At 71.1% G+C, this 56935-nt stretch carries 51 protein-coding genes, 3 tRNA genes and 1 pseudogene (2 of these 55 cut by a window edge); 26 read left to right on the top strand and 29 right to left on the bottom strand.

Annotation, left to right across the window (positions count from 1 at the left end; all coding sequences use genetic code 11):
- Together OG226_RS24685 and OG226_RS24690 are read right to left on the bottom strand one after the other, a co-directional pair.
- Window positions 1-292, bottom strand: partial view of a DUF2797 domain-containing protein gene (locus OG226_RS24685; RefSeq protein ID WP_329350057.1) — the 5' portion only. It extends 599 nt beyond the left edge of the window; only the first 292 of its 891 coding nucleotides appear in the window; it begins with the start codon at window positions 290-292; its stop codon lies off the left edge, out of view.
- Between the two features lie 36 nt (window positions 293-328).
- The gene (locus tag OG226_RS24690) at window positions 329-712 is read right to left on the bottom strand and encodes an HGxxPAAW family protein (RefSeq protein ID WP_329350058.1); all 384 of its coding nucleotides are present in this window, start codon (window positions 710-712) and stop codon (window positions 329-331) included.
- A gap of 109 nt (window positions 713-821) precedes the next feature.
- Between OG226_RS24690 and OG226_RS24695 the strand changes: the two genes are divergently transcribed.
- Window positions 822-1319: a MarR family winged helix-turn-helix transcriptional regulator gene (locus OG226_RS24695; RefSeq protein ID WP_329350059.1), complete on the top strand. Its 498-nt coding sequence runs from the start codon at window positions 822-824 to the stop codon at window positions 1317-1319.
- A gap of 130 nt (window positions 1320-1449) precedes the next feature.
- Complete coding sequence (locus OG226_RS24700) at window positions 1450-1914, top strand: GtrA family protein (protein ID WP_328681666.1); 465 nt, start codon at window positions 1450-1452, stop codon at window positions 1912-1914.
- Here the strand turns inward: OG226_RS24700 and OG226_RS24705 are convergent.
- Window positions 1898-2539 carry a phosphotransferase gene (locus tag OG226_RS24705; RefSeq protein ID WP_329350060.1) on the bottom strand — a complete coding sequence of 214 codons (642 nt, stop codon included), beginning with the start codon at window positions 2537-2539 and terminating at the stop codon, window positions 1898-1900. The genes OG226_RS24700 and OG226_RS24705 overlap by 17 nt on opposite strands.
- Window positions 2540-2650: 111 nt before the next feature.
- Window positions 2651-3589, bottom strand: a complete 939-nt coding sequence (locus OG226_RS24710; RefSeq protein WP_329350061.1) for an AraC family transcriptional regulator — start codon at window positions 3587-3589, stop codon at window positions 2651-2653.
- A 111-nt stretch (window positions 3590-3700) separates the two neighbouring features.
- Between OG226_RS24710 and OG226_RS24715 the strand changes: the two genes are divergently transcribed.
- Entirely contained in the window at window positions 3701-4558 is an 858-nt protein-coding gene (locus tag OG226_RS24715; RefSeq protein ID WP_328681660.1) for an NmrA family NAD(P)-binding protein, read from the top strand.
- A 2-nt stretch (window positions 4559-4560) separates the two neighbouring features.
- Entirely contained in the window at window positions 4561-5037 is a 477-nt protein-coding gene (locus tag OG226_RS24720) for a nuclear transport factor 2 family protein (RefSeq protein WP_329350062.1), read from the top strand.
- A gap of 320 nt (window positions 5038-5357) precedes the next feature.
- Here the strand turns inward: OG226_RS24720 and OG226_RS24725 are convergent, their stop codons facing one another.
- The 3 genes from OG226_RS24725 to OG226_RS24735 form a co-directional block, all read right to left on the bottom strand.
- Window positions 5358-5579: a hypothetical protein gene (locus OG226_RS24725; RefSeq protein WP_033285538.1), complete on the bottom strand. Its 222-nt coding sequence runs from the start codon at window positions 5577-5579 to the stop codon at window positions 5358-5360.
- A gap of 224 nt (window positions 5580-5803) precedes the next feature.
- Window positions 5804-5876 (bottom strand) — tRNA-Arg (locus OG226_RS24730).
- 195 nt (window positions 5877-6071) lie between these two features.
- Window positions 6072-6162, bottom strand: a tRNA-Ser gene (locus OG226_RS24735).
- Window positions 6163-6330: 168 nt separating this feature from the next.
- On the opposite strand from OG226_RS24735, the gene OG226_RS24740 reads away from it, so the two are divergent.
- Both OG226_RS24740 and OG226_RS24745 read left to right on the top strand, forming a co-directional pair.
- Window positions 6331-6819, top strand: a complete 489-nt coding sequence (locus OG226_RS24740) for an SSI family serine proteinase inhibitor (protein WP_328681654.1) — start codon at window positions 6331-6333, stop codon at window positions 6817-6819.
- A 180-nt stretch (window positions 6820-6999) separates the two neighbouring features.
- Window positions 7000-11487 (top strand): PAS domain-containing protein, encoded by a 4488-nt coding sequence (locus OG226_RS24745; RefSeq protein WP_329350063.1) that lies wholly within the window; start codon window positions 7000-7002, stop codon window positions 11485-11487.
- A gap of 51 nt (window positions 11488-11538) precedes the next feature.
- On the opposite strand, the gene OG226_RS24750 is transcribed toward OG226_RS24745, so the two are convergent.
- A complete protein-coding gene (locus OG226_RS24750) occupies window positions 11539-12117 on the bottom strand; it encodes a TetR family transcriptional regulator (protein WP_328681652.1) in 579 nt (192 codons plus the stop codon).
- Window positions 12118-12286: 169 nt separating this feature from the next.
- Between OG226_RS24750 and OG226_RS24755 the strand changes: the two genes are divergently transcribed.
- Window positions 12287-13513, top strand: a complete 1227-nt coding sequence (locus tag OG226_RS24755) for an MFS transporter (RefSeq protein WP_328681650.1) — start codon at window positions 12287-12289, stop codon at window positions 13511-13513.
- A 144-nt stretch (window positions 13514-13657) separates the two neighbouring features.
- Here the strand turns inward: OG226_RS24755 and OG226_RS24760 are convergent, their stop codons facing one another.
- From OG226_RS24760 to OG226_RS24795, 8 genes and pseudogenes are all read right to left on the bottom strand, one after another.
- Window positions 13658-15334, bottom strand: coding sequence for a long-chain fatty acid--CoA ligase (locus OG226_RS24760; protein WP_329350064.1), 1677 nt, complete (start codon window positions 15332-15334; stop codon window positions 13658-13660).
- A gap of 316 nt (window positions 15335-15650) precedes the next feature.
- Window positions 15651-16124, bottom strand: a complete 474-nt coding sequence (locus OG226_RS51600) for a SigE family RNA polymerase sigma factor (RefSeq protein ID WP_443044793.1) — start codon at window positions 16122-16124, stop codon at window positions 15651-15653.
- Between the two features lie 1285 nt (window positions 16125-17409).
- Window positions 17410-18564 (bottom strand): annotated as a pseudogene (locus tag OG226_RS24770) (lipid-transfer protein); the annotation flags it as partial.
- Window positions 18561-18962: a MaoC family dehydratase gene (locus OG226_RS24775; protein ID WP_329350066.1), complete on the bottom strand. Its 402-nt coding sequence runs from the start codon at window positions 18960-18962 to the stop codon at window positions 18561-18563. The gene OG226_RS24775 and the pseudogene OG226_RS24770, both read right to left, overlap by 4 nt.
- Window positions 18959-20098, bottom strand: a complete 1140-nt coding sequence (locus OG226_RS24780) for an acyl-CoA dehydrogenase family protein (protein ID WP_329350067.1) — start codon at window positions 20096-20098, stop codon at window positions 18959-18961. Before OG226_RS24780 ends, OG226_RS24775 begins: the two co-directional genes overlap by 4 nt.
- Before the next feature lies 1 nt (window position 20099).
- Entirely contained in the window at window positions 20100-21101 is a 1002-nt protein-coding gene (locus OG226_RS24785; protein ID WP_329350068.1) for a bifunctional MaoC family dehydratase N-terminal/OB-fold nucleic acid binding domain-containing protein, read from the bottom strand.
- The gene (locus OG226_RS24790) at window positions 21098-22279 is read right to left on the bottom strand and encodes an acyl-CoA dehydrogenase family protein (RefSeq protein ID WP_328681638.1); all 1182 of its coding nucleotides are present in this window, start codon (window positions 22277-22279) and stop codon (window positions 21098-21100) included. Before OG226_RS24790 ends, OG226_RS24785 begins: the two co-directional genes overlap by 4 nt.
- 224 nt (window positions 22280-22503) lie before the next feature.
- Window positions 22504-22815, bottom strand: coding sequence for a hypothetical protein (locus OG226_RS24795; RefSeq protein ID WP_019055045.1), 312 nt, complete (start codon window positions 22813-22815; stop codon window positions 22504-22506).
- Between the two features lie 356 nt (window positions 22816-23171).
- On the opposite strand from OG226_RS24795, the gene OG226_RS24800 reads away from it, so the two are divergent.
- Window positions 23172-24074, top strand: a complete 903-nt coding sequence (locus OG226_RS24800; protein WP_328681635.1) for a bifunctional DNA primase/polymerase — start codon at window positions 23172-23174, stop codon at window positions 24072-24074.
- A 75-nt stretch (window positions 24075-24149) separates the two neighbouring features.
- Here the strand turns inward: OG226_RS24800 and OG226_RS24805 are convergent.
- The 4 genes from OG226_RS24805 to OG226_RS24820 form a co-directional block, all read right to left on the bottom strand.
- Window positions 24150-24236: transfer RNA gene (locus OG226_RS24805), tRNA-Ser, on the bottom strand.
- A gap of 93 nt (window positions 24237-24329) precedes the next feature.
- Entirely contained in the window at window positions 24330-25193 is an 864-nt protein-coding gene (locus tag OG226_RS24810) for a GNAT family N-acetyltransferase (protein WP_329350069.1), read from the bottom strand.
- Between the two features lie 99 nt (window positions 25194-25292).
- Window positions 25293-25685 carry a hypothetical protein gene (locus tag OG226_RS51605; protein ID WP_443066909.1) on the bottom strand — a complete coding sequence of 131 codons (393 nt, stop codon included), beginning with the start codon at window positions 25683-25685 and terminating at the stop codon, window positions 25293-25295.
- Between the two features lie 232 nt (window positions 25686-25917).
- A complete protein-coding gene (locus OG226_RS24820) occupies window positions 25918-27447 on the bottom strand; it encodes a S1C family serine protease (RefSeq protein ID WP_329350070.1) in 1530 nt (509 codons plus the stop codon).
- A 270-nt stretch (window positions 27448-27717) separates the two neighbouring features.
- On the opposite strand from OG226_RS24820, the gene OG226_RS24825 reads away from it, so the two are divergent.
- From OG226_RS24825 to OG226_RS24835, 3 genes are all read left to right on the top strand, one after another.
- Entirely contained in the window at window positions 27718-28551 is an 834-nt protein-coding gene (locus OG226_RS24825; protein WP_329350071.1) for a glycerophosphodiester phosphodiesterase, read from the top strand.
- A 230-nt stretch (window positions 28552-28781) separates the two neighbouring features.
- The gene (locus OG226_RS24830; protein ID WP_443044790.1) at window positions 28782-29333 is read left to right on the top strand and encodes an ATP-binding protein; all 552 of its coding nucleotides are present in this window, start codon (window positions 28782-28784) and stop codon (window positions 29331-29333) included.
- A 159-nt stretch (window positions 29334-29492) separates the two neighbouring features.
- Entirely contained in the window at window positions 29493-30458 is a 966-nt protein-coding gene (locus OG226_RS24835) for a DUF5926 family protein (protein WP_328681628.1), read from the top strand.
- 244 nt (window positions 30459-30702) lie between these two features.
- Here OG226_RS24835 and OG226_RS24840 read toward each other — a convergent pair whose 3' ends face one another.
- Both OG226_RS24840 and OG226_RS24845 read right to left on the bottom strand, forming a co-directional pair.
- Window positions 30703-31269, bottom strand: a complete 567-nt coding sequence (locus OG226_RS24840; RefSeq protein ID WP_329350072.1) for a hypothetical protein — start codon at window positions 31267-31269, stop codon at window positions 30703-30705.
- Window positions 31270-31325: 56 nt separating this feature from the next.
- Window positions 31326-31991: a bifunctional DNA primase/polymerase gene (locus OG226_RS24845; RefSeq protein ID WP_328681623.1), complete on the bottom strand. Its 666-nt coding sequence runs from the start codon at window positions 31989-31991 to the stop codon at window positions 31326-31328.
- A 462-nt stretch (window positions 31992-32453) separates the two neighbouring features.
- On the opposite strand from OG226_RS24845, the gene OG226_RS24850 reads away from it, so the two are divergent.
- The 4 genes from OG226_RS24850 to OG226_RS24865 all read left to right on the top strand — a co-directional run bounded on the left by OG226_RS24850 (window position 32454) and on the right by OG226_RS24865 (window position 38446).
- Entirely contained in the window at window positions 32454-34007 is a 1554-nt protein-coding gene (locus OG226_RS24850) for a PP2C family protein-serine/threonine phosphatase (protein ID WP_329353497.1), read from the top strand.
- A 93-nt stretch (window positions 34008-34100) separates the two neighbouring features.
- Window positions 34101-35567: an aminopeptidase P family protein gene (locus OG226_RS24855; RefSeq protein ID WP_328681621.1), complete on the top strand. Its 1467-nt coding sequence runs from the start codon at window positions 34101-34103 to the stop codon at window positions 35565-35567.
- A gap of 129 nt (window positions 35568-35696) precedes the next feature.
- The gene (pdxR, locus tag OG226_RS24860; protein WP_329350073.1) at window positions 35697-37088 is read left to right on the top strand and encodes a MocR-like pyridoxine biosynthesis transcription factor PdxR; all 1392 of its coding nucleotides are present in this window, start codon (window positions 35697-35699) and stop codon (window positions 37086-37088) included.
- 101 nt (window positions 37089-37189) lie between these two features.
- Window positions 37190-38446, top strand: a complete 1257-nt coding sequence (locus tag OG226_RS24865) for an MFS transporter (RefSeq protein WP_329350074.1) — start codon at window positions 37190-37192, stop codon at window positions 38444-38446.
- 22 nt (window positions 38447-38468) lie between these two features.
- Here the strand turns inward: OG226_RS24865 and OG226_RS24870 are convergent, their stop codons facing one another.
- Window positions 38469-39302: a triphosphoribosyl-dephospho-CoA synthase gene (locus OG226_RS24870; RefSeq protein WP_328681615.1), complete on the bottom strand. Its 834-nt coding sequence runs from the start codon at window positions 39300-39302 to the stop codon at window positions 38469-38471.
- 91 nt (window positions 39303-39393) lie between these two features.
- Window positions 39394-39840: an ATP-binding protein gene (locus OG226_RS24875; protein ID WP_019055063.1), complete on the bottom strand. Its 447-nt coding sequence runs from the start codon at window positions 39838-39840 to the stop codon at window positions 39394-39396.
- A 236-nt stretch (window positions 39841-40076) separates the two neighbouring features.
- Between OG226_RS24875 and OG226_RS24880 the strand changes: the two genes are divergently transcribed.
- The 9 genes from OG226_RS24880 (at window position 40077) to OG226_RS24920 (ending at window position 50033) form a co-directional block, all read left to right on the top strand.
- Window positions 40077-40913, top strand: coding sequence for a hypothetical protein (locus OG226_RS24880; RefSeq protein WP_328681610.1), 837 nt, complete (start codon window positions 40077-40079; stop codon window positions 40911-40913).
- 138 nt (window positions 40914-41051) lie between these two features.
- Entirely contained in the window at window positions 41052-41771 is a 720-nt protein-coding gene (locus OG226_RS24885) for a YcnI family copper-binding membrane protein (protein ID WP_328681609.1), read from the top strand.
- A gap of 92 nt (window positions 41772-41863) precedes the next feature.
- A complete protein-coding gene (locus OG226_RS24890) occupies window positions 41864-42514 on the top strand; it encodes an SCO family protein (RefSeq protein ID WP_328681606.1) in 651 nt (216 codons plus the stop codon).
- Window positions 42511-42954, top strand: coding sequence for a copper chaperone PCu(A)C (locus OG226_RS24895; protein WP_327402857.1), 444 nt, complete (start codon window positions 42511-42513; stop codon window positions 42952-42954). Before OG226_RS24890 ends, OG226_RS24895 begins: the two co-directional genes overlap by 4 nt.
- Window positions 42955-42970: 16 nt before the next feature.
- Window positions 42971-45067: a copper resistance CopC/CopD family protein gene (locus tag OG226_RS24900; RefSeq protein ID WP_329350075.1), complete on the top strand. Its 2097-nt coding sequence runs from the start codon at window positions 42971-42973 to the stop codon at window positions 45065-45067.
- Between the two features lie 8 nt (window positions 45068-45075).
- Window positions 45076-46374 carry an iron uptake transporter deferrochelatase/peroxidase subunit gene (gene efeB, locus OG226_RS24905; RefSeq protein WP_329350076.1) on the top strand — a complete coding sequence of 433 codons (1299 nt, stop codon included), beginning with the start codon at window positions 45076-45078 and terminating at the stop codon, window positions 46372-46374.
- Window positions 46375-46445: 71 nt separating this feature from the next.
- On the top strand, window positions 46446-47378 hold the full coding sequence (gene pheA / locus OG226_RS24910) for a prephenate dehydratase (RefSeq protein WP_328681600.1): 933 nt from the start codon (window positions 46446-46448) through the stop codon (window positions 47376-47378).
- Between the two features lie 562 nt (window positions 47379-47940).
- A complete protein-coding gene (gene serS / locus OG226_RS24915) occupies window positions 47941-49218 on the top strand; it encodes a serine--tRNA ligase (protein WP_328681597.1) in 1278 nt (425 codons plus the stop codon).
- Complete coding sequence (locus OG226_RS24920; protein ID WP_329350077.1) at window positions 49215-50033, top strand: HAD family hydrolase; 819 nt, start codon at window positions 49215-49217, stop codon at window positions 50031-50033. The genes serS and OG226_RS24920 overlap by 4 nt, the downstream gene beginning before the upstream one ends.
- A gap of 310 nt (window positions 50034-50343) precedes the next feature.
- Here OG226_RS24920 and OG226_RS24925 read toward each other — a convergent pair whose 3' ends face one another.
- The 5 genes from OG226_RS24925 to OG226_RS24945 all read right to left on the bottom strand — a co-directional run bounded on the left by OG226_RS24925 (window position 50344) and on the right by OG226_RS24945 (window position 54186).
- On the bottom strand, window positions 50344-50583 hold the full coding sequence (locus OG226_RS24925; protein WP_328681594.1) for an SGM_3592 family protein: 240 nt from the start codon (window positions 50581-50583) through the stop codon (window positions 50344-50346).
- A gap of 79 nt (window positions 50584-50662) precedes the next feature.
- A complete protein-coding gene (locus OG226_RS24930) occupies window positions 50663-51382 on the bottom strand; it encodes an ABC transporter permease (RefSeq protein WP_329350078.1) in 720 nt (239 codons plus the stop codon).
- Window positions 51383-51393: 11 nt separating this feature from the next.
- Window positions 51394-52305 carry an ABC transporter ATP-binding protein gene (locus OG226_RS24935; RefSeq protein ID WP_033285489.1) on the bottom strand — a complete coding sequence of 304 codons (912 nt, stop codon included), beginning with the start codon at window positions 52303-52305 and terminating at the stop codon, window positions 51394-51396.
- Window positions 52302-53210, bottom strand: coding sequence for an ABC transporter permease (locus OG226_RS24940; RefSeq protein ID WP_329350079.1), 909 nt, complete (start codon window positions 53208-53210; stop codon window positions 52302-52304). The genes OG226_RS24935 and OG226_RS24940 overlap by 4 nt, the downstream gene beginning before the upstream one ends.
- A complete protein-coding gene (locus OG226_RS24945; RefSeq protein ID WP_328686427.1) occupies window positions 53200-54186 on the bottom strand; it encodes an ABC transporter ATP-binding protein in 987 nt (328 codons plus the stop codon). The genes OG226_RS24940 and OG226_RS24945 overlap by 11 nt, the downstream gene beginning before the upstream one ends.
- Window positions 54187-54432: 246 nt before the next feature.
- On the opposite strand from OG226_RS24945, the gene OG226_RS24950 reads away from it, so the two are divergent.
- On the top strand, window positions 54433-55275 hold the full coding sequence (locus tag OG226_RS24950) for a M24 family metallopeptidase (RefSeq protein WP_328681585.1): 843 nt from the start codon (window positions 54433-54435) through the stop codon (window positions 55273-55275).
- On the top strand, window positions 55272-56935 hold the 5' portion of the coding sequence (locus tag OG226_RS24955) for an SDR family oxidoreductase (RefSeq protein WP_329350080.1). 94 nt of this gene lie beyond the right edge of the window; the window shows 1664 of its 1758 coding nt (coding positions 1-1664); its start codon is at window positions 55272-55274; its stop codon lies off the right edge, out of view. Before OG226_RS24950 ends, OG226_RS24955 begins: the two co-directional genes overlap by 4 nt.

Consider the following 56935-nt stretch of genomic DNA (forward strand, 5'->3'; position numbering starts at 1 on the left):
GGTACACGTGGTACGGCCGCGGGTCGTCCGCGATGGTGTCGGCGGCCACCGAGTGCGCCCGGTCCAGTCGCGCGCACTCCTCGCACCGCGCCCCCGTACTCCGCTCCGGCACGGCCGCCCGCACCGGGCAGGCGTGCCCCCGCGCCCCCACGCATGTCCGCCCGCCCCCTTCCGCGACCTCGAAGGCCACCCGCTTCCCCCGGGGCAACGGGCTCCCGCGCCCGCCGTCCCACTTCAGCTCAGGACCGTCCACAGCCCACCGCAGTCCCGAGCACTTCCATGTCCGTGCCATCGCTCACGAGACTAGACGGCGGCACTGACAACCGCGTCAGCCTGCGGTTTCACCGGCCGGGGCGGACCCGCGAGGCACGACCGCGATCGCGCGCTCCTCGGCCGTGTACTCCTCGGCCGGCCGCCCCCGCCCCGCCAGCCGGCACCCGACACACCCGGCATGCCCCGCCCGCGCCGACGGGTCCCGCACCCGCATCCCCCACTGCTCCCGGTCCCGCCGCCCCGGCGGCTTCCCCCACCCGGTGAGATGGAGCGCCCACGTCACCAGGACGCTCACCGCGACGATCCCCAGCCCGACCCCGATCAGCGGGGCGGAGACCGCGCACACCCCCACCCCGGCGACGGTCGACCCGACCGTCGCGATACCGAATCCGGTCCAACCCGCGACCGTATGCCCCTCGTCATACTGATGTGCGCTCATGCGTCGACCTCCCTGGAACTCCGAACGGGGCCCCGCAGACCCCATCGGGATTTATCTCATCACCTAAGAAGTTTAGAGCAGAAACCTCTCACGAACTAAGGCAATAACCATGCAAGCCAAGCCTCGCCCCACCTCCACCCCGGCCCAGGCGCTGGACGCGATGGACTCCCTCATCGCCACCGCGCAGCTCGGCCAGCAGGAAATGGCCGAGCGGCTGGGCCTGAACGTCACCGATCTCGTCTGTTTCGCCTACGTCATCAGGTCCGGTGAGCACCTCCTCACCGCGGGCGATCTCGCCGCACACGTCCACGTCACGACCGGCGCGGTGACCGGCATCCTCAACCGCCTGGAGCGCGCCGGTTTCATCACCCGCGTCCCCGACCCGGCCGACCGCCGCCGCGTCCGCGTCGCCTCGGTACCGGCCGCGGTGACCCGTGTCGTCGCGCTCTACGGCCCCTACTACGACCGTCTCAACGCCCAGTTCGCCGACTACTCCCCCGCCGAGATCGCCGTACTGAACGACTGGTTCACGCGGACGTCGACGCTGGCGCAGGACTACATCGAGGAACTCCGGGCGCGGGACAGGGGGGTAAACCCGACCCCGTAGGTACAGCCCACTCCCCCCACGGTCCGGGAGACCGCTCCATCGTGCCCGGAACCGTACGACGGCATCGTTGACCTCAGCCGGTCAAGAGGGTCGGCGCAGGCCCAACAGCCGCCGTACGGAGGGAAATCCCATGAAGCCCGCCCCGTTCGCGTCCTTCGTCAGGTTCGTGGCGTGCGGCGGCGGTGTCGGGGTCCTGTCCAGCGCGGCGGTACCGCTACTGGCCGCGCTGATGCCCTGGGCGGCGGCGAACGCCCTGATCACGATCGCCTCGACCGTCCTCTGCACCGAACTGCACGCCCTGTTCACCTTCGGCACCGGCCGCCGCCCCGGCTGGCGCGAGCACTGGCAGTCGGCGGGCTCGGCCACGGCGGCCTACGCGGCGACGTCCGCGGCGATCCTGATCCTCCACACCGTCCAGCCCACCCCCGGCATGCTCACCGAACAGGCCGTCTACCTCACCGCCTCCGGCCTCGCCGGCATCGGCCGCTTCCTGGTCCTCCGCCTGTTCGTCTTCGCCGACCGCGGCGCCTCGACCCCGGTCACGATCGCGGTACGGCCGACGGTGGCAACCCCCGCGTTCAGCCCGGCCGCGTGAGAACCCCGGCACACCAACGGAAATGCCCGTCCCCACTGTCCGACGAGAACAGGTCGTAGGTCGCCAGCGCATACGCCCGCCGATAGAGGACGAGCGTCTCGGCCGAGTACCGGAACTCCTCGGCGAACAACCGGGTGAGGGCGGCGGTGTGCCGTTCCGCGTACGGCCCGTACATGTCCCACACGGCGGCTGCCACGGCGGCCTCGAAGGCGGGATCCCCGGCGGTCGTGAAGAACCCGAAGTCGAGTACGGCCGTAGGAGCGCCCGCGTCGTCGACGTGGATGTTGGGCGGCACGAGGTCACCGTGCACGACACTGACCGGCCCGCCGCCCGGAAGCGCCCGCAGGGAGTCCACGGTCGCGCGCACGATCCCCGCGAGGTCGGGAACCCGAGCGGCGAGCAGCCCACCACGCCGACGAACGGCCCGCAGGACGAGGTCGGCGAGCGCGTCGGGAAACCGGGCGTGCCCCTCCCAGAGCGCCCGATCGTCCCCCTGCACGACAAGCCGCCGCATGACCTCGGTACCGGGCACAGCGGCCAGGCCACGCAACACCGTCAACAGGGCGTCGGTGTCCCGCGCGGCCAACTCCCGCCCCGGCGCCACGACCGCCGAGTCGGCACGCAACGGGACGCCGGCTGGACGTGTCCGTGACCCCGGTCTGTGAAGTAGCGGATCCAGTGGGCGGTGTGTTCTTGGCGGTGGGTGACCATGACTGAACCGGACCCCCTGAGGGTGTCAATGGGCGGGCGGGTGAAGGTCGTTCGGGGAGGGGGGCTCTCGGCGTCGCCAACTGCCCGGTGGTTCCCCGTGGTGGCGGGTGAACGCTGCCGCGAAGGCGTAGGGCGAGGTGTAGCCGACCGTGCGGGCGATGGCCGTGAGGGGGAGTTCGCCGGTGCGGAGGTGGTCGCGGGCCAGGGCCATCCGCCAGTCGGTCAGGTACTGGATCGGGGTCTGGCCGAGGACGTCGCGGAAGGTGCGGGCGAAGGCCGCCCTCGACAGGCCGCTGATCGCGGCGAGTTCGGGGACCGTCCAGGGGTGGCCGGCGTCCTCGTGGACGGCCTGGAGCGCAGCGTTCAGGCGGGCATCCGCGCAAGCCCGGTACCAGCGTGGCGCGTTGGGGCTGTGCCGGAAGTCGGTGCGGATGGCCAGCACCAGCAGGACGTCCAGGAGCCGGTCCAGGACCGTGGGCCCGCCCGGTTCGCCCGGCGCCGGTGTCGCCAACTCGTGGGACAGCAGCCCGATCACGTCCCGCAACGGATCCCCCACCGCCGCCGACAGCGTCAGCACCTGCGGCAGCGCCTCCAGCAACCCGGCACCGACGTCCCCCGAGAACCGGTACGCCCCGCAGAGGAACACCGTCGCCCGCGGATCCTCCGAACTCCCGCCCGGGGCATGCCTGTTGCGGAACTCCTCCGGTTCGAGGCAGTCCGCGCCCGGCTCGTGCCCGATGTGGTGATCGGGGCCGCCGCGCACGAGCGTCACCTCACCCGGCACCAGTTCCACCGCGCCGCCGGGATCGTCCAGCCACAGCCAACCCCGTCCCCGTACGACGGTGTGCACGGCCAGTTGGATCGACCCGGCCAGCCGGAGTCCCCACGGCGGCTCGGCCACCGTCCGCGCGAAAACGGCACCGGAGGCGCGGGCCCGCGCGAGGCGATCGTGCAGTATGTCCACCCGATCAGTATCCGCGAGGCGACCGCACAGCGGCTCTCTTCGAGCGTCTGACGTAATGAATCAAGCGATTCACACATTGATCCGCCACCGCCCCGCTCCCACGATGGAGCCATGACTGGATCACCTCCCACCGCCCTCGTCCTCGGCGGCACCGGCCGTACCGGCTCCCTCGTGGCGCGCCAACTCGCCGGACGAGGACTGCCCGCCCGCACCGCCGCCCGCCACGGCGCCGACGTGCCCTTCGACTGGGACGACCCGACCACCCACCCCGCCGCCCTCGCCGGCGTCGACCGCCTCTACCTCGTCACCCCCGTCCTGCGGATCTCCTACGCCGACCAGGTGGCCGCGTTCCTCGACCTCGCCGTGGCCGCGGGGGCACGTCACGTCACCTACCTGAGCACCTACGGCGGTCAACTGGCGCCCCCGGACGTCGACATCAGGGCCGTGGAGGACGGTCTCGCCGCCCGCGACACCCTCACGCACACGATCCTGCGTCCGGCGTGGGTGATGCAGAACTTCGGCGACGCGCACCTGCCGGTCGTCGACGGTGTGATCACGGTGTCGACCGGCGGCCACAGGGAGGCGTTCGTCGACGCGGGCGACATCGCGGCCGTCGCGGTGGAGACGCTGCTCGATCCCGAGGCCCATGCCGGGGCGTCGTACGCGCCGACCGGGCCGCAGGCCCTCACCGTCGCCGAGGTCGCCGACACCATCACCACGGTGACCGGCCGAACCGTCCGGCACCAGGACATCGACCCCGAGGCGTGGATCGGCGGTGCGGTCGCGGCCGGGCTCGTCCCCGCCGACTACGCGGTGATGCTGCGCTGGCTGACCGGCGCCATCGTCTCCGGGAACGGTTCCACGCCCAACGACGACATCGAGAAGGTCACCGGCCGGGCGCCGGCCGGCTTCGAGGACTTCGCGCGGCGCAACGCCGGCGTCTGGGCACACCCGGCGGGGGTGAAGTGACCATGTCCGTACCCGTACCCGTACCCGTACCCGCATCCGCATCCGCCGAGAACGCGGGCGAGTTCGCGGCGCTCGATCCGTTCTTCCGGATCGTCCAGGAGGGGCTCGCGGGGCTCGTCGACGGCGAGCACTTCTTCGATCTCCTGGCCGAGGACGTGGTCGTCGAGTACGTCGTGTCCGTGCCCGGCTACCCGCGCCGGGTCGAGGGACGCGCGGCGGTGGCCGACCTGTACCGCGGCTACGGCGACGTCATGATCCTGCACAGCGCGGACGGACTGGCCGTCCACCGGGACCCCGGGACGTCAGTGGTCGTGCTTGAGTACGCGGTGCACGGACGGGCTGTGCGGACCGGGATGGCCTACGACAACCACTTCGTCTCCGTGATCACCGTCAGGGACCGCGAAGTGACGCACTGGCGCGACTACTTGGATCCAGTCGCCGTCTTCCGGGCCGTCGGATGGCCGGCGAAGGATCACTGAAAAACCGCTGGGGAACTGGCCCATGGCTGACGGGCTTCGCCGGACAGCGCCATGGAAGCCCAGCCCGCCCTGACTAGCCCGCCCTGCGGAAAGCCTCGTCCATGTCCGAGAAGGGTGCCTGCCCGTCGTCGAACGGCAGCGTCTCGTCCTCCCCGAAGTCCGGGGCCTGGAAGGGGTTCGTCGCCGGAGGGGGCGATCCCGCGCCGGACAGGCGGGTCGCCCCTTCCGGGGCGGAGAACAGCGAGGTCAGGTCGATGAGAGGTCTCCCGTTCGTTACAGGCCGCTAGGACCTGGTGTGCCGTGAACCGGGCACAGCGGTCCTACAGCTTGCTCATCTTGGAGTACGGGCTCAGGATGCGCTCCTGGACCGACCCGAAGTCGACGAGCACCGCGATTCCGTCCTCGATGCCGATGACCCGGCCGAGGCCGTACATGTCGTGTGTGACCTGGTCGCCCACGGCGAACTGCTTGGGTGCCGCCGCGGCCGGGGCCTTGAAGGGACTGGTGGGCAAATAGCGCTTCGGTGCAGCTGGCTTTGTCATTGACTCCAGTATGGGCCTAGACACGCCACTCGCTGAGGCCGTCCACATCGCTTGTTCATCACAGATCGAGCAACCGGGAACCACGGAGCCGCCCCGGACGTACCCCTCACGCCCCTGACCTGGCCCTTCCCGGACTCGTCCCGGAACCGCCGCGGGCCATCGAAAAACAGCCGTCGGGGTACACGCGAGAGGCCCCGGATCACTCCGGGGCCTCTCGTCAGATGTGCACTCGGCAGGATTCGAACCTGCAACCTTCTGATCCGTAGTCAGATGCTCTATCCGTTAAGCTACGAGTGCTTGTTTTCTCTTGTTTTCCTTCGTCGCTCCCGGCCCTTCCGGCCCGCTCGCGGCGACAGGAAGAACATTACATGACTGCCGCCGCCATGTGAAATCCGTTAGCCATACCCCTTGTGAGCTGCGAAAACGGGCTTACGGAGGGGTTCCGGGAACGACCGAAGCCCCGGTCGCTCGGACCGGGGCTTCGGTGTGGTGCGGAGGCGGAGGGATTTGAACCCTCGATGGGACTTACATCCCAAACCGCATTAGCAGTGCGGCGCCATAGACCGGACTAGGCGACGCCTCCAGCACAACCACCCGCGCGAGCGCGGAAGGTGCGTGCAGATGATGACACAGACGAGCGCGGTGTCACCAATCGCCTCCCACGGTACTAGGCAGGCGGCCCGCAGAGCAAAGCCGTTGATGCCGGCCGCCGGGTCCGCAACGTCCGGGGGCGGCGGGCGTTAGTCAGGTCATGTTGCAGGTCAACCGTCTCCTCGTGATCGCCGCCGCGTCCGCCGCCACCGTCGGCTCGCTGGCCGCGGTGCCCGCCGAAGCCCGCGTGCAGGCCGCCCCCGCCGCGCCCCGCACCCTCGCGCCACCGCCCGTCCGCGACGAGGACCGGTCCGGCGGCGACCACCTCACCGTCACCGTCCGGCACGCGGGCGGCGCGGCCGACGGGACGCACGAGCTGTACTGCCACCCCGGCGGCGGCACCCACCCGGACGTGACCGGCGCCTGCGAGGCCGTCGGCCGCAACACCCAGTGGGGAAGGGACCCCTTCGCGCCGGTCCCCCCGGACAGCCTGTGCACGATGATCTACGGCGGCCCCGCCACCGCCCATGTCACCGGCACCTGGGCCGGACGCCCGGTCGACGCCACGTACGACCGGAGCGACGGCTGCGAGATCTCCCGCTGGAACGGGATGGTCCCGCTGCTGCCGGACCTCGGCGCCCATCGCTGAAGACGCCGGGGATTGGTGGTCGGTCACACGTTCTACGTCACTTCACCGTGCGACCTCCCTCTCATCTCACTCCGCGAGCACAAGGACTGCCCTTAGACTCCCTCGCGTGACACGTCGCGGGCAGGTTGGCAAGATGGCCTCCGCGGTCGGCAAGGTGCGGTAACAGGGAGGAAGCGTCTCGTGAGCAGCAGGCCATCCCGAGGCGCTGCTCGCCTCGCAGCCATACTCGACGCGCTCCCGGACGCGTTGGTCCTGGTCAACGCCAACGGAACCGTCGTCAACGCGAACACCATCGCGCTGGAGGCCTTCGAGGCGCCGGGCACCGCCCTCGTCGGGCGCGGACTGCTGGACCTGCTGCCGGAGTTCGACTCCCGGCTCATCCCGGGTTCCATGCGCCGCCCCGACTCGATGGACCCGCGCGGCCGGACCAAGCCCACCCGCATGACCGCCCGCCGCACCGACGGCTCCGAGTTCCCCGTCGAGGTCACCAGCGCCAACCTCGAAGACGGCCAGCAGGCCTACGACGGCTACGGCTACACCTCCGACGAGCTCCTGATGCTCGTCGTGCGCGACCTCTCCGGGACCGTGGACACCGAGGCCGAGCTGGCCCGTTCGCAGCGGCAGACCGAGATGATCCTGCGTGCGGCAGCCGAGGGCGTCGTAGGAACGGACACGGACGGGCGGGTCGTGCTCGTCAATCCGGCCGCCGCGCAGATCCTCGGGTACCGCGCCAGCGACCTCGGCGGCAAGGAACTGCACAACCTCGTCCTGCACTCGCGCGCGGACGGCTCCCCCTTCCCGTACGCGGAGTCGCCGCTCGCCGACACCCTGCGGTCCGGGCGCAAGCACCGGGTGCGCGGGCAGGTGCTGTTCGCCAAGAACGGGGACCGGGTCTCCGTCGACCTCACCACCGCGCCCGTGCGCGACGGCGACCAACTGGTCGGCGCCGTGATGACCTTCACCGACCGGCGCCCCTACGACTCGCTCGCCGAGGAGAAGGACGCCGCCGACAAGCTGCACCGGGACGAGCTGGAGCGGCTCGACGAGGAGCACGCCTCCGAGCTGACCTCGCTGCGCCAGAAGCACATCACCGAGATCGAGGAACTCCGGGAACGGCACGAGGAGGAACTCGCCGCGAACGAGGAGCGGTACGCCGCGCTCGGGGAGCGGGAGAAGGACCGGTTCGAGGAGCTGGCCGGACGCCACGAGCAACTCCTCACGCTGCTCGGGCGGTCGTTGCGCGGGCCCCTCGACGAACTGCGGCGTGAACTGGCCGCGTTGGCCGCCGATGACGCGGGGCAGCTGTGGCCCGAGGCGAATCAGGTTCTCCATCACCTCTCGGCGGGGTACTCGCGCATCACGCAGCTCATCGACAACGTGCTCGGCTATCAGCGGCTGGAGACCGGCGACGGGGAGCTCAACCGTACGAAAGTGATGCTGGACGCGGTGGTCGCCGCCGGTGTCGACGGGGCCGTGGAGCTGATCGGTCCCGGGCGGGTGCAGTTCGCCGTGCACGCGCCGCCCATCGAGGCCGAGGTCGACCCGGTGCTCCTCGCGACCGCGCTCGCGCATCTCGTCGCGGATGTCGCGGGTGTCGACGCGACCGGCAACTCGCCCGCGTCCGCGGGCGGTTACATGGACAACACGGTCGTCGTGGCGGCGGCGCAGCGCGGTGAGGTCGTACGGATCGAGGTGCGCGGGCCGTATGCCGGGGGAGACCCGGTGCACGAGCCGATCGTGCGCGGGATCGTGCGGGCGCACGGCGGTGTGCTGCAGACGCACGACGTGCCGGGGATGAGCGGCAGCGCGTATGTGCTGGAGGTGCCGATCGGGGGCGGGGCGGGGGCCGTCGCGGCTCCGGCCGCGACCGGTGGCGGCGCCGAACTCGCCCTGCCCGAACAGGCGTCGGCCAGCAACGGCCGTCGGCGGGCCCGACGGTCCTCCGTGGACGCGTTCCTGGAGAGCGAGGTACCGGACGGTACCTCCGAGGACACCGGCGGCGGCGAGGCCGCCGTGCCCACCGGGCGGCGCAGGAGGCGTGCGGGCGAGGAGTCCGCGGCGGTCGCGGTGGCCGGTGAGGCGGGCGGCGACGGTGCGTCCGGCGGTACCGGGCGACGGCGTGGGCGGGCGGCCGAAGGCGCGGCCGGTGAGGCGTCCGACGGTGACCCCGAAGGTGTGTCCGGGGGTGTCTCCGAGGGCGCTGTGATGACGGCGGCGGAGCATGCCGCTGGAACTGCCGCTTCCGGTACGGGACTTGGTGGCACCGTGTCGCCGCGAGGTGTGCCCGTGGGCGGTGAACGGCAGGCGTTGCCGGCCGCGTTGCCCGCGAGCGGCTCCGCCGATGCCGCCGGTGACTCCGACTCCGTTGGCGAGGACGGGCAGCCGACCGGGCGTCGCAGGCGGGCCTTGGCTGCCGCGGCCGAGCGGGCCGCGGCGCAGGAGGCGGGGGCGCGGACCGTGTTCGCGTTGCCGCCGGCTGAAGCTGATCGGACGCCGGAGGGTTCTGGGGCTACGGCCGCGCAGCCGCCCGGAGTTGCCGTCGCGCCCGGGGTTCCCGTTGTGCCCGGGCAGGCTCCCGGGGGTGTTCCTGGTGGGCATCCCGGTGACGACGGGCGGCACGATGCCGTTCCGGTTGATCAGGGTGACGATCACACTCCGCCTCAGCCGCATCCCGCGAGCGCCCCGACTGGGCGGCGGCGTCGGGCTGTTGCCCAGCCGCAGCCACAATCTCAGGCGCAGGCGCAGGGTGTGGAGTCGGTGCAGGCCGGGGCCCCGGTTCAGGCCGGTGTCGCGGTGCAGGGGCAGGGGCAACCTGGTGCGGTGGTTCCGGCGCAGGGGGCGGCCGGGCAGGGGCAGCAGGGGGTTCCGGCGCAGGTCGCCGCGGGGCAGGCGGTTCAGCAGGGGCAGGGTGTTCCCGTCGGTGTGCCGGGTCAGCCTGTCGCCGGGCAGGGGGTTGCCGGGCAGCCCGGTACCGCCATGCAGCTCGCTCCCGCGCAGAGTCTTCCCGCCCAGGGGCAGGTGCCGGCGGGGCAGCCGTTGCCGGCCGAGGCGGTTCCTGGTCAGGGGATTCCGGCTCAGGGCATTCCCGGGCAGGGCAACCCCGGTCAGCCGGTGTCGCCGCAGGGGATCCAGGCGCAGGGAGCGCAGGGGCAGGGACTTCCCGGCCGGCCTGTCTCTCCTCAAGGGATCCCGGGGCAAGCCCCCGGTGTTCCCGGGCAGCCGATTCCGCCTCAGGGCATTCCCGGGCAGGCCGTGCCCGCGCAGGGGCAACTCGTCTCTCCGCACGGCATTCCCGGTCAAGTCGCCCCGGTTCAGGGGCAGTCCGGTGGGCCGGTGCCGCCGCAGGCTCTGCCCGCCGCGCAGCCGAACCCGGCCGCGGGTGCGCCCGGTGGGGCTCCGGCGCCCGTGGCGGCGAACGGCGCCGAGACCGCCGTAGCGCCGAACACGGCACCGAACCCGCAGCCGAACGCCAACCCGAACCCGAATGCTCCCGTACCCGGTACTCCCGTCGCCGCGCAGGCTCGGGTCGCTCAGCCGCTTCCCGCCGAGGCCGCTGCCGCGCCCGTTGATCCCAACTCGACTCAGGGGCGGGCGATCAGTGTGCGGACGTTGGGGCAGGGGGTGCCGTTCACGCGGCAGGCCGCTCAGGTGCAGGTGCCCGCCGCCACGCCCACGCCTCCGCCGCATCAGTCGGGTGGGGGTGGTCGGCGGAGGAAGCTGGGAACGCGGCCCGAGCCCGCCGGTGCGGTGGCGGAGCAGAGTGAGCGGGCTCAGCCCTCCATGGCCGGGCAGTCACGCCTCGCGCAGATGACCGAGGGGGCCGGGCGGTCGTACGCCATAGGGGCACCGGACGAGAACGCGGCCGAGGGGCCGGAGCCGTTGGACGGGCCGGGCGGGGCCGTCGAGATCGCGGACACGCCCAGGCCGCAGCCGCTCGACGACGAACTGCCCCCGGAGCCGCTCGACAACCCGCGCCGGCTGCTGGTGTGGCCCGCGCCGGACGTGACGACCACACAGGCGCTGAGCGACCGCGGGTACCGGCCCGTCATCGTGCACTCGCGCGAGGAGGTCGACGCGCAGATCGCCGCGTTCCCGGCGGCGCTGTTCGTGGACCCGTTGACCGGGCCGATCACCCGTACCGCGCTCCAGTCGTTGCGGCAGGCGGCGGTCGCTGCCGAGGTACCGGTGCTGGTGACGGCCGGGCTCGGGCAGGCCACGCGGGAGGCGGCCTACGGCGCCGATCCCGCCGTCCTGCTGAAGGCGCTCGCGCCGCGGGACAGCGAGCAGCATCCGCCGCGGGTGCTGCTGATCGAGGAGCACGCGGAGATCGCGCTGGCGCTGACGGCGACGCTGGAGCGGCGCGGGATGCAGGTGGCCCGGGCCGCGAGCGATGCCGACGCGGTGACTCTGGCTGGGCAGTTGCGGCCGAACCTGGTGGTCATGGACCTGTTGCAGGTGCACAAGCGGCGGGCCGGGATCGTCGACTGGCTGCGCGCGAACGGGCAGCTCAACCGCACCCCGCTCGTCGTGTACACGGCCGCGGTGGACGAGGCCGACCTGCCGCGGCTGGCCTCCGGGGAGACCGTGCTCTTCCTCGCCGAGCGGTCGACGAGTACCGAGGTCCAGTCGCGGATCGTGGACCTGCTCGCCCGGATCGGCACCAACTAGCCGACCACACGGGCCACTTGACGGCCGTAGCCAACTACCTTTCGGGCGCGGCTACTTGGCGATCAGTCGCCGTGCCGCCTCCTTGATCGACTCGCGGAGGCGGTCCCGGTCCGGGTCGTCCGCGCCCACCAGGACGCGGCGCATCTGCGGTACGACGACACCCCAGTTGGCCATCGCGACCAGCAGGAAGAGCAGGTCGCGGGCCGGGATCGCGTCGCTCACGACACCCCGGTCCTGGCCGTCCTGGAGCGCGGCGACCTTGAACGCGTAGTGCTGCTGGCGCTCGGCCTCGTCGGGCAGTTCGGCGGTGCCGTACTCCAGGCCCTCCCAGAAGAGGAGGCGGAGCAGTTCGGGGTGGGCCTCGTGGTAGTCCATGAGGCGGTCGATCCAGCCCTCGATGTCGTCCGGGTCGACGGGGAGCGCGACGGCCAGGTCGAGCATGGACCTGCCGAGGACCCGCGTGAACAGTTCCGCCTTGTTGCCGAAGTAGGCGTAGATCAGCTGCTTGTTGGCCTTGGCCTCGGACGCGATGCGGTCGATGCGGGCGCCCGCGATGCCGTGCCGGGCGAACTCGGCGACCGCCGCCTCGAAGATCCGGGCCTTGGTGGCCTCGGGGTCCCTGACTCCCATGGGGCCAGGGTACTCGGCGGGGGGCGGTAACCAACTGTTTGGTTGACAGGGAATTCCGATGCGCCGCATGCTGTTCCAGCTTCCAACCAAACAGTTAGTTGCAAGAGCCGACCCGGAGACTTCGCGGGTGGCTCGCGAGTCCCGCAGGTCTGAAGGAGTGCCGCCGCTCATGTCCTCCGCAACCACCGACACCACCGTCACCCGGACATCGCTCCAGAAGCCGGGCGTCCCCAGCGCCTCCGGCCGCCTCTTCCTCGTCCTCATCGCCGTCTGTACCGCCGTGACGGCCGCCAACATCTATCTCGCGGGTCCGCTGCTCCCCCTCATCGCCCACGACTTCGGCTCGACCCCGTCCGCCGTGGCGTGGATCGCGTCGGTCGCGCAGTTCGGCTACGCCACCGGCCTCCTCTTCTTCGCCCCGCTCGGCGACCGCGTGAACCGGCGCCCGCTGGTCGCAGCCCTCTCCCTGGCCACCACGGCGGCCCTGCTCGTCGGCGCCGCGGCCCCCGGCACCGCCGCCCTCGCGGTCGCCGTCTTCGTCGCCGCCGCCGCGACCGTCGTACCGCAACTCCTCGTCCCGCTGGTCGCCGAACGCGCCCCCGCCCACCACCGCGCCCGCCATGTCGCGGCCGTCATAGCGGGCCTGTTCACCGGCATCGTGGCGGCGCGCGTGGTGGGCAGCCTGGTCGGCCAGGCCTACGGCTGGCGGGTCGTGTTCGTCGGCTCGGCCGCCCTCACGCTCGTCCTCGGCCTCGCCACCGCGTACGTCCTCCCGTCCGAGAGGCGCCGCGGCTCCGGCCCGCTGTTCGCCGGCCTCGCGGCCCTGCCCGGCCTGGTCCGCACCTCGCCCGACCTGTGGCGCGCGTGCCTGCGCCAGGCGGGGATGTTCGGCGCGTGGAGCGCCCTGTGGACGACCCTCGCCCTGCTCCTGACGGGCACGACGGGCGGTTCCTACGGCTTCTCGACCGCGACCGCCGGGCTGTTCGGGCTCTTCGGGCTGGCGGCCAGCGCGGTGGCTCCGCTCGCGGGCGGGTTCGTCGACCGGTTCGGCGCGGGAAAGGTCGTACGGTCCGCGTATGTGCTCGCGGCCCTGTCCGTGCCGCTGTTCTGGCTGGGCGGGCACGTGCTGTGGGCGCTGTTCGTCGCCGCGATCGCGATCCACGCGGCCCTGGTCGCCTCCCACGTCGCCAACCAGACCCTCGCCCTCACCACCACCTCCACCCCGGCGACCGCCAACACCGCGTACGTCGTCGCCGGCTTCACGGGCGGCGCGCTCGCTTCGTCGCTGGCCGGACCGGCGTTCAGCCACTGGGGCTGGGGCGGGGTGTGTGTGGTGGCGGGGGTGTGGCTGGTGATCGGGTGGGTCTCGACGGCTACGGGCGCGCGGCGCCGGTGAGTTCTCCGCCTGCGCGACGGTGAGTTCTTCTGCTACGACGACGACGTGGCCGTACGCCGGGCAGGGGCCGTGGGGCGCCCTGTCCGGCGGATCGGCGTGAACGGGTGGGCGGGTGGACGGGTGGACGGGTGGACGGGTGGGCGGTCAGAGCTTGGTGACGTCCAGGTCGCCCTCGGCGTACCGCCTGCGCAGCACCTTCTTGTCGAACTTGCCGACGCTCGTCTTCGGGACCGACTCGATGATCGTCCAGCGTTCGGGGAGCTGCCACTTGGCGATCTTTCCCGCGTCGGCGAGGAAGGCGCGCAGGGACTCGAAGTCGGCGGTGGAACCCTCCCGCAGGACGACGGTCGCCAGCGGACGCTCACCCCACTTCTCGTCCGGTACGGCGACCACGGCGGCCTCGGTGATGTCCGGGTGGGACATCAGGGCGTTCTCCAGGTCGACGGAGGAGATCCACTCGCCGCCGGACTTGATGACGTCCTTGGCGCGGTCGGTGAGGGTGAGGAAACCGTCGGCGGAGATCGTGCCGACGTCACCCGTCTTCAGCCAGCCGTCCTCGCTGAACTTGTCGGCGGGGCGCAGGGGTTCGGCGTCCGGGCCGTTGTAGTAGGCGCCCGCGATCCACGGACCGCGCACCTCCAGCTCGCCCGCCGACTCGCCATCGAAGGGCAGCCGTTCGCCGCCGGGGCCGGTGAGGCGGGCCTCGACGCTCGCCGGGAAACGGCCCTGGGTCAGCCGGTACTCCCACTCCCGGTCGGTGCCGACCGCCTCGGCCGGCGGGCGCGAGACCGTGCCGAGCGGGGAGGTCTCCGTCATGCCCCAGGCGTGGCAGACCCGCATGCCGAGCTTGTCGAAAGCTGCCATGAGGGCGGGCGGGCAGGCCGAACCGCCGATGGTGACCTGGGTGAGCGAGGAGACGTCGCGGGGCTTCGCGGTCAGTTCGGCGAGCAGGCCCTGCCAGATGGTGGGCACGGCCGCCGCGTGCGTGGGGCGCTGGCTCTCGATCATCTCTGCGAGCGGGGCGGGCTGCAGGAAGCGGTCCGGCATCAGCATGTTCACGCCGGTCATGAAGGTGGCGTGGGGCAGGCCCCAGGCGTTCACATGGAACTGGGGGACCACGACCAGCGAGGTGTCCTGGTCCGTGAGTCCCATCGACTGGGTCATGTTGACCTGCATGGAGTGCAGGTAGATCGAACGGTGGCTGAACATCACGCCCTTGGGGTCGCCCGTGGTCCCGGAGGTGTAACACATCGCGGCGGCCTGGCGTTCGTCCAGTTCGGGCCAGTCGTACGTGGTCGGCTTGCCGGCGATGAGGTCCTCGTACTCGTGCACGCGCGCGTGGGCGCCGTCGAGGGGGGTGCGGTCGCCGGGGCCGGAGACGACGATGTGCTCGACCGTCGGCAGCTTGGGCAGCAGCGGTGCGAGCAGCGGGATCAGCGAGCCGTTGACGATCACCACCCGGTCCGCCGCGTGGTTGACGATCCAGGCCAACTGCTCCGCCGGAAGACGGAGGTTGAGAGTGTGCAGCACCGCGCCCATGGCGGGGATCGCGAAGTAGGCCTCGACGTGTTCGGCGTTGTTCCACATGAACGTGGCCGTGCGCTCGCCGTCCACCACGCCCAGGTCCTCGCGCAGGGCGTGCGCCAGTTGGGCCGAGCGGGCACCGACCTCCGCGAAGGAACGGCGCTGCGGCTCTCCCTCACCGGTCCAGCTGATCACCTGCGATGTTCCATGGACCGTCGACCCGTGGGTCAGGATCCTGGAGATCAGCAGCGGTACGTCCTGCATGGTGCTCAGCACGGCGTCCTCCCGGGGCGACATTGCCTACGCGGTAGTAAGGGATGCGCTGATTCTGCGCACATACCGCACGGTATGTCACTAGGGGCGGGTGATCGATCACGTCACCTTGCCAGGCGGGAGGTTTCATGGCCGACTTCGACGACGGCCGGGTGACTTGAATCTGATGCCTTGATGGCCTGATGGCCTGATGTCTTGATGCCTCAGTGCCTTGATGCCTCAGTGCCTTGATGCCTCGGGTGCCTTGACGCCTTGACGCCTTGGTGCCCTGATGCCTTGGTGCGCTGATCCCCTGATGCGCTGATGCCCTGATGCCCGACTGGCCTCCGGCGGGCTGACCTCAGCGGGCGACAACCAGCTCGGGGTCCTCGCGCAGCTTGCCGAGCGCCCGCGACACCGCCGACTTCACCGTGCCCACGGACACCCCGAGCACCTCGGCCGTCTGGACCTCGCTGAGGTCCTCGTAATACCTGAGGACGACCATCGCCCGCTGCCGCTCCGGCAGCTTCGCGATCGCCCGCCACATCGCGTCGTGCAACGCCTGCTGCTCGGCCGGATCCTCCGCGCCGCCGACCGTCTCCGGCTCGGGCAGCTCGTCGCACGCGAACTCGTCGACCTTCCGCTTGCGCCACTGCGAGGTCCGCGTGTTCAGCAGCGCGCGACGGACATAACCGTCCAGGGCGCGGTGGTCCTCGATCCGCTCCCAGGCGACATACGTCTTGGTCAGCGCGGTCTGCAACAGGTCCTCCGCGTCACACGGATTCGCCGTCAGCGACCGCGCGGTGCGCAACAGCACGGGCTGCCTGGCCCTCATGTACGACGAGAACGAGGGGTACGTGACCGCCTGGGCCCGAGCCTGCCCCGGGGCCGGGGTCCCGGTCGAGGACTGGACCTGAGACTGGGGTTGGGGTTGGGGCTGGGGTTGGGACTGAGGTTGGGGTTGAGCCTGGGTCTGCGTGGCCCGCGCGGCGGGCCGGGTGACTGTCCGCGTGGCAGGCCGTGCGGCCGGCCTGGGTGCGGGCCGGGTGGCAGACCTGGTGGCGGCTCCGGCGGCGGCCCGTGCGGCGGCGTTCGACGCGCTGGTGCAGACTGCTGTGGTCATGTCTCCACGCTATGAGTGACCCCCACACCTCCGGATCGGCCGCAGGTCCCGAAGCAGACTCCGCCTCAGGTTGTAGGGGTGGGGCTGGCTCCACCTCCTGAAGGTGGACGAGCGCCTGACATGTACTGCGGGTTTACCCCTGGGGGTCACCCGTCTGAGGTATGAGGGGTGGGGGCGGTAGGGGTGGTGGGGCTGTTGAGGCGGCAGGGGTTTTGAGAGCGGCCGGGGTGGCGGGGGTGGCCGGGTCTGCGAGGGCGGTGGAGGTCACCGGGGCCGTGAGGGCTGTGGCGGTCGCCGGGGCCGTAAGGGCTGTGGCGGTTGCGGGAACTGCGGGGCTGGTGGAGGCCGCCGGAGCCGCAAGGCCGATGGAGGTCACCGAGGCGGTCAGGCCGGCGGCAGTCGCCCGAGCTGCGCGGCCGGTGGAGGCGGCAGGGGCGGCAGGGGCGGCAGGGGCTGTTGCGAAGCCGACAGGATTGGCTGGCGCGGCAAGACCTGCAAGAGCTGCTGCCAAGACGACCGGGGTCGCCGGAGCCGCAAGGCCGTTAGAGATCGCCGAGGTGGAAAGGTCGGCGGCAGTCGCCGGAACTGTGGCGCCGATGGAGATCCCCGGGGTGGCAAGGGCAGCGGAGGCTGCTGCCAAGCCGTCAGGTGTCACTTGCGCAGCAGGAACTGCTGCCGAGGCGGCCAGGGTCGTCGGAGGCTCAAAGCCAGCAGACTCTGCTGCGAAGCCGGCCGGGGTCGCAGATCCCGCAAGGGCGACGGGAGTTGCTGCCAGCTCGGCCGGGGGCGCCGGAGCCGCGAGGGTCGCAGAGGCTGCCGCGAAGGCGGCCGGGATCCCAGGCCCCGCAAGGACGGCAGGAGTTGCTGCCAAGGAAGCCGGAGCCACAGGCCCCGCAAGGCCGGCAGGGGCTGCTGCCAACTCGGCCAGGGGCGCCGGAGCCGTAAGGACGGCGGAGGCTGCCGCGAAGGCGGCCGGGGGCACAGGCGCCGCGAGGCCGGTGAGTACCAGCCCCGACGTGGGCACCCCTGTCCCCGCCGTCACCAGAACCCGCTCGGCTCCCGGTATCTGGTTCACGGCCGTGCCGCGCAGCTGGCGGACCCCTTCCGCGATGCCGTTCATCCCGTGGAGATACGCCTCCCCCAGCTGGCCTCCGTGCGTGTTGATCGGCAGTCGCTCCTCGGCCACGAAGTCCGCCGCCTCCCCCTTTCCGCAGAACCCGAACTCCTCCAGCTGCATCAGCACGAACGGCGTGAAGTGGTCGTACAGGATCGCCACGTCCATGTCCTCCGGGCCCAGCCCCGCCGTCCGCCACAACTGCCGCGCGACCACGCCCATCTCCAGCAGGCCGGTCAGATCGTCGCGGTAGAAACTGGTCATCTGTTCCTGCGCCCGCCCGGCACCCTGCGCCGCCGCCGCTATGACCGCGGGCGGACGCGGCAGGTCGCGGGCCCGCTCCACCGACGTGACGACGATCGCCTGGGCCCCGTCCGTCTCCTGGCAGCAGTCCAGCAGCCGCAACGGCTCCACGATCCACCGCGACGCCGCGTGCTCGGCGAGGGTGATCGGTCTGCCGTGGAAGTACGCCGCCGGGTTCGTCGCCGCGTACTTGCGGTCGACCATCGCCACCTGTCCGAACACCTCCGGCGTCAGCCCGTAGGTGTGCAGATACCGCTGCGCCGCCATCGCCACCCACGACGCCGGTGTGAGCAGCCCGAACGGCAGCGCCCAGCCGAGCGCCGCGCCCTCCGCCGACGGCTCCCGGTGCGTCACCCCCGAGCCGAATCTGCGCCCCGACCGCTCGTTGAAGGCGCGGTAACAGACCACCACCTCCGCGACCCCCGCCGCCACCGCCAGCGCCGCCTGCTGGACGGTCGCGCAGGCCGCGCCGCCGCCGTAGTGGACCCGGGAGAAGAAGGACAGCTCACCGATCCCGCAGGCCTGGGCCACGGTGATCTCCGGGTTGGTGTCCATCGTGAACGTGACCATCCCGTCCACGTCCGCCGGCCTCAGCCCCGCGTCGTCCAGCGCGGCCCGCACCGCCTCCACGGCCAGCCGCAGCTCACTGCGCCCCGAGTCCTTGGAGAACTCCGTCGCCCCGATCCCGACGATCGCCGCCTGCCCACCCAGCGTGTCGCGGGTACGGGTGCTCATTTCCCGGCCTCCCTCGTCCTCGGCACGGTGACCGTGACCGTGCCGGTCACATGCCTGCCGACGCCGTTCGCCCCGAGCACCCGCACGGTCGCGGTGTCGCCGTCCGTCTCCTCGATCCGCCCCGTCAACACCATCGTGTCGCCGGGGTAGTTGGGCGCACCGAGCCGTATGGCCACCTTGCGGAGGACCGCTCCCGGTCCGAAGTGGTCCGTGATGTACCGCCCCACCAGGCCGTTCGTCGTCAGGATGTTCATGAAGATGTCGGGGGAGCCCTTCTGCCGCGCCGCCTCCGCGTCGTGGTGCACGTCCTGGTAGTCCCGCGAGGCGACGGCTCCGGCGACGATCAGGGTCCGGGTGATCTCGATCTCCAGCGGGGGCAACTCCTCACCTGCCCTCATGACCGCACCTCCTCACTCACGATCAACTCCCCCAGTTCTTGCAGTACTTGGCCTCCGCCACCCAGGTACGCGTCCAACTGCCGGCCCCAGAGAAAGTGCCGGTGCACCGGATGGTCCAGGTCGGCCCCCGCCCCGCCGTGCAGATGCTGACCCGCGTGGACGACACGCTGGCCCGCCTCGGACGCCCACCAGGCGGCGGTCAACGCGTGCGTGGCGTACGGCAGCCCCGCGTCCCGCCGCCAGGCCGCCTCGTACGCCGTCACCCGTATCGCCTCGATGTCCATGTGCGCGTCGGCCGCCCGGAGTTGGACCGCCTGCCGCGTCGCCAACGGGCGCCCGAACTGCTCCCGGGCATTCACATGCGCCACAGCCCGAGCGAGCGAACCGGCACACACCCCGGCCTGCAACCCGGCGAAGGCGGTACGGGCGGTAGCCAGAACGTCGGCGTAGGGGGAGGGAGTCGAGGAGCCCGGGCGGGGCAGGAGCGGCTCGGCCTGGCCACCGAGGTCAACGCCCGCCGCGCCCAGCCGCTCCGCCGATGCCCCGTCCAACGTCAGTCGCCCCGCCGACCAAGGTGCCGTCAGCTCGACCGCCTCGACGCGCGCGGCCTCCGTGACCGGGGTCAGCCACAACCCCCGCTGATCGTCGGCGACAAGGACATGCGTGGCATCCCGCAGCCAGGGGACGACGGGGATCGTGCCGGTCAACTCCCCTCGCGTGGAAGCCTGTTCGTCCTGACCCTGTTCAACTTCCCCTCGCACTTCGCTCGCCCGTACACCCCCCTGCGCCGGAAACGCCCCGCACACCACCACCGACCCGTCCTCGATCCCCGGCAACAGCCGCTCCCGCTGCTCGGGCGAACCATGCGCCGTCACCGCCAGCAGCCCGTACACGCAGGTCGACGCGAAGGGCACCTGGGCCGTCGTCCGCCCCTGCTCCTCCAGGAGCAGGACCAGGCCGAGCAGGCCCAACTCCTCGATGGCGCCCACCAGTCCGGCCGCGCACAGGGCCTTCCACAGTTCGGGATCGCTGTCCGTCCCGGCCGCCGTGAGCCGCTCGGGTGTCGCGAGGTCGCCGAAGATCCGGGTGGCGAGATCACGGGCCGCCGCCTGCTCCTCCGTGGGTGTGAAGTCCATGTCAGCCCACCTCGTCCTCTCGGCCTTCCTGGACCCGGAAGACGGGGAGCACCAACGGGCCGGCCTCGTCGCCGGACCCCTGCGGTTCGTCGTACCGCCGGAATTCGAGCCGCACCGGCAGCCCGATGCGGACCTTGTCGTACGGCACCCCCACTACGTTGCTGACGATCCGCACGCCCTCGGCGAGTTCGATGAGTCCGACCGCGTAGGGAGGATCGAAGGCGGGGAAGGGCGGGTGGTGCATCACCACATACGAGTAGACGGTCCCCTCCCCACTCGCCTCGACCGTGTCCCAGTCCAGGCCGCCGCAGGCGTTGCAGCCCGGCAGCCAGGGGTGGCGCAGCGTCTCGCAGTTCGTGCAGCGCTGGATGAGGAGTTGGTGCTGCTCCACGCCCTCCCAGAAACCGGCGTTGTCCCGGTTGACGACGGGCCGGGGCCGCCGCGCGCGGGCTCCCTTCCCCTCCCGTTTCCCCTCCCGATTCGCCTCCTCCTTCTCCTTCGCCTTCTCCTTCTGGCGTGCGGGGGCGTACTTGAGGATGCGGAAGCGGTGGGTGCCGACGAGGTCCAGTCCCACCCGGACGTCCATGCGTGTCGTGACGAAGTACCCCGTGCCCAGCTTCGTCGTCTTGCGGTCCGACACCGACTCGATCACCGCGTCGAACGTGACCTCGTCGCCCGGCCGCAGGGGTCGTAGGTACTCCTGCTCGCAGTCGGTGGCGACCACCGAGGTGCAGCCCGCCGCGTCGAGGAGGTCGAACAGCTCGTCGTAGGCCTCCGTGCGTCCCGTGTGGCCGGAGAGGCCGCCCATGGTCCAAGCCTGGAGCATGGTGGGCGGCGCGACGGCGTCCGGGCCCGCGTACGCCGGATCGGTGTCGCCCATGGCCTCGCACCAGTGCCTGATCATCGGCTCGTTGACGGGATCCCTGCCCCGGCCCGCGACGGCCGCAGCCCGCCCCTCGTACGTCCTGAGCCGCGCCCCCAGTTCGTCGACCACTGTGCTCACCTCCGCCCCCTCGTCATCCCGAGCCGCATCGTCGCGACGATCTCCCGCTGCACCTCGCTCACCCCGCCCCCGAACGTGTTGATCTGCGCCGCCCTGTTCAACCGCTCCAGCTCGCCGTCCCCGAAAGCGCCCGGCGAGCCCGAACGCACCAGTCCTGCCAGTCCCGCCGGTCCGTCCGCCCCGGCGATGTGCTGACATATCTGGTACACCGCGACCGTCGATTCGGTTCCCACGACTTTCACGCCGCTCGCGTCGCCGGGGGCCAGCCGGCCCGCCCCGACATCACCCACCAAACGCCAGTTGAGCAGGCGCGTTGCCGCCAGCCGGGCGTGTGCCTCGGCCAGCTGTGAGCGCACCCACGGCTCGTCAACCCGGCGCCGCCCCGTCACCGGATCGGGCGTGCGGGCGGCGGTCAGCACCGCGGCGTAGAACTCCTCGGCCTGCATTCCGGTCGCGGCGAGGGCGACCCGCTCGTGGTTGAGCTGGTTGGTGATGAGGGACCAGCCCTCGTTCTCCGCGCCGACGAGGTTGCCGGCCGGGACGCGGACCCCGTCGTAGTACGTGGCCGTCGTCCGCTGCCCGCCGACGGTCTCGATCGGGGTCCACGAGAAGCCGGGCGCGTCGGTCGGGACGAGGACGATCGAGATGCCGCGGTGCTTGGGTGCTTCGGGGTCGGTGCGGCAGGCGAGCCAGATCCAGTCGGCGTTGTGGGCGTTGGAGGTGAAGATCTTCTGCCCGTCGATCAGCCAGCCCCGCTCGTCGCGTACCGCGCGCGTCCGCAGGGACGCGAGATCCGTGCCGGCCGAGGGTTCGCTGTAGCCGATCGCGAAGACGAGTTCCCCGCGCAGGATGCCCGGCAGGAGGGCGGCCTTCTGTTCCTCGCTGCCGTACTTCATGAGGGTCGGTCCGACGGTGTTCAGGGTGACCATCGAGACGGGCGCGCCCGCGCGGTAGGCCTCGTCGAAGAACACGAACTGCTCGTCCGCGCCCCGCCCTTGACCGCCGTACTCGACCGGCCACCCGAGTCCGAGCCAGCCGTCGCCGCCGATCCGGCGCAGCAGGGCCCGCTGGCCCTGGGGGTCGTCCGCGCCGGGTGGTCCGTCCGGCATCAACTCGGCGAAGTACGAGCGGAGTTCGGCGCGCAACCGCCGCTGGCGGGGGGTGGGGGCGAGGTGCACGGCGGCGGACCTCCGGGGCGACGTGGGTGTCGTGGGCGTCGTACGGACGAGGGTTTCTGACTGTCCGTCAGATGCCGTGCACTGTCAAGGTCGGTTCCGGAGAAGGGAGATCACGGAAAAACGTCTGCGCGGCGGTGCCGTGGCACCACCGCGCAGACGCGTCACAACCCCGGAGAGCACACCTCACACACCCCCGCGCATCCCCACGCGGAAGTCGGGCGCGGCTACCAGAAGTTGGCGAAGTTGACGGCGACGTTCTCGTTTCCCTGGTTGATGGCGGTGAACGCGGACCCGTTGACCTGGGCGGTGTTGCTCTGGTTCGAGGCCCCCGAGCCGACCGCCTGCTGCTGTGTGGTGGACGAGTTGCCCTTGTTGTCGTGCCCGACCCCGCTCCCGCTGACGGTCGCCACACCGGCGTTCGATCCGTTGCCCGCGATGGCGCCGTTGTCCGCCGCCGCGACGCCGGTGAAGAGGGCGGCTGCCAGCGGGAGGGCGGAGACGGCGGCGATGACGCGGGCGGTACGGATGCTTGCCATGTTGTTCCTCCAGAACAGGTTGCGTACGGCTTCGTAGCCGGACGCACATGAAGTACGGCTTCTACCAGGGCAGTTGGCCGACCGCCTCGGTGTTGTGCACGACGTCGCGGAACCAGAGTTGCCCACCGAATCCCCGGCGAACCAGACCGGAAGCGGTTATTCCCCCTGAAGCGTGATGACAAGTCGATAAACCCCTTCACCTACCTTCAAGCCGCAGTTCAGGGCAGTACGGACAGCCCGCCCCAGGCGCCCCAAGGGGCGAAGCGTTCCGCCAGATTTCCGGCCAATCCGCCCGCGTCGGCGAGTCGCCGCCTCCCCCTCTTCCCTTTTTCGAACACTCGTACGAACATGGAGGTATGGCCACCACAGACCGGCAGGCCACGACGCTGGCCCTCGCACACGCCCTGTCAGCCGCCGAACGCGGACTGGCCGTGATCCCCCTGTCCCGTACGAAACTCCCGGCCCTGCGCTCCCCGCACCGCGACGACCCGTCGCCCCCGGCGGGCGAGGCGGGCACGGTGAACCCGGCGGGCCCGCGCTGCCACGGCGAGTGCGGACGCCTCGGCCACGGGGTGTACGACGCCTCGACCGACCCGACGCGCATCCGCGAACTGTTCGCCGCCGCCCCCTGGGCCACCGGCTACGGCATCGCGTGCGGACTGCCGCCGCACCACCTGATCGGCATCGACCTCGACACCAAATCCGGCACGGACTCCTCGTCCGCCCTGCGCGAACTCGCCCTCCGCCACCTGTTCACGATCCCCGAGACCGTCGTCGTCCTGACCCCCAGCGGCGGCCGGCACCTCTGGCTCAGCGGCCCGCCCGACGTGGTCGTCCCCAACTCCGCGAGCCGGCTCGCCCCCGGCATCGACATCCGCGGCGCCGGCGGCTACCTGGTGGGCCCCGGCTCCCGCACGGACCACGGCCTCTACGGCGCCGCCCCGGCCACCGCCCACCTGGCCCCGGCCCCCTGCCCACCCTCGCTGCTGCGCCTCCTGCTCCCCCCACCCCGCACGGACCACCCCACGCCCACCTCGACCGGCCAACACGGCCAGGGCCTGGTCCAGTTCGTCCTCGCCGCCCACGAGGGCCAACGCAACACCCGCCTCTTCTGGGCAGCCTGCCGCGCCTACGAGAACGACATCGGCCCGGCGCTGATCGACCCCCTGGTCGAGGCGGCCCTCGGCACGGGGCTGTCGGAACGGGAGGCCCGGGCGACGATCGCCTCGGCGGCCCGGATGACGGGGCATCGGCCGTAAGCCCGGTCCGCAACACCCGTAAGAAAGACATGCGTAAGGGGTGTCCTCCATGGAGGACACCCCTTACAGACACCGCGGTGGGTGTGGGATTTGAACCCACGGTCACATCGCTGCGACGACGGTTTTCAAGACCGTTCCCTTAGGCCGCTCGGGCAACCCACCTGCGCACACGCCCACCAGGGACGGAGCGGGTACAGCGTACCGGCACCGTGGGGTTCGCGGGTGGCGTGGTCCGGCTTCGTCGGCCAGGGTCGGCTACTCCGCCGCCCCATCCGAGAAGTCGTACACAGCCCAATCGCTGATCCGGACATACCCGAGCCGTTGGTAGAGGGCGTTGCTGGTCGGGTTGCCCGGGTCCGTGAAGAGGACGACCTCCTTCGCGCCCGTGGCCAGGGCGGCTCTCGTCACCTCGGTCGTCACGGCGGCGGCGTAGCCGCGGCCACGGAGGTGGGGCGGGGTGTAGACGGGGTCCACGCGGACCATGTCGCCGATCCTCGCGGTTGAGCCGGCGATGGAGACCGGGGTGCCGTCCGCGGTCTCCCAGAAGGTGAAGTGTTTGTCCGCGAAGCGGGTGTCGGCCCAGGAGGTGGGGAGGACCTCGTCCACGGCGGCGGCGAACTCGTGGCACCAGTGGACGACTTGGGCGTGCTCCTCCTCGCCGGCGACCCGGGCGTGGCCCTCCGGGAACGGTTCCGGAGGAGTGAGGGTGCCGAGTCGGTACAGGTGGAGGCGGACTCGGAGTTTCGACGTCGCGCCGGTGTGCCGTTGCCATGCCTCCGCGAAGGCCGTCGCGGTGTTCTGGTCCGCCGTGACGTAGGGCAGGGAGTGCCCGAGGGCCGCCAAGTGGGCGGCAAGGCCGTCGGCCTGCTCGGGGGTGAGGGGGGTGGGGGCCAGGCCGCGGGACGGGAGGCGGTAGAAGGTGGCGTCGACCTTGCCCGCTCGTTCCAGTCGGCCGAACAGGGTGGCTCCGTCGCCGTATTCGGCCGACCCGCGCGTGCGCAGTCTCTCCATCACTGTCAACGGCGAGGTGTGCAGGGCCGGGCGCGAACGCAGGAACTCCCCGCCTCCGGCGAGGAAGTCGTCCAGGTCTTCCGTGAGGTGCCAGTCATCCGGTCGCATGGTCCATGATTTCCCGTGCTGTCGGCGTGCGCCCGTGATTTGCTCAGCGATCCTCGCCGAGTACGCGGGCACCCCGCCGACCGGCACGTCACGTCCTCCCTACGGCCGCTGCATCACCCGGTCCACCAAGGCGTTCACGGCGACGTACGACCGCTGTTCGTCCGTCGTCCCGCCCGCCGTGCGCCGATCGTGCATGCCGAGGTAGCGGTACGTCTTCGCGTCGAAGACCAGGACCGTGCCGCACTTCGCCCAGGGGGTTCCGGCGGGTCCCACGTACTGGAAGCCGATGCCCACGCGGCCGTTCGCGTCCTTCTGGTGGGGCAGGACCTTGATGCCGGGGACGGTGGCGAGCGCCTCGTAGGCCGCGTAACGGTGCACCGAGTCGGCGTGGCGGTCGAGGAGCACGGCGAATGCCTCGGGCTTCTCCCACGACCGTTCGATCACCGAGGCGTCGCTGTCCTGCGCCACGCTGACGCCTGGTCCGACGGTCATCGGGACTCCTCTCGTCCTCGCGAACACGCTGATGAAGATTGGGCTTTCACCCGTACTTCGCCGCAGGGAGGAATCCAGTTCCCGACTCGGGGTCCGCGAGTCGGGGTCCCAAGTCGAGGTCCCGAGTGGCGTTCAGCCGCATGCACACGCGCGTGGAGGACGAGAAACGATCGGGCCGGGCAAGGATTCCCTTGCCCGGCCCGCCGGTTGAGCGTCTTCGTCCGGCGCTAGGTCAGCTGTCGCCGACCCTCGACCCCAGGGTCAGGTCGGTCGTGTGCTCCGAACCGCCGCGCTTGTACGTGATCTTGACCTTGTCGCCCGGCTTGTGGGTCCAGATCTCGCCGATGAGGGTCGGGCCGCTGTCGATCACCGAGTCGTCGAGCTTGATGATGACGTCGCCGGCCTTGAGGCCCGCCTTGGCGGCGGGGCCGCCCGCCTCCACCGAGGAGGAGCCGCTGACGCCCTCGGCGGTGATCGTCGCTCCGGAGGTGCTGTCCTCCAGCGAGACGGAGGCGCCGATCTTCGCGTACACCGGCTTGCCGGTCTTGATCAGCTGCTGGGCGACGTACTTCGCCTGGTTGATCGGGATGGCGAAGCCCAGGCCGATCGAACCGGACTGGCTGGTGGAGCCGAGGCCGCCGCTGCTGGTCGACTGGATCGCCGAGTTGATGCCGATGACCGAGCCCTGCGCGTCGAGCAGCGGGCCGCCCGAGTTGCCGGGGTTGATCGAGGCGTCGGTCTGCAGGGCGCTCATGTAGGACGCCTTGCTGGTGGAGCTGCCGTCGCTGGAGGCCACGGGGCGGTTCTTGGCGCTGATGATGCCCGTGGTCACCGTGTTGGACAGTCCGAAGGGGGCGCCGATCGCGATCGTCTCGTCGCCGACGGCGATCTTGTCCGAGTCGCCGAGGGCGAGCGGCTTCAGGTTGCTGGGGGCGTTCTTGAGCTTGATAACCGCGACGTCGTAGCCCTGGGCGTGGCCGACGATCTCGGCGTCGTACTTCTTGCCGTCCGGGAAGGTCGCCGTGAGCTTGCCGCCGTCGACCGCGTCGGCGACGACGTGGTTGTTGGTGACGATGTGGCCCTGGGTGTCGAACACGAAGCCTGTGCCCGTGCCGCCCTCGCCGCTGGTGCTCTCGGCCTCGATGGTGACCGTGCTGGGCAGGGACTTGGCTGCGACGCCCGCGATGGTGCCCGGGTCGCGCTTCACGGAGGCGCTGCTGCCGGTGTCGGCGGAGACGGTGGTGGAGTTGCTGTTGTCGTCGTTGTCCTTGGCCAAGGTGTACCCGAGGCCACCGCCCAGGCCGCCGGCAACCAGCGCGGCGATCAGTACGGCGGCGATCAGGCCGCCGCGTCCGCCACCGGGCTTCTTGGGCGCGGGCTGCTGGTACGGCGTGCCCCAGCCGCCACCGGCACCGGCGCCGTCACCTCCGTAGCCGTCGCCCCCGTATCCGCCGACGCCCTCGCCGCCGTACGCGCCCGCGCCCGCGCCGCTGTCGGCGTACGACGGGGTGGCGGGCGGCGGGGGCGGCCAGGCGGCGTCGGGAGCGGATCCCGGGCCCTGCTGGGGCGCTCCGGCGTACGCCGGAGCGGGACCCGCGTGCAACGTGTCCTGCGGGGCGCCCGGAGGCACCGGCGGGAGCTGCGTCGTCGGCGCGCCCCCCTCGGCCGCGGCCGCCTGCGGGGAAGCTGCGGGAGATTCCACCGGCACAGGAGGTGCAGACGGGGCCGGGGGTACCTCAGTGCCCTCGTTCTCGGTGCTCACAGCTCTTCTCCTCGGTCCACGGCTGTTGTTCTCGGAAGCATGCGGTCACACTCTTCACGCTTGTCGATCGGTCCGGCGCGAAACAGCTGTGCATGTGCTTTTGTATGCCGTCAGCTTTTCCCACCGGCCGTCAGAGCACCATAAGCGGTGCCTGTGCGTTCATGGCGAACCTTTATAAGGGACCTGTCGGGCTAACAAGACATAGCCCCTATGAGCCGTCCACGACCCTTCGGTTCCACGCCTTCCCCGTCACGGTGGCACCATGACGCGGTGACCCTCGCACGGCAGCACCGGATCCAAGTCGTCGCCCACCGCGGAGCCTCCGAAGAGGCCCCCGAGCACACCCTCGCCGCCTACAAGAAGGCGATCGAGGACGGCGCGGACGCCCTCGAATGCGATGTACGGCTGACCGCCGACGGCCATCTCGTCTGTGTCCACGACCGCCGCGTCAACCGCACGTCGAACGGGCGCGGGGCGGTCTCGGCACTGGAGCTCGCCGATCTGGCCACCCTGGACTTCGGTTCGTGGAAGGGTCGCGACTCCCGTACGACGCGGGACGAGGAGCCCGACTGGGAGCACCTCCCGGAGGACCGAGAGGACACCTCCGTGCTCACCCTGGAGCGGCTGCTCGAACTCGTCGCGGACGCGGGCCGGCGGGTGGAGCTGGCGATCGAGACAAAGCATCCGACGCGCTGGGCGGGCCAGGTCGAGGAACGGCTGCTGGTGCTCCTGAAGCGCTTCGGCCTGGACGCCCCGGCCACCGCCGAAGACTCCCCGGTACGGGTCATGAGCTTCTCGGCGCGCTCGCTGCACCGGGTGCGGGCGGCCTCCCCGACGCTGCCGACGGTCTACCTGCTGCAGTTCCTCTCGCCCCGCCTGCGGGACGGTCGACTTCCGGCCGGTGTCCGGATCGCAGGCCCCTCGATCCGGATCGTGCGCAATCACCCTGCGTACATCGAGCGGCTGAAAACCGCCGGTCACCAGGTGCACGTGTGGACGGTCAACGAGCCCGAGGACGTGGATCTCTGCGTTGACCTGGGCATTGATGCCATCATCACCAACCGGCCGGGGGCCGTTCTGAGCCGGCTCGGCCGAGCACGGTAAACAACCTCATAAAGACCGCCAAACACCCCTTGACCCGGCCACCTCACCTGCACCATCCTCCAAACCCGGCCACACCGTCGAAAACAAGCCACTCAGCTACAGGGAGTGCACCGGCGCGTTCGGTCCGTGTTCGATCGTTGCGAATGCGTCACTGAACGTGGATTGGCCGGTTTCCGGTACAGGCCAATGGGGCATCCACACCGTGGCGTGGGGCGAAGGAGGTCTCGGGGGTGGCGTTGGTGGTGGCACAGGAGGTGCCCACGTCGTCGAGCATGGCCGTGTCCCATGGCCCTGCGGGCGTGGGACAAGCAAGACATCGCATGCGCGACCAGCTGCGCACGGGCGGTGTGTCGGAAGCGGTCATCGACGACGCCGTACTGATCCTCTCCGAACTGCTGAGCAACGCGTGCAAGCACGGCCGGCCCCTGGGCGACGCCCTGGCCGGTGACGGCGACGTCCGGTGCGCCTGGCGCGTGGACACGGGCGGCCGGCTCACGGTCGAGGTGACGGACGGCGGCGGCCCGACCCGCCCGGCCCCGGCCACCCCGTCGGTGACGGCGCGCGGCGGACGCGGCCTGAACATCATCACCGCGCTGGCCGACGACTGGGGCGTACGGGACGACACCCGGGGCGAGGTTACGGTGTGGGTCGTCGTACAGGACGAGGTGCATGATCCGGATGCCGGGCACCGACGCGACGACTTCGCTACGCGCGTCACGGCTCCCACGGTGTCGGCGATCCCCCGGCTGGAGTTCGCGGACGCGTTCGACGACCTGGACTGACCCGCCGGCCCGTACCTGTCCACGTCGCCCGTACCCGCCCGCGTCGCCCACCGGCCGCCGTCCGCACCCGCCGGGTTGTCCACAGGCTCCCGTCGGTCATGGCGTGAACGGCTAGGCTCCCGCCCGTACGAGACGAGCCGTAACCGGGAGACACCCACGATGGCCAAGAAGCGCCCCCAGACCACGGCCAAGCGGCCGCAGCTCAGCGACGCGGAGGTCCCGGTCGTCGGTGCCCGCGAGCCCTGCCCCTGCGGCAGCGGCCGCCGCTACAAGGCCTGCCACGGCCGGGCCGCCGCCCACGCGGTGACCGAGCTGGTGCAGCGCCCCTTCGAGGGGCTGCCCGGCGAGGGCGACTGGGTGGCGCTGCGCGAGCTGGTGCCCGCGGCCACGGTCGCGCTGCCGCTGAAGGGCGGTCTCCCCGAAGGGGTCCCGTCGGTCACGCTCGCCACGGTGCTGCCGATGGCCTGGCCGGCCCTGCGCCGGGACGACGGCTCGGTGCTGCTCGGCCTGCAGAACGACACGGCCTCCGGCGACATCAGCCGCGACCTCGCCGACACCCTCCAGCGCGCGCTGGTCGCCGAGCCGGGCACTCCGGTGCAGGCCCGCCGCGCCCCGGCCGAGGGCCCGCGACTGCAGGATCTGCTCGACCCGGAAGGCACGTTCGAGCCAGTTGTGCACCCGGGCTTCGAATTCTGGGTCCCGGAGGCGGAGAACGCGGCGCCGGAGGTGACCGCCTCCCTGGAGCGCGCCAACGCCGCCGCCATCCCGACCGTGAAGCTCCAGGGCGTGGACGCCGCGTACTGGTGCGAGACCCCGGACAAGAACCATCTGCGCTGGGTCATGCCGTACCCGGAGGAGCAGCTTCTGGACGGACTCGCCCGGCTGCACGCCGCGGGCCGCTCCGGTCTCGGCGAGGGCACCCGTCTCGTGGGGTCCTTCCGTGCTCACGGGCTGACCGTGCCCGTCTGGGACCTGCCGAGCGGGCTCGGCGCGGACGACATCGAGAAGCCGGCCGCCGAGTTCGCCGAGCGCCTCACCGCCGCGCTGGCCACGGAGACACCGCTCACCGCGGACGAGCGCCGCGCGCGGGGCGGCCTCACCAACCGGCAGGTCACGCTGAGCTGACACCCGGAATGGGCCAAGGGTTCGACTGAACGACGGTTCAGCCGCAACAGGCCTGTTCACTCCGGTGACTCCTGTCACAACTCCCCGTTGTGAAAGGGAAGTCGGTGTCCGAATAGCCGAGATCGAATTTGCTAACCGCCGATCTCTTGTTACCGTTCGAGTAGCCCGGTTGCTGGTGCATCCCCCGTCGCCAGCAACCGGGTCTTTTCATGCCCGGCCCGTGTGTACGGAACGATGTCGTCCGTCAACTCGCGGTAGGCGCTGAGGAGTTGCTCCCCGAGCGCAGCAACAGCGGCCCGCTCCCGTTCCGCCCCGCGAACTCCGCCACGGCCGTGTAGGCCGCCAGCTCGCCCTGTGTCCGCTCCCGGGGTGTCTCGCACAGCGCGGGCTCGTCCTCGGCCGCCACGACGCAGTGCATCCGCACGGTGCGGTCCGCCGGACCCATGAGGCTCAGCACCGAGTCCAGGTCGTCGCCGGTCGCGTTCCGGTAGTAGGTGCGCGCCCAGGTGTCCTCACCCTGCGTCATGACACAGGTCTGCGCCTCGATGCCGTCGGGGGAGGAGAGCTCGGGTCCGCAGCGGGCCGCCGTAGCCAGCCCCAGGCCGAGCGTCAGCGGGGAGCGGGCCGGAGAGGGCGCGACGGAGGGCGCCTTGGCGTCGCCTTCGGAGGAGCCGGAGGAATCCGAGGAGTGGACCAGGGACCGTACGACCGCGTGACCCTCGTCGCGTACGGGTCCCGCGGACGCCACGGCCAGCGGCAGCGCGACCGCGCACACCGCGACGCCCACGAGGGCGAGCAGACGAAGGTTCATACAGCGGAAGATAACGACCAACTACGGGCGCCTTGTCCCGCGCACGCCCGACACCCCTACAACTCGGGCGCGCTCACACCCGTACGAGTGAGGGCCTCGACCACGGCGTCGACCACGGCCTCGACGTCGGGCACCCAGGGCGAGGACGAGCCGGGCAGTGGTGCGCGCTCCCAGCGGATCTGGCCCTGGCCGGTCTCGGAGGGGGGCAGGGCGAGATAGCCGCCCTCGCCGTGGAAGCGGAGCGAGCCGGGGACGTGGTCCTTGGCGTAGAGCAGCTCGCCCAACTGCTCCAGGGAGTACGGCTTGACGAGCAGCGACCAGCGGGTCGGCGCGGCGACGACCGGGCCGAGGCGCATGCCCTGGCGGTCGAGCGCGGCGAGGGCCTGGGAGGCCGCGGGTGCGGGCAGGCTGACCGCGCAGGGAGCCTTGTCGCCGGTGGCGAGGACGATCGGCGCGGCGGGCCGGTTGCCCCACCACCAGCGCACCATGCGGGCGTCGGTGGTGGCCGCGAGGAGGCCGGGATCGAAGGGGTGTGCACCGGGCACCGTGCAGTCGGGGTCCGGACAGCCGCAACGGGCCCGGCCCTGAGGGTCCGGTGCCACGCCCGGGAGTACGGGCCATTGCCATTCTGTCGCGAAGGTCAGGGCCGCGCTGAGCATCTCAGACCTCCTGTTGTCTCGCCTGGACAGGAGCCTGCGTCGCTTTCCGAGGATCTCGCGCATGAGCGCTCGTTCCTTTCCGTTGCACCGCTGGCAACACCGAGGACCACATCACATCATGTGTCGATCACTTCACTGTGCGTACCTGTTGGCGCATCACACCCCTGCCTTCGGCAAGGGGAACCCGTGCGTGCTTGAAAAGCATGGGTGTGGCGATTGGGGGTGGCGAAGTCTGGCGTTTTGCCGTCCCGCGTAGTTCTCTCCGCCTCCACCACGGGAGGATGGGTCACGATCGTCGGTGGTTAAGACGCCCGGGTCCTTCACCAGGTTCCGGGTGGCCCCCAGCCACCCCTGGCCTTCTCCGAGTACGTACCCATCACGACCGCTGTGACGCTCCGTCGAGCAAACCCAGTCGACCGCAATGGACCGTCCCCTGATGCAGTTTTAAGCCAACTTTGCCAATCCGCAAGGGGAGAGCGAAATAGCACCCGTAAACCCATGGACACCAGGAATCCCGGCAGGACAATGCTGGACATCCCCTCACGAGTGCGTGTACATGTGGAGACACTGCCAGCAGCGCAGAATGACATGGGGGTTTGCGATGCTTTTGAGCAATACGCACCGGTCGGAAAGCCGGACGCCATGAACGCCCCGCACCCTCCGAAAGTGGCTGGAATCGATTCAACGGTTCCCTCGCCCGCACAGACTGTCGCGCCCGCGCCTGCCGCCACCGATACCCCTCCGGGCCCCTCCTCGAACACCCAGAACACGCCTGACACCGCTCCTAACGCGCCAGGTGCCCTGCTCCAGGACCGGCTCGCCGGCTGGGTGTCCGATCTCACGACCCTCCATGAACTCACGGAGCGGCTGGCACGCACGGACGCACTCGACGAAGCACTCCAGGAGCTGCTGCGCGCCGGAGCCGCCCTGGTGGGCGCCCGCCGCGGACTCGTCGTCCTGGAACCCGGCGACGGCCTGGGCCCCGCCACCACCATCGGCCTCGGCCTCGCCCGCTCCGACCTCGGCCACATCGAGACCGTCCCGCGCGGGGCGATGTCCTACGGCCAGCTCCTCGACAGCCCTGTCGACGCCCCGGGGGGCGAGGGCGGCGAGATCGTCCACCCCGACCTGTTCGCCGAGGACGCCCTCGACCCGCGCCACCGCGAGGTCGCCGTACGCCTCGGCTACGCGGCCAGTTACGCGCTGCCCCTGGCGACCGACGCGGCCGGACGCCTGGGTGCCGCCGTGTGGCTGTACGACGAGCCCGCCGAGCCGGTCGAGCGGCAGCGCCACCTCGTGGGTCTGTACACCCGGTACGCCACCGAGCACCTGGCCCGGGTCCTCGAAGTCGAGCGCACGCGCGCGTGCATGACGACCATCGCCGAGGAGCTGCTGCCGTCCCGGCTCCCCCGCGTGGCCGGTGTGCAGCTCGCCGCCCTGCACCGCACGGGTCCGCGCGGCGGCGGCGACTGGTACGACGCGCTGCCGCTGCCCGATGCCGCGCTCGGCCTCGCGGTCGGCTCGGTGACCGGCTCCGGGCCGAGCGCGATCGCCGCGATGGGCCGGCTCCGCGCGTCCCTGCGGGCGTACGCGGTGATGGAGGGCGAGGACCCGGTCGCGGTCCTGTCCGACCTCGAACTCCTCCTGAGACTCACCGAGCCCGCCCGCTCGGCCACCGCCCTGTTCGCCTACTGCGAGCCCGCGCTGCGCAAGATCACCCTGGCCGGCGCCGGACACAGCCCGCCCCTCCTGGTCGGCGAGCGGCGCACGGAGTTCGTGGAGACCTCCGTGTCCGCGCCCCTGGGCATGCTCGCCTGCTGGGAGGCGCCGAGCGTGGAGCTGGAGGCGGAGGCCGGCGAGACCGTGCTGCTCTACACCGACGGGCTGCTGCACCGCACCGGCGACCCCATGGACCGCGCCTTCGCCCGCCTGCACGCGGCGGCCGCGAGCGTCCCCAAGGCGCTGCGCGAGGACCCGGCCGCGATCGCCGACCACGTGCTGCGGACGGTCCTGCCGGACGGCCTCGACACGGCCGACAGCGACGAGGACGTCGTCCTCCTGGCGGCTCGCTTCGAGTAGTCGCCGGACAGCCATGTGTAACAGGCCATACGGCCCTGGGCCCCCTTCCGTACGACCGTACGATGGACGGGGTCCAGTGCCGTATCTAGGAGGATGACCGTGGCCGACGAGCTCAATCCGGAGACCCCGGAAGCGGAGCCTGAAGAGCCCATCAAGAAGCGGAAGAACGGCTTGTACCCCGGCGTGTCCGACGAACTCGCAGACAGCATGAAGTCCGGCTGGGCCGACACCGAGCTGCACGACCTGCGGCCCGTCGAGCAGGCCGAGGACACCGCCCGCCGCCGTGCCGCGCTCTCCGCACGCTTCCCGGGCGAGCGCCTGGTGATCCCGGCGGGCAACCTGAAGACCCGCTCGAACGACACCGAGTACCCCTTCCGGGCGTCGGTCGAGTACGCGTACCTGACCGGCAACCTCACCGAGGACGGCGTCCTCGTCCTGGAGCCGGCCGCCGAGGGCCACAAGGCGACGATCTACCTCCTGCCGCGCTCCGACCGCGAGAACGGCGAGTTCTGGCTCTCCGGCCAGGGCGAACTGTGGGTCGGCCGCCGCCACTCCCTCACCGAGGCCGAGCAGCTCTACGGCATCCCCGCCTCCGACGTCCGCGAACTGGCCGCCGCCCTGCGCGAGGCCACCGGCCCCGTGCGCGTCGTCCGGAGCTACGACGCCGGCATCGAGGCCGCGCTGACCGACAAGGTCACCGCCGAACGCGACGAGGAACTGCGGGTCTTCCTCTCCGAAGCACGCCTGGTCAAGGACGAGTTCGAGGTCGGCGAGCTGCAGAAGGCCGTCGACTCGACGGTCCGCGGCTTCGAGGACGTCGTGCGCGTGCTCGACAAGGCCGAGGCGACGAGCGAGCGCTACATCGAGGGCACGTTCTTCCTCCGCGCGCGCGTGGAGGGCAACGACATCGGCTACGGCTCGATCTGCGCCGCGGGCCCGCACGCCACCACCCTGCACTGGGTGCGCAACGACGGCCCGGTCCGCTCCGGCGACCTGCTCCTCCTGGACGCCGGCGTCGAGACGCACACCCTGTACACCGCCGACGTGACGCGCACACTGCCGATCAACGGCCGCTTCACCGAGGTCCAGAAGAAGGTCTACGACGCCGTCTACGAGGCCCAGGAAGCCGGCATCGCGGCGGTGCAGCCGGGCGGCAAGTACCGCGACTTCCACGACGCGGCACAGCGCGTGCTGGCCGAGAAGATCGTCGAGTGGGGTCTTGTCGAGGGTCCCGTGGAGCGCGTCCTGGAGCTGGGCCTCCAGCGCCGGTGGACGCTGCACGGCACGGGTCACATGCTCGGCATGGACGTCCACGACTGCGCCGCCGCGCGGACCGAGACGTACGTCGAGGGCACCCTGGAGCCCGGCATGGTCCTCACGGTGGAGCCCGGCCTGTACTTCCAGGCGGACGACCTCACCGTCCCCGAGGAGTACCGCGGCATCGGCGTCCGCATCGAGGACGACATCCTCGTCACCGAGGACGGCAACCGGAACCTGTCCGACGGCCTGCCCCGCACCTCGGCCGAGGTCGAGAGCTGGATGGCGTCTCTCAAAGGCTGACAGTCGATGACTGCCAGCTGATACAAGACTGATGGCCGGGCACACCTGCTGTGCCCGGCCATTCGTGTGCCGATCGCATGCCCAGGGGGAGGCTTTTTTCATGAACGTGCCTAGGGGGAGGGCTTTTTCGTGAACGACTTCTGGTCCGGCGTCGGCGTCGACCTGCACCTGGAACCCGACCCGGAGGGAGGCCGCCGGGTCGGTCTCGAACGCGCCCTCCGGGACGCCGTACGGGACGGCCGGCTCGCCCCGGGGACCCGCCTCCCCGCCACCCGCCGGCTCGCGGCCGAACTCGGCGTCTCCCGGGGCACCGCGAAGGCCGCCTACGACCAGCTCGTCGCCGAGGGCTACCTGACCGCGCGCCAGGGCTCCGGCACCCAGGTCGCGCTGCTGCCCTCCGTCGACGCGGAGGCCCCGGGCGCGGCGGCACGCGCGCGTGTACCCCGTTTCGACCTACGGCCCGGCAGCCCGGACGTCGGCATGTTCCCGGCGGCGGCCTGGCTGCGCTCGCTGCGCCGCGCGATCGCGACGGCCCCCTCCTTGGCGTACGACTACGGGGATCCGCGCGGTCGCATCGAACTGCGCACGGCGCTGTCGGGGTACCTGGGGCGGGCGCGCGGGGTGATCGCGCCGCCGGAGCGGATCGTGATCACGTCCGGGTACGTGCAGGGACTCGCGCTCCTCACGCGCGTGCTGGACGCGGCGGCGGGGCGCGGTGTCGCCGAGGTCGCCATGGAGGACCCGGGGCTGCCGTTCCACCGGGAGGTGGTGCGGCACAACGGCGGGCGCGTGGTGCCCGTACGGGTCGACGAACGGGGCGTCCGCGAGGAGGAGTTGGGGAACGCGGCGGCCGTGGTGGTGACCCCGGCCCACCAGTACCCGACCGGCGTCACCCTGCACCCGGAGCGCAGACGGGCGCTGACCGACTGGGCACGCGCGCGTGGCGGCCTGGTCGTCGAGGACGACTACGACGGGGAGTTCCGCTACGACCGGCAGCCCGTGGGCGCGCTCCAGGGGATGGCGCCGGGCCAGGTCGTGTACCTGGGGACCGCGTCCAAGACCCTCGGGCCCGCGCTGCGGCTCGGCTGGATGGTGCTGCCGCCGCACCTGGTCGACGCGGTCGCCGACGCCAAGCTGCACAGCGACCACCACACCGAGACCATCGGCCAGTTGGCACTCGCCGAACTGATCGACAGCCATGCCTACGACCGTCACGTGCGCGCGTGCCGGCTGCGGTACCGGCGCCGCCGCGACCAGTTGCTCGGCCGGCTGGGGGCGCACGCGAACGTTTACGGCATCGCTGCGGGGCTGCACGCGCTGGTGGAGGTCTCCGACGAGGAGGCGGTGCTGGCGCGGGCCGAGAAGGAGGGGCTCGCGGTCGGGCGGCTGGGTGAGCACTGGCATGCGGCGGACGGGGACGAGGGGCGGCCACAGGGGCTTGTGGTGGGGTACGGGACGCCTCGGGAGCGCGTCTATCCGGAGGCGCTGGAAGTGTTGGGCCGGGTGCTGGAAGGGGCGTGAGGGAGGCCGGCCGAGTACCGGGCGGACTGCTGAATTGGGCCAATGACAGGGCGACCGATTGGGCCTTCTGGCAGGTCCAACCGAGCTCTACCGTCGTACACATGACGAACTCACTCGTCCCGCCCGCGGGCCCGCAACGCACCCTCGCACTAGCCCAGTTGACCAACTCGGTCGGCGACGGCGCCTACTACGTGACCTCGGCGCTGTACTTCACCCACGTCGTCGGGCTGGCCCCCGCGCGCGTGGGCCTCGGGCTCACCCTCGCGTGGGCCGTCGGTTCGCTGGTCGGGGTGCCGCTGGGGCGGCTGGCCGACCGGCGTGGGCCGCGCGGTACGGCGGTGCTGCTGGCGCTGGCGACGGGGTTCGCGGTGGCGTCCTTCCTCGTCGTCCGGGGATTCGTGCCGTTCGTGATCGCCGCGTGTGCCTATGCCTCGGCGCAGTCGGGGCTCGCGGCGGCCCGGCAGGCGCTGCTGGCGGGGCTGGTGTCCGCCGGGGAGCGGACCGGGCTGCTGGCGCATCTGCAGTCCACGCTGAACGCCGGTCTGGCGGTGGGCGCGGGTCTCGGCGGGCTCGCGCTGCGGGCGGGGACGCGGTCGGCGTACCTCGGGGTGTTCGCGCTGGACGCGGTGAGCTTCCTGGTGTGCGCGGGGCTGCTGGTGCGGCTGCCGTCGGTGCGGGGCGTCCAGGTGCGGAAGGCGGGCGGTCTCGGGGTGCTGCGGGACCGGCCGTACGTCGTCGTCACGCTGCTCAACACCGTGCTGCTGCTCAGGATGCCGTTGCTCAGCCTCGGGCTGCCGCTGTGGATCGCGGAGCGGACGGACGCGCCGACCTGGCTGGTGTCCGCGCTGTTCGTGCTCAACACCGGTGCGGTGATGGTCTTCCAGGTGCGGACGGCCCGCGGGATCACGGGGCTCGCGTCGGCCACGCGCGCGGTGCGGCGGTCCGGCTGGATCATGCTGGCGGCCTGCGCGGTGTTCGCGCTGTCGGCGGGCGCGTCACCGTGGGTGGCCGTGGGGGCGCTGGTGGTCGGGGCGGTGCTCCAAGTGGCCGCCGAGATGGGGCAGTCGGCGGGTTCCTGGCAGCTCTCCTTCGATCTGGCCCCGGCCGACCGGGTGGGCGAGTACCAGGGCTTCTTCGGCACCGGCGTCACCGTGGCCAGGACGATGGGTCCCCTGGTGCTCACGTCCCTCCTCCTGGAGTGGGGGACGCCGGGCTGGCTGCTGCTGGGCGGGGCGACGGTCGTGGCGTCGTACGCGATGGGACCGGCGGCGCGGCGGGCGGCGGGCGCGGGTCGTGCGGCGGACGAGGGGGCGGGCGATGCGGGCGGGGTGAACAGGTGCCCCGAACTGGCGAGTTGACCGGTATCGGCCCTCTACGGGTTCAGGCGACCCACGCCGGTGACTTGACCGGCAGAGAGTCCAGGAACAGAGCGCCCGCCAGGAGCCCCGCACTTCCGCGAGGGCTCCACGCGCGTGCGTGCAGGTCGGTGTCGAAGGCGGTCAGGGCCTCCGCGCCGGCCTCCGTCGCCGTACCGCCCGCCTCCAGGACACCCCGCGCCCCCGCCTGGACATGTCGCAGGCCCAACGGGCCCACGGCGTGCAGGAGTTCGGTGTCCTGGAGGGTGGACATCACCGTGAGCAGGGCGTCGAGGCGGGCCTGTGTCTCCGTCGCCCCGGCCGCGCGGGTCGTGGCGAGGGAGTCCAACGCCCGCCGTACGTGCGGGAATCCGGCCTTCGCCTCGCCCCGCGCACCGGCCGCGCCGTACTTCGCCGAGATCGACGAGCCGCGCGAGGGCCTGCGCGGAGCGCGGCGGTCGGGGTGGGCGGCGATGCGCTTCGCGGTCGCGGCGACGTCCTTGGCCCCCGCGTCGGGGTCCAGGGCGGCTGCCGCGACCAGGAGGCCGAGGGCCCACAGCGCGCCGCGGTGACCGCCACCGGCGAGTGCGACGGAGTGTTCCGTGCAGCGGCCGATCGCGCCGAGTTCCGCGCGGAGCACGGGAGTTGGCTCGCCGGTGCGGCGGGCGGCGGCGGCCATCGCCGCGAGGCCGGGTGTCAGCGCCTTGGCGGACCAGCGCAGAGCGCTGTGGTCCACGCGGGTCGTACGGGCGGCCAGGTCGCGCGGGTCGGGCAGGCCCGGCTTGGGAGCCAGTGCCAGTTGCCCGGTGAGCGCGTCCACGGCGGCCCGCGCCAGTCCCTCGTCCTCGCGCCTCTGCATCGTCGTACCTTACGAGGAGGCGGAGGCCGAAGGGGAGGGGCTGTCGCCGGGCGGGGTGCCCGTCGGGGCGTACCGCCTCCGCCGCCGCCCCTCACACCGCCATCAGCGGCGCGTCCTTCCGCCACTTCAGGATCTTGTCGAAGCTCACCACCGCGCCGCCCACGCCCGGTTTGTTGCCGATGTGGACGTGGTCGGCGAGCTCCTGGATGAGGCACAGGCCGCGGCCGTTCTCGGCCTCGCTCGGAGCGGGGCGCACGGACTGCGTGCGGGCGAAACCGGGGCCCGAGTCCGCGACCTCGATACGACACTTCTCGCCGTCGAGGTACGCGGTGACCCGGTACGCCTCCGTGGGCGCGCCGTGCGCGGTGTCGCCGCCGTGCTCGACGGCGTTGGCGCACGCCTCGCTCAGGGCGACGGAGAGGTCGTAGGAGATGTCCGGGTCGACGCCCGCGGTCTCCATCGTGCCGAGGAACAGTCGCCGGGCGAGTGGCACGCTCGCGGCCTCGCGCCTCAGATGGAGTGACCACCAGATGCTCATGCTCCAGCCTCCCGGCCGCGGCTCGACATAGTGATACCTATTGCCGCCAGTGCCCCTGTGTAAGCACGGAGTTGACGTGATGCCGCCCATATGGGCGATGCGTCCCAAACGTAATTGGTGTATCCGGAGGTAGCTCACGCCGGAGAGTGATCTTTGTGAGCTACGACACACTATGGACTGGATGTTGCGGACCTGCCGTATGGCGGCGCCGGAGCCGGTGCGATGATGAGCCCGCCATGACTGCCCCCCACCCACGTACGGCGCGCTCCGGAGGTGAACTCCGGGTCCTGCGGGCCGCGGTGTTCGCCGCGGTCTGTGTCGTGCTGGCCGCGGCCGGTCACGCGATCGCCTCCTGCGCCACCGTTCCGCTGTGGACACTGGGCGCGGGCTTCCTCGCCACCTTCCTCGTCGTGGCCCCGCTCGCCGGGCGCGCGCGCTCACTGCCGGGGATCGTGGTACCGCTCGCGGTCGGACAGACCGTGCTGCACACGCTGTTCGGGCTGGGGCAGACGGCCGTCACCCCATCGTCCGACTCCCTCTCGGCGTCCGACGCCACGCTCGTCGCGCGCGCCGCGCATCTCCTGTGCGGGACCACCGCCGCGGCGATCAGCCCGGCGCAGGCCCACCAGATCCTCACCGACGCGCGGCTGTTGCCCGCCTCGGGCGCTGCGGGCTCGATGAGCGGCATGGGGTCGATGCATCACCCGGCGGACGCCATGTCCACCTCCGCCGCCTCCTCGATGTCGCTGTTCCCGTCCCTGTCCATGCTGCTCGGTCACGTCCTCGCGGCGCTCGCCGCGGGCTGGCTGCTGCGGCGCGGGGACCTGGCGCTGCTGCGCCTGATGGAACTCTCGGCGCACGGAGTCGCGGAAGGGGCGCTCGTACGGTCCCTGCGCGGTGCGCTCGCCCTGGTGCGCGCTCTGCGGGCCGGGCTGCCGGGGGCGCCCGAGGCGGGCCCGCGTCCGCTCCGTAGCGCCCTGTTCGCGCCGCCCGCGCCGCACACCACCGCACTCCAGCACTCGGTGATCCGCCGCGGCCCGCCGGCCGCCGCCGCACACACTCTCGCCGCCTGACGCGACGCGACCAGTACTACTTCCACCGAGCACAGCTCTCCGGGAGAGGCGGCCGCCGTCGTGCGGCGCACGCGCGTGCCACGCGCCCCCTCTTCACCACCGGAACTCACTCGAACTCGAAGTGGAGTGCTCCTTTCCATGAAGACCTCTCGTATCGCCGCCGCCGCTGCCGTCGCCGGCTCGGCCGTGCTCGTCCTGTCCTCCCCCGCCTTCGCGCACGTCTCCGTGCAGCCGGAGGGCGCGGCGGTCAAGGGCGGCTACGCGGTCGTCGACTTCAAGGTCCCGAACGAGCGTGACGACGCCTCGACCACCAAGCTGGAAGTGAACTTCCCGACCGACCACCCGCTGGCCTCCGTGATGCCGGAGCCGATCAGCGGCTGGACCGTGAAGGTCACCAAGTCGAAGCTCGCCAAGCCCGCCGAGATGCACGGCGAGACGATCACCGAGGCCGTCACCAAGGTGACCTGGACGGCGACCGGCAAGGGCGTCGAGCCCGGCTACTTCCAGAAGTTCCCGGTCTCCGTGGGCATGCTGCCCACGGACGCCGACCAGCTCGTCTTCAAGGCGCTCCAGACGTACTCCGACAAGCAGGTCGTGCGCTGGATCGAGGTCCAGAAGGACGGCGAGGAGGAGCCCGAGAACCCGGCTCCGACGCTCGCGCTGACCGCCGCCTCCGCCTCCGGCGCGACCGCCGAGGACGCCTCCGACAAGGCCGCGAAGACCGAGACCACCGCCGCCGACTCCACCTCGTCGTCGTCCGACACCACCGCCCGAGTCCTCGGCGTGGTCGGCATCGCCGTCGGCGCGGCGGGCGTGGCGTACGGCGTTCTCGCCGGCCGACGGCGTACGACCGTCTGAGGCCCGTCACTCATGGCGCGCACAGGGGTCCGTGCGACTCTTTCGTACGACCCCGGTGCGCGCCGGAGCTCTCACAACTGGGACATTTCTCTATGCGCAAGAAGACGTTCGCGGCGGCCGTTCTGCTGGCCGCCGCCACCCTGACGCTCTCCGCCTGCGGCAGCGGCGACGACGGCAAGAGCCCCGTCACCGTGGTCTCCGAGGACACCGCGACCCAGGCCGCCACCGTGCTCGACACCCCGTTCGAGAAGCCGGACCTGGTCCTCACGGACACGCACGGCAAGAAGTACGACCTCCGGGCGGAGTCCAAGGGCCGGCCGACGCTGATCTACTTCGGCTACACCCACTGCCCCGACATCTGCCCGCTGACGATGAACAACATCGCCGTCGCCAAGAAGTCGCTGTCCAAGGCCGAGCAGGACAAGTTGCTGGTCGTGTTCGTGACCACCGACCCGGCGCGGGACACCCCCTCCGAGCTCGGCAAGTGGCTCAAGGGCATCGACACCCAGTTCGTCGGCCTGACCGGCGACTTCGCCACCATCCAGGCCGGCGCCCGCTCGATCGGCATCTCCATCGAGCCGACCTCGAAGGACAAGAACGGCAAGCTGGTCTCCGTCCACGGCACCCAGGTCGTCGCGTTCTCCCCGAAGACCAACGGCGGCTATCTGCTCTACGGCCAGGACACCACCGTCGACGACTACACCAAGGACCTCCCCAAGATCGTCAAGGGGGAGACGCCGTGAGGCGGTTCGCCGTACCCGTCGCGGTGCTGACCGGCGCGCTGGTCCTCACCGGCTGCGGCGGCTCCGACGCGAAGGCCCAGCTGTCCGTCAGCTCCGCCTACATGCCCCAGCCGGTCTCGGACATGGCGGCGGGCTTCCTGGACATCGCCAACAAGGGCGGCGCGAAGGACGAGTTGACCTCCGTCACCAGCGACCTCGGTCCGGTCTCCGTGCACGAGACCGTAGGCCAGGCGATGGAGGAGGTGAAGTCCCTCGATGTGCCCGCACACGGTCAACTCGTGTTCAAGAGCGGGGGCAACCACCTGATGTTCGACAAGCTGAAGCACACGCTCAAGCAGGGCGACCACGTGACCGTGAAGCTGCACTTTGCCAAGTCCGGCCCTCTCACGGTTGAGATGCCCGTGAAGTCGGCCACGTACAACCCCACGACCGGGCACTGAGGGAGGGACCCCCACCTTGAAGACGACCATCACCCCCCGCGTCCGCAATCTGGTGCTGCTGCTCCTGGCTGTCACCGGCATGCTCTTCGCCGGGGCGGGCACGGCCTCCGCGCACGCCGCGCTGACCGGCAGCGACCCCAGTTCGGGGGTGGTGGTCGACAAGGCTCCGACGCAGATCTCGCTCACCTTCTCCGAGAAGGTCGCGACGAACGACGACTCGCTGCGCGTGCTCGACCCGAAGGGCAAACGCGTCGACATCGGCAAACCGTCCAACATCAGCGGGACGACCTACGCCACCCAGGTCCGCAGCGGCCTGCCCGACGGCACCTACACAGTGGCCTGGCAGGTCGTGTCCGCCGACAGCCACCCGGTCGGCGGCGCCTTCACCTTCTCGATCGGCTCCCCCTCGAAGACCGCCGTCTCCGTGTCGGCCGAACAGGACGTCGGCGGCGGGCTCGTCGGCGGGCTGTACGGCTTCGGGCGCTACATGTCGTACGCCGGCTTCATCGTCATGATCGGCGGCGCCGCCTTCATCCTGGCCTGCTGGCAGCGCGGCGCCGGAGTGCGCGCCCTGCAGCGGCTGGTGGTCTCCGGCTGGGTCTCGCTCACCGGGGCCACGCTCTGGCTGCTGCTGGTGCGCGGCTCGTACACGACGACCGGGAAGTTCGGCGACATCTTCGACCTGAACCTCCTCGGCCAGGTCCTCCAGACCAAGACCGGCGCGGCCCTCGTCTCCCGGCTGCTGCTGCTCGCCGCCGCCGCGCTGTTCATCGCCGTGCTCTTCGGGGCCTACGACAAGCGGGAGGACGAGGAGAAGCGGGACCTCACCTTCGGTCTCGCGATCGGCGGCGGTGTGGTGGCCGCCGGGCTCGCGGCGAGCTGGGCGCTGGCCGAGCACGCCTCGACCGGGCTCCAGCCGGGCATCGCGATGCCCGTCGACGTCGTCCACCTGCTGGCCGTCGCGATCTGGCTCGGCGGCCTCTCCGCCCTCCTCGTCGCGCTCTACCGGGCCCCCGCCGACAACCTGGTCGGGCGGACGGCCGTACAGAACTTCTCGCGCATCGCGTTCGGCAGCGTCCTCGCGCTCGTCGCGACCGGCATCTACCAGTCCTGGCGCCAGCTCGGCTCCTGGTCGGCGTTCACCGACACCGGCTACGGGCAGCTGCTGCTCGTGAAGATCGGCCTCGTGGCGCTGCTGGTCGGCATCGCGTCGATCTCCCGCCGCTGGACCGCCCGACTGGCGGAGACCACCGCGACGGCCGGGACGGCCGTCGAGGAACACGCGCCGGAGAAGGAGAAGGCACACGCCAGCGCGTCCACGAAGACCGCCGACTCCAGCGCCACGACCTCCGCCGCGGCCAGTGCCTCCAGCGCTACGACGTCCACCGCGGCCGGTACCTCCAGCGCGTCCGCCAAGGCCGGCATCTCCGGCGCCACGACCTCCGCGAGGACCGGCGCCACGACCTCCGCCGAGGGCGATTCCGATGCGGCCGCGTCCGCCGACGACGGTGACTCCGAGGCGCCCGGCGGTTCCAAGCGGGCCGCCCAACTCGCCCGCCAGCAGGCCGCCGTGGACTCCACCCGAAAGAAGCGACTTCGGGACGCCGACCCGATCCGCTTCGGGCTACGTCGGTCCGTGCTTGCCGAGGCCGCCGTCGCCGTCGTCGTGCTCGCCGTCACCACGGCCCTGACGGCCACCGAACCGGGCCGCACGGAGGAGGACGCCAAGGCGGCCAAATCGTCCTCCTCGTCGTCTTCCTCGTCGTCCGCCGGCGCCCTGACCCTGGACATGTCGTTCGACACCGGGGGCACGGACGGCAAGGGCGTCATACGGCTCGACCTCGACCCCGCGCGCGTGGGCGGCAACGAGATGCACGTCTATGTGCAGCGCCCCAACGGCCGGGCCTTCGACGTCCCCGAGGTGAAGGTCGCCTTCACCCTCGCCGCGAAGAAGATCGGCCCGCTGCCCGTGACGCCGGACCGCATCGCCACCGGGCACTGGGCCGCGAACGGAATCCAGATCCCCATGGCGGGCGACTGGAAGATCTCGGTGACCGTGCGGACCTCCGACATCGACCAGACGACCGTCGACAAGAACGCGCAGATCGGCTGAACCACGCCATGCCTGACCAGTCCATTCCCCAGGCCCGGACCGTAGAGGCACCTCCTGGAGAGGCCGTTTCCGAAAACACCTCCCCCGGGGAGGGCATTTCCCGCCGACGGCTCCTCGGTACGGCCGGTGCCACCGGGCTCGTGCTCGGTGCGGCGGGCGGGGCCGTGGGGTACACGTCCGCGCCCGCCGGGGCCACAGCTCTGACCTCGCTGGGCGAGGACATGGCAATGTTTCACGGGAAACATCAGCCCGGCATCACCGAAGGCCTCCAGGCGCGCGGTCATCTCGTCGCCTTCGACCTGGCGGCGGGCGCGAGCCGCAAGGAGGCGGCGGCCCTGCTACGCCGCTGGTCGACGACCGCCCAGCGGCTGATGGCGGGCGAGGCGGCGGCACAGGACGACACGGAGGTCGCCCGGGACGCGGGACCCTCGTCACTGACGATCACCTTCGGCTTCGGCAACTCCTTCTTCTCCCGTACGGGACTGGAGAAGCAGCGGCCTGTCTCCCTCGATCCGCTGCCGGACTTCTCCTCCGACCACCTCGACAAGGCACGCAGCAACGGCGACCTGTGGGTGCAGATCGGCGCCAACGACGCGCTGGTCGCCTTCCACGCCCTGCGCACGATCCAGAAGGACGCGGGCAGCGCGGCCAAGGTCCGCTGGCAGATGAACGGCTTCAACCGGACGCCGGGCGCGACAGCCCACAAGATGACGGCCCGCAACCTGATGGGCCAGCTCGACGGCACCCGCAACCCCAAGCCGGCCGAGTCCGACTTCGACAAGCGGATCTTCGTGCCGGCGTCCGGTTCGACCGACCCGGCCTGGATGGCGAACGGCTCCTACGCCGTCGTACGCCGTATCCGGATGCTCCTCGACGACTGGGAGAAGCTCTCGACCGGCGCCCAGGAGAACGTCGTCGGGCGCCGCAAGTCCACCGGGGCGCCGCTGTCCGGGGGCGGCGAGACGACCGCGATGGACCTGGAGAAGACCGACGCGAAGGGCGCCCTGGTCGTCCCCATCAACGCGCACGCCCGGATCGCCCGGCCCGACCAGAACGGGGGCGCCGCGATGCTCCGGCGCCCGTTCTCGTACCACGACGGCATCGCCGCGGACGGCACCCCGGACGCCGGGCTCCTCTTCGTGTGCTGGCAGGCGGACCCGTTGCGCGGCTTCGTCACCGTGCAGCGGAAACTCGACCGCGGGGACGCCCTGTCGACGTACATCCGGCACGAGGCGAGCGGCCTGTTCGCGGTGCCGGGCGGGGCGGCGGAGGGCGAGTACGTGGGGCAGCGGTTGCTGGAGGGGTGACCCGTCGCCCGTTGGGATGGCCGGTTCGAGAAGGGTGTACCGGGTTTCGCAAGGCCCATTAGGGTGAGGCCATGCCAGCCAGCTACGCGTATCTCGGCCCTGAGGGCACCTTCACCGAAGTCGCCCTGCGGACGCTGCCCGAGGCGGCCACCCGGGAGCTGATTCCGTACGTGTCGGTGCAGTCCGCGCTGGACGCGGTGCGCACCGGCGAGGCCGAGGCCGCGTTCGTGCCGATCGAGAACTCCGTCGAGGGCGGCATCACCACCACCCTGGACGAGCTGGTCGCGGGCGCGCCGCTGATGATCTACCGCGAGGTGCTGCTGTCGATCACCTTCGCGCTGCTGGTCAGGCCGGGCACGAAGATCTCCGACATCAAGACGGTCTCCGCGCACCCCGCCGCCCAGCCGCAGGTCCGCAACTGGATGAAGGCGAACCTCCCGAACGCCCTGTGGGAGTCGGCGGCCTCGAACGCGGACGCCGCCCGGCTGGTCCAGGAGGGCCGCTACGACGCCGCGTTCGCCGGTGAGTTCGCGGCCGCCCGGTACGGTCTCGAAGCGCTGGAGACCGAGATCCACGACGCGGAGAACGCGCAGACCCGGTTCGTGCTGGTGGGCAGGCCCGCCCGCCCCGCCGCCCCGACCGGCGCGGACAAGACCTCGGTCGTGATCTGGCAGCGCGACGACCACCCGGGCGGGCTGCGCGACCTGCTGGGCGAGTTCGCCACCCGGGGCATCAACCTCATGCTTCTCCAGTCCCGCCCGACCGGCGCCGGCATCGGCAACTACTGCTTCTGCGTCGACGCCGAGGGGCACATCTCCGACCGCCGGGTCGCCGAGGCGCTGGCGGGGCTCAAGCGGATCTGTCTCCAGGTGCGTTTCCTCGGTTCGTACCCGCGCGCGGACGTCGGCGTGGACGGGGTGCGGCCGCTCTTCCCGGCGACCTCGGACGCGGAGTTCCTGGCCGCGGCCGACTGGGTCGCGCACTGCCAGGACGGCCGTTTCTGACCGGTAGCGCCTGCGTCGCGTCCCGGTACTACCTGCGTATCTTCGTTATCCACAGAAGTTATCCACAGGTCCGCTTCTCGACCTGGGGACAAGTCGACAACGACATGCGATCCGGTCGACAAATCTCCCTACAGGCCGCCCGCGCGTCCACCGGCGCGTAGGTCACTCTTCGTCCACCTGTTTCCTACGGGCAATCCTTTGGAGCGACGCATTTCCACCCGAAAGTGGGTGGGAGGTGCGTTTAGGACAGGAAATACCCGTCGCGCGAAACTTTTTGGAAATGATCGTTTTCGATGTCCACAGATCTTTCGCACACCCTGTGGATAACTCTTCCGGGATGTGGATTCCTGTGGACAACCGCGACCTCAAGTCCCGTTTCCCACAAGGGATTCGGGTCAACAGGCCGCCTCGCGGCTGCCCCGTTCCAGGGAGCGGGACGCCTTTTCATTGACATGCGCCGCCACCCGAGAACACTCTGCGCAATTACCCCATAACTGGACGTAAGCCATAGTTCGGAATACCGAGTCGTGAGCCGGAACTCCGCACCGGTAGCCTGTTCCGCGTGATTGACCTTCGCCTGCTCCGTGAGGACCCCGACCGTGTGCGCGCCTCCCAGCGCGCCCGTGGAGAGGACGTCGCGCTCGTCGACGCTCTCCTGTCCGCCGACGAGCGGCGCAGGTCGTCCGGCGTCCGCTTCGACGAGCTGCGCTCCGAGCAGAAAGCGCTCGGCAAGCTCATCCCCAAGGCCTCCGGCGACGAGAAGGCCGAGCTGCTCAAGAAGACGGGCCAGCTCGCCGCCGACGTCAAGGCGGCCGACGCCGAGCAGCACGAGGCGGACGAGGCGACCAAGCGCCTCGCGCTCCAGCTCGGCAACCTCGTGCACCCGGACGTGCCCGTGGGCGGCGAGGAGGACTTCGTCGTCCTGGAGACGCACGGCACGATCCGCGACTTCGCCGCCGAGGGCTTCGAGCCCAAGGACCACCTGGAGCTCGGAGAGGCGCTCGGCGCCATCGACGTCGAGCGCGGCGCCAAGGTCTCCGGTTCGCGCTTCTACTACCTCACCGGCGTCGGCGCCCTCCTGGAGCTGGCGCTCGTCAACGCGGCGATCGCGCAGGCCACGGAGGCCGGCTTCATCCCGATGCTGACCCCGGCGCTGGTCCGCCCGCGCGCCATGGAGGGCACCGGCTTCCTCGGCCAGGCCGCGGAGAACGTGTACCACCTGGAGAAGGACGACTTCTATCTCGTCGGCACCTCCGAGGTCCCCCTCGCCGCGTACCACATGGACGAGATCCTCGACGCGGAGAAGCTGCCGCTGCGCTACGCGGGCTTCTCCCCGTGCTTCCGCCGCGAGGCCGGGACATACGGCAAGGACACGCGTGGCATCTTCCGCGTGCACCAGTTCGACAAGGTCGAGATGTTCTCGTACGTCCTCCCCGAGGAAGCGGAGAACGAGCACCAGCGGCTCCTGGACTGGGAGAAGCAGTGGCTCACCGCCCTCGAACTGCCCTTCCAGGTCATCGACGTGGCCTCGGGCGACCTGGGCTCGTCCGCGTCCCGCAAGTTCGACTGCGAGGCGTGGATCCCGACCCAGGGCAAGTACCGCGAGCTGACCTCGGCCTCCAACTGCGACAGCTTCCAGGCCCGCCGGCTGTCCGTCCGCCTGCGTGACGGCAAGAAGGTCCAGCCGCTGGCCACGCTCAACGGCACGCTGTGCGCCGTACCGCGCACGATCGTGGCGATCCTGGAGAACCACCAGCTGCCCGACGGTTCCGTGCGCGTGCCCGAGGTGCTGCGTCCGTACCTGGGCGGCCGTGAGTTCCTGACGCCGGTCGCCAAGTGACCACTGCGTCTGCCTCCGGGGGGTTCCCCTACCGGCTGATCGCGACCGACCTCGACGGAACGCTTCTGCGCTCCGACGAGTCGATCTCGACACGCACCCGTGAAGCCCTCGCCGCGGCCACCACGGCGGGCGCGGCCCACATCGTCGTGACGGGCCGCGCGGTCCCCTGGACCCGGCACATCCTCGACGACCTCGGCTACGACGGCCTCGCGGTCTGCGGCCAGGGCGCGCAGGTCTACGACGCCGGGGAGCACCGCCTGCTGACCTCCGTCACCCTGGACCGCCAACTGGCCGGGGTGGCGCTCGCCAAGATCGAGGCGGAGGTCGGCCCGCTGTACCTCGCGGCGAGCCGGGACGGCCTGGACGGCGAGGTGCTGGTCGGCGACGGGTACGCGGTGACGGGCACGCTGCCGTCGACGCCGCTCTCGGACGTGTCCGAGCTGTGGGCGGCGCCGCTGAACAAGATCTACATCCAGCACCCGACCCTCACGGACGACCGGCTCGCCGAGGCGGCACAGCTGGCCGCGGGCGGTTTCGTCTCGGTCGCGATGGCCGGCGCGGGCATCGTCGAACTCCTCCCGCTCGGCCTCTCCAAGGCCACGGGCCTGTCCCTCGCGGCCCGCCGCCTGGGCCTGAGGTCCGCCGACACGATCGCTTTCGGCGACATGCCCAACGACATCGCGATGTTCGCGTGGGCGGCGCACGGGGTGGCGATGGCCAACGCGCATGAGGAGCTCAAGGCGGTGGCGGACGAGGTGACGTCTTCGAATGAGGAGGACGGGATCGCGGTGGTGCTGGAGCGGTTGCTCGCGTAGGTGTGGGCAACCGCCCCAGCACAGAATGCCCCCGATAGCGAGGGCGAAAGGGAGGGCGGCCCACGCGATAATGAGTCGCGTGCTCGAAGCGGCCGCCCCGGGCAGCTCCCCGTGGTGGGCGACTCGACGGAGGGTAACTACTCCGGAGACCGCCGCGGGCTGCCCTGAAGGGAGTTGGACGTCCTGTCGTGCATCGACATCGTCCAGCTCCTCTCCCAGTCAGTGGCGCCGGCTGATCCGGCGTCGACACAACAACTGTGCCTGTACGCCGAGTTGGACGCCACCGAATAAAAGCGCGGCCGTGCGACGCCTACCGCCGCCGCCACTTCCGCCGCCGCGCCTTGCTGAAGAACCACCCCGCGGGGGGCTCGTCCGAGCGCCAGGGCTGGGGCTCGGGGGACTCGGCACGCCAGCGCGCCGCGAGCATCCGCGCGCGGGCGGACGGCTCGGCCGTCTCGGCGGACCGTACGAAGTCGTCGTCCAGGACCAGCTTGTCCCAGCCGTCCCCGGACTCCGCCTGACCGCCGCCGTACGTCGCCTCTCCGGCCATCCCCGTTCCTCCTAGCCGTCCGTCCTCTTTGCCCAGTGTGCCCGGACGGAGATGAAGCCCCCGTCAAGATCAGGACCTGTCATTCCTCGCCGGCGAGCTTCAGCGAACGCAGCTTCTGCCCGGCGAACCAGGTGGCTCCCGCGGTGACCACGACGAGGAACACCGTGGCCGTGGTCAGTCCGACGTCCGAGGTGACCAGGTCTCCGCCGGCGACCTTGTGGGCGACGGCCAGGGACCACTGCTGGACGCTGAGCGTGCGGGCGCCGGCGACCAGGGAGCCGAACAGGGCTTCCCAGACGAGGGCGTAGACGAGTCCGAAGACCACCGCGTGCCGGGAGACCGTGCCGAGCAGCAGGAAGAGTGCCGCGTAGGCGATGGAGGCGACCAGGGCGGCCACCGTGTAGGCGACGGCGATCTGCTGGCCGTTGCCGTTGAGGATGAGGCCGGCGATCAGCATGGGGACCGCCGAGAACACCATGGTGACGGCGACCGCCACGATCAGCTTGGTGAAGATGATCGTGGGCCGCTTCAGCGGCTTGGACAGCAGGTACACCACGGAGCCGTCGTCGATCTCCGGTCCGATCGCGCCGGTGCCCGCGATGACGCCGATGATCGGCACCATCGTGGCGAGGCCGAGCCCGCCCAGGACGTCCACCGCGGTCTGGTCGTCGGCGCCGGTGAGGCCCCGCACCACCACGGAGATCATGATCAGCAGGAAGGGCAGGGCGCCCAGGATGAGGGCCCGGCGCCGACCGAGCAGGGCCCGGTAGGTGAGTCGGGCGACTGTGGGGTCGTACATCTCTTGGCCTCCTACGCCGCGACGAGATACGAGAAGACTGATTCGAGCGACTCGTCCGACGGCGAGACCGTGAGCAGCCGGATGCCGTGGTCCTTGGCCACCCGGGGCAGCAGGACCGTGAACCGGCCGAAGTCGACGGCCTGGATGCGCAGCGCGCCCTCGGCCAGGTCGACCTCGATGCCGGACGTCGACGGGTCGGCGATCAGCGCGGCCGCGAGGGCGCGGTCGTCGCTGGAGCGGACCAGGTAGCGGTGCGGGCGGTCGGTCATCAGGCGGCGGATCTTGCGGAAGTCGCCGCTGGCCGCGTGCCTGCCGGCCACCACCACCTCGATGTGCCAGGCGAGTTGCTCGACCTCTTCGAGGATGTGGGACGAGAACAGCACGGTGCGGCCCTCGTCGCCCATCCGCCGCAGCAGGTCCATGAGCTGCATGCGCTGGCGCGGGTCCATGCCGTTGAAGGGCTCGTCGAGGAGCAGGAGCGAGGGGTCGTGGACCAGGGCGGACGCCATCTTCACGCGCTGCCGCATGCCCTTGGAGTATGTGGAGATCTTCCGGTCCTGCGCGTACTCCATCTCGACCGTGGCCAGCGCCTTCTGGGCGGCCTTGGCGCCGAGGCCGTGCAACTCGGCGTTGGCGACGACGAATTCGCGTCCGGTGAGGAAGTCGTACATCGCCTCGCGCTCGGGGACGATGCCGATGTGCTTGTAGATCTGTTCGTTGCGCCAGACCTGCTGGCCGTCGAGGGTGACGGTGCCGGTGGAGGGGGCGAGGAAGCCGCCCATCATGTTGATGAGGGTGGACTTTCCGGCGCCGTTGGGGCCGAGGAGTCCGGTGACGCCGGGGCCGACGTTCATGGTGATGTCGTTGACGGCGACCACGTTGCCGAACCAGCGGGAGACGTGGTCGATGGAGAGCGTGGTCACAGGCCCACCTTCCGGTAGCGGCGGATCAGGAGGCCGTAGGTCGCGGCGATGAGGCCCAGGACGGCGAGGACGTAGACGACGCCTTCCGCGTGGCTGGGGCCGACGCCTCCGGGGAACGCCGAAGTCGCGCCCAGGAAGGCCGACTGCAGGCCGTCGATGAGGGTGACGGGCGAGAAGAGGCCGATCCAGGGGATGGCGCTCGTGGAGTTCTGCGCGTCGGCGATCGCCTGGAGGGTGGAGACCGCGCCGGAGGAGATGGTCAGGACGGCGATGACGGCCGCGATGCCGAAGCCGCGGCGCGGGGTGACGGCGGCGATGACCAGGCCGATGCCGGAGAAGAGCAGCGAGAGGAGGGTCACGGAGACGAGTCCCTGGGCGAAGCCCTTGGTCTGGTCGGCGAAGTCCAGCTTGGCGAGCAGGGCGCCTACGTAGAGCACGATCAGCGGAGCCCCGGTCAGGATGAACATGGCCGAGGCCAGGGCCGCGAACTTGGCCCGCACGTAGTCGGCGGTCTCGATCGGCCGCGAGAAGTACAGCGGCACGGTCTTGAAGCGCAGGTCGCGCGAGACCGACTGGGGTGCCTGTGAGGCGACGTAGAGGCCGATGACGGCCTGCATGATGATCGCGTAGCGCGTGTAGTCGACGGGCAGGTCCTTGGCCTTCGTGGCGACCGCGACGGCCACCATGATGGCCGCGGGCACGCACATGACCACGAACAGCAGCATCGGCAGCACCTTGGACTTCACCGAGCGGCCGAGGCCGTAGGAGCCGCGCAGGGACTGCGAGTAGAGGGAGCGGCGGGCGTAGGCGCGGCCCAGGCGGGGGCCGTCGTAGTGGCGGTAGCCGATGTTGTGGATACGGGTCTGGTCGCCCGGCTGGGGGACCAGGGGCTGGTCAATTGCCATGGCCTACGGCCTCCTTCCGCTCTGCGTCGTGGCCGGCGCCCGTGTCGGTGCCGGTGTCGGTGAAGACCTCGGAGATGTGGTGCCTGCGCTGTTCCATGCGCACCAGGCCGATGCCGAGGTCCGCGATCACGTCCCGGACCACGTCGTACGTCTCCTCGCCCGTGGCCGTGAGGAGGAGGACGTGGCCCGCGCCCGGCAGGCCGCTGCTGTCGTGGGTGTCCACCCCCCGCGCACGGAGCGCGTCGCGCACCGCGCGGCTGCCGTCCGGGTGGTCGTCGGTGTCGGTGACCTCGATCGCCAGGGTCGTCGTGATCTGGGTGAAGTCCGTGGTGGAGCTGGAGCGCAGGAGCTTGCCGCCGTCGACCACGATCACGTGGTCGCAGGTGCGCTCCAGCTCGCCCAGCAGGTGCGAGGTCACCAGCACCGAGATGCCGAAGTCCGTGTGGATGCGGCGGATGAGGCCGAGCATCTCGTCGCGGCCGACCGGGTCGAGGCCGTTGGTCGGCTCGTCCAGGAAGACCAGCTGCGGGTCGTGGACGAGGGCCTGCGCGAGCTTGACGCGCTGCTTCATGCCCGTCGAGTAGCCGCCGATGGGGCGGTAGCGCTCCTCGTACAGACCGACATGGCGCAGGGTGTCCGCGGTGCGCTCGCGGGCCGCGGTGGGCGGCAGGCCGGACATGCGCGCCATGTGGACGACGAACTCGGTGGCCGAGACGTCGGGCGGCAGGCAGTCGTGCTCCGGCATGTACCCGACGCGCTCGCGGATGTCGGCACCCTTGGTGGCGACATCGAGGCCGAGCACTTCGGCTCGGCCCTCGGAGGCGGGGGACAGACCCAGCAGGATCTTGATCAAGGTGGACTTGCCGGCTCCGTTGGCACCGACGAGCCCCGTCACACCGGGGCCGACGTCCACGGAGAGCCGGTCAAGCGCGGTCACCCGCGGGAACCGCTTGCTCAGGCTTTCGGTCGCGATCACAGTCACGTCTACGAAGGTAGTGACGCGGACCACTGCGGTCGTCACCCCGCAGAGCTGTCCTCACGTCAGACTCCAGACGTACGGGTCCGTAGGGGATCCCCTGCTTGAGAGCTACGCGGCGTCACCCTCGCAGTTGTCCACAGGTGGAGATCACGCCTATTGACGCAGCCTCTAACAACTGTCACATTCACGAGTGTCAAGTTACGAGCACGTACCGCAGTCGGTGTGGACAGGTGGGGCGGTGGCATGACTACGGCGGTGACACGCGAACTCTCCGCGGAACTGCGGGGGTTCAGGAAGGTCCAGCGGCTGGCGTACGAATGCGCCGAAGCCGTCGCGGCCCGGCTGGAGCCCGGGGTGACCGAGCGCGACGCGGCGCGGATGCAGCGGTCGTGGCTGCGCGCGCGGGGGGTGAGCGACTGGTTCCATCTGCCCTTCGCCTGGTTCGGCGACCGCACGGCGTTCACGGACTTCCGGGTGCCGCTGCAGTTCTTCCCCACGGGCCGCCGTCTTGAGCCCGGGATGCCGTTCATCCTGGACATGGCCCCCGTGTACAAGGGCTTCACGGCCGACATCGGGTATTCGGGCTCCCTGGGCGCCAATCCGGTGCAGGACCGGCTGATGGCCGACTTGGAGGCGCACCGCGCGCTGCTCCTGCGCGAGGTGCGCGAGCGGCGCCCGCTGCGCGAGATCTACGAGGACGTGGACCGCCTCATGGTCCGCCAGGGCTACGCCAACCGGCACCGCGCTTACCCCTTCGGCGTGATCGCGCACAAGGTCGACCGGGTCGCCGAACGCCCTTGGTCCCCAAGGCTGTTCGGGTTCGGCACGCAGTCCCTGAAGGGCCTCGCGAGCGACGCGCTGCACGGCCACCGCGACGGCTGGTCGCCGCTCTGGTCGCCGTACCGCTTCTCGGACCATCCCCCGCACCCCGGCCTGTGGGCGGTCGAACCGCATCTCGGATTCCGGGGCACGGGCGCCAAGTTCGAGGAGATCCTCGTCGTCACCGACTCCGAGGACCCAGAACAGAGCGCCTTCTGGCTGGACGACGATCTGCCGCACGTGCGGCGCTGGGCGGAGGACAAGTGACGCTTGAGGGTGCGCGCGAGCGCTGGGTGCGGACGGGTGGAGTCGAGCTGTGCGTGGCCGAGTTGGGGGATCCCTCGCGCCCCACGGTCGTCCTGGTGCACGGCTATCCCGACAGCAAGGAGGTGTGGTCCGAGGTCGCGTCCCGGCTCGCGGACCGCTTCCACGTCGTGCTCTACGACGTCCGGGGCCACGGCCGGTCGACGGCACCGGAACCGCTGCGGGGCGGGTTCACCCTGGAGAAGCTCACGGACGACTTCCTGGCGGTCGCGGACGCGGTCAGCCCGGACCGGCCCGTGCACCTCGTAGGGCACGACTGGGGCTCGGTGCAGTCCTGGGAGTTCGTCACCGTCGAGCGCACGGTGGGCCGGATCGCCTCCTTCACGTCGATGTCCGGGCCGTCCCTGGACCACTTCGGGCACTGGATCAACAAGCGCCTGACCCGGCCCACCCCGCGCCGCGTCGGCCAACTCCTGGGCCAGGGCGCCAAGTCCTGGTACGTGTACCTGCTGCACACGCCCGTGCTCCCCGAACTCGCCTGGCGCGGCCCCCTGGGCAAGCGCTGGCCGAAGATCCTGGAGCGCGTCGAGAAGATCCCCCGCGGCGACTACCCGACCTCCTCGCTCCCCACGGACGCGGCCCACGGCGCCTGGCTGTACCGGGACAACGTCCGCGCCAGGCTGCGCAGGCCACGCCCCGACGCGTACGCGCACGCGCCCGTGCAGCTCGTCACGCCCCTGGGGGACGCGTTCCTGTCGGAGCGGCTCTACGACGAACTGGAGCTGTGGGCGCCCGGGGCGGTACGCCACACGCTGCCCGCCAAGCACTGGATCCCGCGCACACGCCCCGACCAACTGGCCTCCTGGATCACGGAGTTCGTGACCATCCATGAGGGCGAGCGCCCCAGGCCGACGCCGGCGACCGGCAAGTACGTCGAGCGGTTCGGCGGGCAGCTCGTGCTGGTCACGGGCGCGGGCAGCGGCATCGGGCGGGCCACGGCGTTCGCCTTCGCCGAGTCCGGCGCGCGCGTGGTGGCCGTCGACCGGGACACCGAGAGCGCGGCCCGCACCGCCGAACTCGCCCGGCTGATCGGCGCCCCCGAGGCCTGGGCGGAGACGGTCGACGTCTCCGACGAGCAGGCCATGGAGAAGCTCGCCGCGAAGGTCGCCGCCGAGTACGGCGTGGTGGACGTCCTGGTGAACAACGCCGGAATCGGACTCTCCGGTTCCTTCTTCGACACCACCCCGGAGGACTGGAAGAAGGTCCTGGACGTCAACCTGTGGGGCGTGATCCACGGCTGCCGCCTCTTCGGGAAACAGATGGCCGACCGCGGCCAGGGCGGCCACATCGTCAACACCGCGTCGGCGGCGGCGTTCCAGCCGTCAAAGGCACTGCCCGCCTACAGCACCTCCAAGGCCGCCGTACTGATGCTCAGCGAGTGCCTGCGCGCGGAACTGTCCGGCCAGGGGATCGGCGTCTCGGCGATATGCCCCGGCCTCGTCAACACCAACATCACCTCGACCGCGCACTTCGCCGGGGTCGACGCCGCCGAGGAGAAACGGCGCCAGAAGAAGTCCGCGCGGCTCTACGGGCTGCGCAACTACCCGCCGGAGAAGGTCGCCGACGCGATCCTGCGGGCCGTCGTACGCAACCAGGCCGTCGT

This window comes from Streptomyces sp. NBC_01261 (assembly GCF_036226385.1).
In the GTDB taxonomy this organism is placed as follows: domain Bacteria; phylum Actinomycetota; class Actinomycetes; order Streptomycetales; family Streptomycetaceae; genus Streptomyces.

Excerpts from the sequence above, each read along its gene's own strand:
- OG226_RS24690 (WP_329350058.1), bottom strand. The coding sequence starts at position 712 with ATGAGCGCACATCAGTATGACGAGGGGCATACGGTCGCGGGTTGGACC.
- OG226_RS24695 (WP_329350059.1), top strand. The coding sequence starts at position 822 with ATGCAAGCCAAGCCTCGCCCCACCTCCACCCCGGCCCAGGCGCTGGAC.
- OG226_RS24700 (WP_328681666.1), top strand. The coding sequence starts at position 1,450 with ATGAAGCCCGCCCCGTTCGCGTCCTTCGTCAGGTTCGTGGCGTGCGGC.
- OG226_RS24715 (WP_328681660.1), top strand. The coding sequence starts at position 3,701 with ATGACTGGATCACCTCCCACCGCCCTCGTCCTCGGCGGCACCGGCCGT.
- OG226_RS24720 (WP_329350062.1), top strand. The coding sequence starts at position 4,561 with ATGTCCGTACCCGTACCCGTACCCGTACCCGCATCCGCATCCGCCGAG.
- OG226_RS24725 (WP_033285538.1), bottom strand. The coding sequence starts at position 5,579 with ATGACAAAGCCAGCTGCACCGAAGCGCTATTTGCCCACCAGTCCCTTC.
- OG226_RS24740 (WP_328681654.1), top strand. The coding sequence starts at position 6,331 with ATGTTGCAGGTCAACCGTCTCCTCGTGATCGCCGCCGCGTCCGCCGCC.
- OG226_RS24750 (WP_328681652.1), bottom strand. The coding sequence starts at position 12,117 with ATGGGAGTCAGGGACCCCGAGGCCACCAAGGCCCGGATCTTCGAGGCG.
- OG226_RS24755 (WP_328681650.1), top strand. The coding sequence starts at position 12,287 with ATGTCCTCCGCAACCACCGACACCACCGTCACCCGGACATCGCTCCAG.
- OG226_RS24760 (WP_329350064.1), bottom strand. The coding sequence starts at position 15,334 with ATGTCGCCCCGGGAGGACGCCGTGCTGAGCACCATGCAGGACGTACCG.
- OG226_RS51600 (WP_443044793.1), bottom strand. The coding sequence starts at position 16,124 with ATGAGGGCCAGGCAGCCCGTGCTGTTGCGCACCGCGCGGTCGCTGACG.
- OG226_RS24775 (WP_329350066.1), bottom strand. The coding sequence starts at position 18,962 with ATGAGGGCAGGTGAGGAGTTGCCCCCGCTGGAGATCGAGATCACCCGG.
- OG226_RS24780 (WP_329350067.1), bottom strand. The coding sequence starts at position 20,098 with ATGGACTTCACACCCACGGAGGAGCAGGCGGCGGCCCGTGATCTCGCC.
- OG226_RS24795 (WP_019055045.1), bottom strand. The coding sequence starts at position 22,815 with ATGGCAAGCATCCGTACCGCCCGCGTCATCGCCGCCGTCTCCGCCCTC.
- OG226_RS24800 (WP_328681635.1), top strand. The coding sequence starts at position 23,172 with ATGGCCACCACAGACCGGCAGGCCACGACGCTGGCCCTCGCACACGCC.
- OG226_RS24810 (WP_329350069.1), bottom strand. The coding sequence starts at position 25,193 with ATGCGACCGGATGACTGGCACCTCACGGAAGACCTGGACGACTTCCTC.
- OG226_RS51605 (WP_443066909.1), bottom strand. The coding sequence starts at position 25,685 with ATGACCGTCGGACCAGGCGTCAGCGTGGCGCAGGACAGCGACGCCTCG.
- OG226_RS24835 (WP_328681628.1), top strand. The coding sequence starts at position 29,493 with ATGGCCAAGAAGCGCCCCCAGACCACGGCCAAGCGGCCGCAGCTCAGC.
- OG226_RS24840 (WP_329350072.1), bottom strand. The coding sequence starts at position 31,269 with ATGAACCTTCGTCTGCTCGCCCTCGTGGGCGTCGCGGTGTGCGCGGTC.
- OG226_RS24845 (WP_328681623.1), bottom strand. The coding sequence starts at position 31,991 with ATGCGCGAGATCCTCGGAAAGCGACGCAGGCTCCTGTCCAGGCGAGAC.
- OG226_RS24850 (WP_329353497.1), top strand. The coding sequence starts at position 32,454 with ATGCTGGACATCCCCTCACGAGTGCGTGTACATGTGGAGACACTGCCA.
- OG226_RS24855 (WP_328681621.1), top strand. The coding sequence starts at position 34,101 with ATGACCGTGGCCGACGAGCTCAATCCGGAGACCCCGGAAGCGGAGCCT.
- OG226_RS24865 (WP_329350074.1), top strand. The coding sequence starts at position 37,190 with ATGACGAACTCACTCGTCCCGCCCGCGGGCCCGCAACGCACCCTCGCA.
- OG226_RS24870 (WP_328681615.1), bottom strand. The coding sequence starts at position 39,302 with ATGCAGAGGCGCGAGGACGAGGGACTGGCGCGGGCCGCCGTGGACGCG.
- OG226_RS24875 (WP_019055063.1), bottom strand. The coding sequence starts at position 39,840 with ATGAGCATCTGGTGGTCACTCCATCTGAGGCGCGAGGCCGCGAGCGTG.
- OG226_RS24880 (WP_328681610.1), top strand. The coding sequence starts at position 40,077 with ATGACTGCCCCCCACCCACGTACGGCGCGCTCCGGAGGTGAACTCCGG.
- OG226_RS24885 (WP_328681609.1), top strand. The coding sequence starts at position 41,052 with ATGAAGACCTCTCGTATCGCCGCCGCCGCTGCCGTCGCCGGCTCGGCC.
- OG226_RS24890 (WP_328681606.1), top strand. The coding sequence starts at position 41,864 with ATGCGCAAGAAGACGTTCGCGGCGGCCGTTCTGCTGGCCGCCGCCACC.
- efeB (WP_329350076.1), top strand. The coding sequence starts at position 45,076 with ATGCCTGACCAGTCCATTCCCCAGGCCCGGACCGTAGAGGCACCTCCT.
- pheA (WP_328681600.1), top strand. The coding sequence starts at position 46,446 with ATGCCAGCCAGCTACGCGTATCTCGGCCCTGAGGGCACCTTCACCGAA.
- OG226_RS24925 (WP_328681594.1), bottom strand. The coding sequence starts at position 50,583 with ATGGCCGGAGAGGCGACGTACGGCGGCGGTCAGGCGGAGTCCGGGGAC.
- OG226_RS24930 (WP_329350078.1), bottom strand. The coding sequence starts at position 51,382 with ATGTACGACCCCACAGTCGCCCGACTCACCTACCGGGCCCTGCTCGGT.
- OG226_RS24940 (WP_329350079.1), bottom strand. The coding sequence starts at position 53,210 with ATGGCAATTGACCAGCCCCTGGTCCCCCAGCCGGGCGACCAGACCCGT.
- OG226_RS24950 (WP_328681585.1), top strand. The coding sequence starts at position 54,433 with ATGACTACGGCGGTGACACGCGAACTCTCCGCGGAACTGCGGGGGTTC.